Annotated in this window: 50 protein-coding genes and 2 pseudogenes (1 of these 52 running past the window's edge); 23 read left to right on the top strand and 29 right to left on the bottom strand. The window is 61.0% G+C overall.

Annotation, left to right across the window (positions count from 1 at the left end; all coding sequences use genetic code 11):
• The 12 genes from GTU76_RS28060 to GTU76_RS28005 all read left to right on the top strand — a co-directional run.
• On the top strand, positions 1–67 hold the final stretch of the coding sequence (locus GTU76_RS28060; RefSeq protein ID WP_175554728.1) for a GumC family protein. The gene continues 1,526 nt to the left of window position 1, outside the view; only the last 67 of its 1,593 coding nucleotides appear in the window; its start codon lies beyond the left edge, outside the window; the stop codon is at positions 65–67.
• Complete coding sequence (locus GTU76_RS28055; RefSeq protein ID WP_180700099.1) at positions 64–1,155, top strand: glycosyltransferase family 4 protein; 1,092 nt, start codon at positions 64–66, stop codon at positions 1,153–1,155. The genes GTU76_RS28060 and GTU76_RS28055 overlap by 4 nt, the downstream gene beginning before the upstream one ends.
• Positions 1,152–2,525, top strand: coding sequence for an O-antigen ligase family protein (locus GTU76_RS28050; protein WP_180700098.1), 1,374 nt, complete (start codon positions 1,152–1,154; stop codon positions 2,523–2,525). Before GTU76_RS28055 ends, GTU76_RS28050 begins: the two co-directional genes overlap by 4 nt.
• Complete coding sequence (locus GTU76_RS28045; protein WP_180700097.1) at positions 2,522–3,490, top strand: glycosyltransferase; 969 nt, start codon at positions 2,522–2,524, stop codon at positions 3,488–3,490. Before GTU76_RS28050 ends, GTU76_RS28045 begins: the two co-directional genes overlap by 4 nt.
• Positions 3,483–4,619 (top strand): glycosyltransferase, encoded by a 1,137-nt coding sequence (locus GTU76_RS28040; protein WP_016983343.1) that lies wholly within the window; start codon positions 3,483–3,485, stop codon positions 4,617–4,619. The genes GTU76_RS28045 and GTU76_RS28040 overlap by 8 nt, the downstream gene beginning before the upstream one ends.
• Before the next feature lie 13 nt (positions 4,620–4,632).
• Entirely contained in the window at positions 4,633–5,634 is a 1,002-nt protein-coding gene (locus GTU76_RS28035; RefSeq protein WP_180700096.1) for a polysaccharide deacetylase family protein, read from the top strand.
• Positions 5,631–6,938, top strand: a complete 1,308-nt coding sequence (locus GTU76_RS28030; RefSeq protein WP_175554734.1) for a lipopolysaccharide biosynthesis protein — start codon at positions 5,631–5,633, stop codon at positions 6,936–6,938. The genes GTU76_RS28035 and GTU76_RS28030 overlap by 4 nt, the downstream gene beginning before the upstream one ends.
• Complete coding sequence (locus tag GTU76_RS28025) at positions 6,935–8,857, top strand: hypothetical protein (RefSeq protein WP_180700095.1); 1,923 nt, start codon at positions 6,935–6,937, stop codon at positions 8,855–8,857. The genes GTU76_RS28030 and GTU76_RS28025 overlap by 4 nt, the downstream gene beginning before the upstream one ends.
• Positions 8,858–8,925: 68 nt before the next feature.
• The gene (locus GTU76_RS28020; protein WP_175555718.1) at positions 8,926–9,615 is read left to right on the top strand and encodes a GNAT family N-acetyltransferase; all 690 of its coding nucleotides are present in this window, start codon (positions 8,926–8,928) and stop codon (positions 9,613–9,615) included.
• A 4-nt stretch (positions 9,616–9,619) separates the two neighbouring features.
• Positions 9,620–10,804, top strand: a complete 1,185-nt coding sequence (locus tag GTU76_RS28015) for a GNAT family N-acetyltransferase (RefSeq protein WP_180700094.1) — start codon at positions 9,620–9,622, stop codon at positions 10,802–10,804.
• Positions 10,776–11,567, top strand: a complete 792-nt coding sequence (locus GTU76_RS28010; protein WP_026000470.1) for a ChbG/HpnK family deacetylase — start codon at positions 10,776–10,778, stop codon at positions 11,565–11,567. Before GTU76_RS28015 ends, GTU76_RS28010 begins: the two co-directional genes overlap by 29 nt.
• Before the next feature lie 114 nt (positions 11,568–11,681).
• Positions 11,682–12,374 (top strand): GNAT family N-acetyltransferase, encoded by a 693-nt coding sequence (locus GTU76_RS28005; protein ID WP_016983349.1) that lies wholly within the window; start codon positions 11,682–11,684, stop codon positions 12,372–12,374.
• A gap of 137 nt (positions 12,375–12,511) precedes the next feature.
• Here the strand turns inward: GTU76_RS28005 and GTU76_RS28000 are convergent, their stop codons facing one another.
• A complete protein-coding gene (locus tag GTU76_RS28000; protein ID WP_180700093.1) occupies positions 12,512–13,309 on the bottom strand; it encodes a class I SAM-dependent methyltransferase in 798 nt (265 codons plus the stop codon).
• Between the two features lie 233 nt (positions 13,310–13,542).
• On the opposite strand from GTU76_RS28000, the pseudogene GTU76_RS27995 reads away from it, so the two are divergent.
• Both GTU76_RS27995 and GTU76_RS27990 read left to right on the top strand, forming a co-directional pair.
• Positions 13,543–13,680 (top strand): annotated as a pseudogene (locus GTU76_RS27995) (helix-turn-helix domain-containing transcriptional regulator); the annotation flags it as partial.
• Between the two features lie 98 nt (positions 13,681–13,778).
• The gene (locus GTU76_RS27990; RefSeq protein ID WP_180700092.1) at positions 13,779–14,126 is read left to right on the top strand and encodes a hypothetical protein; all 348 of its coding nucleotides are present in this window, start codon (positions 13,779–13,781) and stop codon (positions 14,124–14,126) included.
• 149 nt (positions 14,127–14,275) lie between these two features.
• Here GTU76_RS27990 and GTU76_RS27985 read toward each other — a convergent pair whose 3' ends face one another.
• The 5 genes from GTU76_RS27985 to GTU76_RS27965 form a co-directional block, all read right to left on the bottom strand.
• On the bottom strand, positions 14,276–15,706 hold the full coding sequence (locus GTU76_RS27985; protein ID WP_016983353.1) for a sigma-54-dependent transcriptional regulator: 1,431 nt from the start codon (positions 15,704–15,706) through the stop codon (positions 14,276–14,278).
• Positions 15,675–17,165 carry a sensor histidine kinase gene (locus GTU76_RS27980; protein ID WP_016983354.1) on the bottom strand — a complete coding sequence of 497 codons (1,491 nt, stop codon included), beginning with the start codon at positions 17,163–17,165 and terminating at the stop codon, positions 15,675–15,677. Before GTU76_RS27980 ends, GTU76_RS27985 begins: the two co-directional genes overlap by 32 nt.
• Positions 17,166–17,259: 94 nt before the next feature.
• Positions 17,260–18,360, bottom strand: coding sequence for an SCO family protein (locus GTU76_RS27975; protein ID WP_180700091.1), 1,101 nt, complete (start codon positions 18,358–18,360; stop codon positions 17,260–17,262).
• On the bottom strand, positions 18,357–21,164 hold the full coding sequence (locus GTU76_RS27970) for a multicopper oxidase domain-containing protein (RefSeq protein ID WP_180700090.1): 2,808 nt from the start codon (positions 21,162–21,164) through the stop codon (positions 18,357–18,359). Before GTU76_RS27970 ends, GTU76_RS27975 begins: the two co-directional genes overlap by 4 nt.
• 166 nt (positions 21,165–21,330) lie before the next feature.
• Positions 21,331–22,779 carry an ATP-binding protein gene (locus GTU76_RS27965; RefSeq protein WP_175554741.1) on the bottom strand — a complete coding sequence of 483 codons (1,449 nt, stop codon included), beginning with the start codon at positions 22,777–22,779 and terminating at the stop codon, positions 21,331–21,333.
• 421 nt (positions 22,780–23,200) lie between these two features.
• On the opposite strand from GTU76_RS27965, the gene GTU76_RS27960 reads away from it, so the two are divergent.
• The 6 genes from GTU76_RS27960 to GTU76_RS27935 all read left to right on the top strand — a co-directional run bounded on the left by GTU76_RS27960 (position 23,201) and on the right by GTU76_RS27935 (position 29,624).
• Positions 23,201–24,547: a hypothetical protein gene (locus GTU76_RS27960; RefSeq protein WP_180700089.1), complete on the top strand. Its 1,347-nt coding sequence runs from the start codon at positions 23,201–23,203 to the stop codon at positions 24,545–24,547.
• 35 nt (positions 24,548–24,582) lie between these two features.
• Positions 24,583–26,817, top strand: a complete 2,235-nt coding sequence (locus tag GTU76_RS27955; protein ID WP_180700088.1) for an Ig-like domain-containing protein — start codon at positions 24,583–24,585, stop codon at positions 26,815–26,817.
• A gap of 72 nt (positions 26,818–26,889) precedes the next feature.
• Positions 26,890–27,354 carry a curlin gene (locus tag GTU76_RS27950; protein WP_180700087.1) on the top strand — a complete coding sequence of 155 codons (465 nt, stop codon included), beginning with the start codon at positions 26,890–26,892 and terminating at the stop codon, positions 27,352–27,354.
• 27 nt (positions 27,355–27,381) lie between these two features.
• Entirely contained in the window at positions 27,382–28,833 is a 1,452-nt protein-coding gene (locus GTU76_RS27945) for a curlin (RefSeq protein ID WP_180700086.1), read from the top strand.
• Between the two features lie 310 nt (positions 28,834–29,143).
• The gene (gene relB, locus GTU76_RS27940; protein WP_159815041.1) at positions 29,144–29,350 is read left to right on the top strand and encodes a type II toxin-antitoxin system RelB family antitoxin; all 207 of its coding nucleotides are present in this window, start codon (positions 29,144–29,146) and stop codon (positions 29,348–29,350) included.
• Complete coding sequence (locus GTU76_RS27935; protein ID WP_180700085.1) at positions 29,331–29,624, top strand: type II toxin-antitoxin system RelE/ParE family toxin; 294 nt, start codon at positions 29,331–29,333, stop codon at positions 29,622–29,624. The genes relB (GTU76_RS27940) and GTU76_RS27935 overlap by 20 nt, the downstream gene beginning before the upstream one ends.
• An 83-nt stretch (positions 29,625–29,707) precedes the next feature.
• Here GTU76_RS27935 and relB (GTU76_RS27930) read toward each other — a convergent pair whose 3' ends face one another.
• The 23 genes from relB (GTU76_RS27930) to GTU76_RS27820 all read right to left on the bottom strand — a co-directional run bounded on the left by relB (GTU76_RS27930) (position 29,708) and on the right by GTU76_RS27820 (position 55,518).
• Positions 29,708–29,911: a type II toxin-antitoxin system RelB family antitoxin gene (gene relB, locus GTU76_RS27930; RefSeq protein WP_180700084.1), complete on the bottom strand. Its 204-nt coding sequence runs from the start codon at positions 29,909–29,911 to the stop codon at positions 29,708–29,710.
• A gap of 72 nt (positions 29,912–29,983) precedes the next feature.
• Positions 29,984–30,355 carry a DUF6124 family protein gene (locus GTU76_RS27925; RefSeq protein WP_093439225.1) on the bottom strand — a complete coding sequence of 124 codons (372 nt, stop codon included), beginning with the start codon at positions 30,353–30,355 and terminating at the stop codon, positions 29,984–29,986.
• A 1,327-nt stretch (positions 30,356–31,682) separates the two neighbouring features.
• Positions 31,683–32,399, bottom strand: a complete 717-nt coding sequence (locus GTU76_RS27920) for a hypothetical protein (RefSeq protein WP_108227334.1) — start codon at positions 32,397–32,399, stop codon at positions 31,683–31,685.
• 796 nt (positions 32,400–33,195) lie between these two features.
• Positions 33,196–34,056, bottom strand: coding sequence for a CsgG/HfaB family protein (locus tag GTU76_RS27915; RefSeq protein WP_180700083.1), 861 nt, complete (start codon positions 34,054–34,056; stop codon positions 33,196–33,198).
• Between the two features lie 29 nt (positions 34,057–34,085).
• Positions 34,086–34,517, bottom strand: a complete 432-nt coding sequence (locus GTU76_RS27910) for a curli assembly protein CsgF (protein WP_016987875.1) — start codon at positions 34,515–34,517, stop codon at positions 34,086–34,088.
• Positions 34,514–34,906 carry a curli production assembly/transport protein CsgE gene (csgE, locus tag GTU76_RS27905; protein ID WP_175554747.1) on the bottom strand — a complete coding sequence of 131 codons (393 nt, stop codon included), beginning with the start codon at positions 34,904–34,906 and terminating at the stop codon, positions 34,514–34,516. Before csgE ends, GTU76_RS27910 begins: the two co-directional genes overlap by 4 nt.
• Positions 34,903–35,442, bottom strand: a complete 540-nt coding sequence (locus GTU76_RS27900; protein ID WP_180700082.1) for a type II secretion system protein — start codon at positions 35,440–35,442, stop codon at positions 34,903–34,905. Before GTU76_RS27900 ends, csgE begins: the two co-directional genes overlap by 4 nt.
• Complete coding sequence (locus GTU76_RS27895; RefSeq protein WP_007919395.1) at positions 35,417–35,791, bottom strand: type II secretion system protein; 375 nt, start codon at positions 35,789–35,791, stop codon at positions 35,417–35,419. The genes GTU76_RS27900 and GTU76_RS27895 overlap by 26 nt, the downstream gene beginning before the upstream one ends.
• Before the next feature lie 5 nt (positions 35,792–35,796).
• Positions 35,797–36,270: a type II secretion system protein gene (locus GTU76_RS27890; RefSeq protein ID WP_175554749.1), complete on the bottom strand. Its 474-nt coding sequence runs from the start codon at positions 36,268–36,270 to the stop codon at positions 35,797–35,799.
• Between the two features lie 2 nt (positions 36,271–36,272).
• The gene (locus GTU76_RS27885) at positions 36,273–38,120 is read right to left on the bottom strand and encodes a secretin N-terminal domain-containing protein (RefSeq protein WP_180700081.1); all 1,848 of its coding nucleotides are present in this window, start codon (positions 38,118–38,120) and stop codon (positions 36,273–36,275) included.
• The gene (locus tag GTU76_RS27880) at positions 38,117–38,629 is read right to left on the bottom strand and encodes a hypothetical protein (protein WP_180700080.1); all 513 of its coding nucleotides are present in this window, start codon (positions 38,627–38,629) and stop codon (positions 38,117–38,119) included. Before GTU76_RS27880 ends, GTU76_RS27885 begins: the two co-directional genes overlap by 4 nt.
• Positions 38,629–39,177, bottom strand: a complete 549-nt coding sequence (locus GTU76_RS27875) for a GspMb/PilO family protein (RefSeq protein ID WP_175554751.1) — start codon at positions 39,175–39,177, stop codon at positions 38,629–38,631. Before GTU76_RS27875 ends, GTU76_RS27880 begins: the two co-directional genes overlap by 1 nt.
• Entirely contained in the window at positions 39,164–39,709 is a 546-nt protein-coding gene (locus GTU76_RS27870) for a PilN domain-containing protein (RefSeq protein ID WP_053119077.1), read from the bottom strand. Before GTU76_RS27870 ends, GTU76_RS27875 begins: the two co-directional genes overlap by 14 nt.
• Before the next feature lies 1 nt (position 39,710).
• Positions 39,711–40,514 (bottom strand): hypothetical protein, encoded by an 804-nt coding sequence (locus GTU76_RS27865; RefSeq protein ID WP_180700079.1) that lies wholly within the window; start codon positions 40,512–40,514, stop codon positions 39,711–39,713.
• On the bottom strand, positions 40,495–42,201 hold the full coding sequence (locus tag GTU76_RS27860; RefSeq protein ID WP_180700078.1) for a GspE/PulE family protein: 1,707 nt from the start codon (positions 42,199–42,201) through the stop codon (positions 40,495–40,497). The genes GTU76_RS27865 and GTU76_RS27860 overlap by 20 nt, the downstream gene beginning before the upstream one ends.
• Positions 42,202–42,282: 81 nt before the next feature.
• Complete coding sequence (locus tag GTU76_RS27855) at positions 42,283–42,813, bottom strand: response regulator (protein WP_180700077.1); 531 nt, start codon at positions 42,811–42,813, stop codon at positions 42,283–42,285.
• A gap of 219 nt (positions 42,814–43,032) precedes the next feature.
• Positions 43,033–43,794 (bottom strand): peptidylprolyl isomerase, encoded by a 762-nt coding sequence (locus GTU76_RS27850; protein ID WP_180700076.1) that lies wholly within the window; start codon positions 43,792–43,794, stop codon positions 43,033–43,035.
• A gap of 15 nt (positions 43,795–43,809) precedes the next feature.
• Positions 43,810–45,360 (bottom strand): ABC transporter substrate-binding protein, encoded by a 1,551-nt coding sequence (locus GTU76_RS27845; RefSeq protein WP_180700075.1) that lies wholly within the window; start codon positions 45,358–45,360, stop codon positions 43,810–43,812.
• 9 nt (positions 45,361–45,369) lie between these two features.
• Positions 45,370–45,990 (bottom strand): SCO family protein, encoded by a 621-nt coding sequence (locus GTU76_RS27840; protein WP_180700074.1) that lies wholly within the window; start codon positions 45,988–45,990, stop codon positions 45,370–45,372.
• The gene (locus GTU76_RS27835) at positions 45,987–46,637 is read right to left on the bottom strand and encodes an SCO family protein (protein ID WP_180700073.1); all 651 of its coding nucleotides are present in this window, start codon (positions 46,635–46,637) and stop codon (positions 45,987–45,989) included. The genes GTU76_RS27840 and GTU76_RS27835 overlap by 4 nt, the downstream gene beginning before the upstream one ends.
• A 14-nt stretch (positions 46,638–46,651) precedes the next feature.
• Positions 46,652–48,574: a YncE family protein gene (locus GTU76_RS27830; RefSeq protein WP_180700072.1), complete on the bottom strand. Its 1,923-nt coding sequence runs from the start codon at positions 48,572–48,574 to the stop codon at positions 46,652–46,654.
• Positions 48,575–48,875: 301 nt separating this feature from the next.
• Positions 48,876–54,710, bottom strand: a complete 5,835-nt coding sequence (mnxG, locus tag GTU76_RS27825) for a manganese-oxidizing multicopper oxidase MnxG (RefSeq protein WP_180700071.1) — start codon at positions 54,708–54,710, stop codon at positions 48,876–48,878.
• A gap of 199 nt (positions 54,711–54,909) precedes the next feature.
• Positions 54,910–55,518 (bottom strand): lytic transglycosylase domain-containing protein, encoded by a 609-nt coding sequence (locus GTU76_RS27820; protein ID WP_016987893.1) that lies wholly within the window; start codon positions 55,516–55,518, stop codon positions 54,910–54,912.
• A gap of 206 nt (positions 55,519–55,724) precedes the next feature.
• Between GTU76_RS27820 and gspG the strand changes: the two genes are divergently transcribed.
• The 3 genes and pseudogenes from gspG to GTU76_RS29910 all read left to right on the top strand — a co-directional run.
• A complete protein-coding gene (gene gspG, locus GTU76_RS27815) occupies positions 55,725–56,153 on the top strand; it encodes a type II secretion system major pseudopilin GspG (protein ID WP_180700070.1) in 429 nt (142 codons plus the stop codon).
• A gap of 14 nt (positions 56,154–56,167) precedes the next feature.
• Positions 56,168–57,355 carry a type II secretion system F family protein gene (locus GTU76_RS27810; RefSeq protein ID WP_180700069.1) on the top strand — a complete coding sequence of 396 codons (1,188 nt, stop codon included), beginning with the start codon at positions 56,168–56,170 and terminating at the stop codon, positions 57,353–57,355.
• Positions 57,356–57,430: 75 nt separating this feature from the next.
• A pseudogene (locus tag GTU76_RS29910) lies at positions 57,431–57,671 on the top strand (hypothetical protein); the annotation flags it as partial.

Raw genomic sequence — 57,671 nt, 5'->3', positions numbered from 1 at the left:
CACGCTGCCGAGCAATCCGCACAAGAACTGGACAGTGCCAAGCTTCCTGCACTGGGTGCGCAATTGAGCAGCGCATCCTCCCCGACTGCCGCGCTGCCGATCATTCATTTGCTCAGCAGCGGCGGCTTCTATGGGGCCGAGCGCATGTTGCTGGATCATTGTCTGGCGACGCCGGGACAGCATCAGGTGCTGTTTCTCGACGCGCCGCCAGAATTGATCCAACGCTTTCGCGAGGCCGGCGTGGACTGCCGCGGCTGTGCCGGGCTTGGCGAATTACTCCGGCACTTGCGTCAGCGTCGCGGGGAAAAACCGCTGATTAATACGCACAACTTCAAGGGGCTGTTATTCGGTTGGGTGGGCGCGACGCTGTTGCGCCTGCCACTGGTGATTACCCAACACGGTTTCACACCGCGCAGCCGCAAGCAGAAGTTCTACACCTGGCTGAGCCTGCAACTGTGCCGCACGGCGTCGGTGGATCGAGTCGTCTGCGTTGCGGAAAGCATCGCCACGCTGCACCGTCAGGCCAGCGTGCGAGCAGAAAAATTGCAGGTAATTCCCAATGGTCTGCCGGCCGCTGTCGCGATGGTGCCGGACGCCGATCGGCAACGTTGGCTGGCCGGTTACGTCGGCCGTTTGAGCAGTGAGAAAGGCCCGGATATGTTTCTCGACGCCTTGATCCCGCTGTGTCATCAGCATCCGCAACTGGACGCGGTGATGCTCGGCGATGGCCCGGAACGCGAGGCGTTGCAGGCGCGGATCGACAGTGCCGGTCTGCAACAACGGATTCGTTTGCCCGGTTACCAGATCGCCATGCAACCGTGGTGGCAACAACTCGATGCGCTGGTGATCAGCTCACGCACCGAAGGAACACCGATGATTTTGCTCGAAGCGATGCAGGCCGGGGTGCCGGTGGTGGCCTTCGCGGTCGGCGGGATTCCCGATGTGCTCGAACATCGGCACAACGGCTTGCTCGCCGCGCCCACCGACAGCGCCGCCCTCGCCCGCCAGCTCGACACGTTGCTGAGCGAGCCGAAACTGGCCCGGCAGCTGCGCGACAACGCAAAACGCACACAACAGGATCGCTACGACCTCAAGGCGCTCGCTGAGCGCTGGTCGCAGCTGTACATCCGCACGGCACGGGAGGCACGCGCATGATTTTCCCGCTCTCGATCGTCAGTCTGCTCGGTCTGGTCTGCATCGCTTTGCTGGCCAGCCCTTATCCGTTTCTGGCGCCGGGGGCGGTGCTGGGCCTGGTGGGTTTTGCGGTGTTGTACCGCAAGCCGACCTGGGGCCTGCTCGGCATCGCCGCACTGGTGCCGTTCGAGGGTTTCTTCAAGGACACGTCGTTCTCCGGCAGCAAGCTCATCGGTGCTTCGCTGGCGGTGATCCTGATGCTGCAATTGGCGCTGCACCAGATTCCGTCGGAGCGACTGCGCAGCAATATCTGGCGCTTTCTGATCTGGTTCATGGTGCTGTACTTCCTGAGCCTGCTCAACACCGATGACCTGGGCATGTCGCTGGGGCATCTGCGTGAACTCAGCGTCGGCCTGATCCTGTTTGTCATCACGTTGTTGATCGGCCGCGAGCTGAACCTCGATCTGTTCGCCCGCCTCGTCACCCTCGCCGTCAGCACCACCTGCGCGATGGCGATGTTTTCGACCAAATTCCAGGATCAGGGCCGCGCCGCCGGACTGCTCGAAGACCCCAACGCGTTCGCCCTGCTGATCGCCTTTGCCGTGCCGATGGGATTGTTTCTGGTGATTCGCAGCCCGAACCTGTTGCATCGGTTGTTCTGGGGCGGTTGCTGCCTGCTGCTGTTGGGCGGGATGACCAAAACCGAGTCGCGCTCGGGTCTGGTGGTGTTGGCCTTGAGTCTGTTGATCGGCTGCTGGCACTACCGCACGCAACTGACCCGAATTCGCCCACGGCATCTGGGTTTCGCCATGCTCGGCGCGGCCATCGTGATTCCATTGGCGATCTACGCAATGCCCGCCGGGTATCTCGCGCGCATCCAGTCGCTGAGTGTGTTGAGCGCCGGCGCCAAGGGTCACAACGACGAATCCCTCGGCCGCCGCGCCTCGTACATCGTCGTCGGCAGCCAGATGATCCGCGAGAACCCGCTGCTCGGCTCCGGCCCCGGCACGTTCCCGCTTCACTACGCGACCACCGGTTACGCCAAGGCATTCTCGGCCAACCGCAAGATCGGCGACTTGTATCGGCGCGCACACAACACCTATCTGGAAATCTTCAGTGAGCTGGGCGTGCCTGCCGGGCTGTTGTTCGTCGGCATGCTCGGCCTCGGTCTGTACAACCTGATTCGCGCTCGGGCGGCGTGGATGTTGCGCGGCAATTCGTATCAGACAGATCTGATGACCCACCTGGGTGTGAGTTTTCTGTCGCTGACGCTGTTCCTGATGTTCCTCAGCGCACCGAACCAGAAATACGTGTGGATCATGCTCGCGCTGACCAGCGTCCTGCGCCTGAAAGCCGAACAGGCGCCATTAGCGATGGAGGCGAAGGCATGAGCCGGATCAGCATCGTTATTCCGATGTTCAACGAGGCCCGACACATTGGCCGAACCCTGCTTGCAGCGCAAAAAGCCGCACACGCGGCCAATCTCGATTGCGAGTTGATCGTGGTCGACAACGGTTCGACCGACCAGGGCCCGCACATTGCCCGCCAATTCGGTGCGCAGGTGCTGGTGCTGCCGGGGTTGTTGATCGGTGCTCTGCGCAACCGCGGCACGGCCATCGCCACCGGTGACTGGCTGGCCTTCATTGATGCCGACATTGAAATGCCGGAGAACTGGCTCAAGCCGTTATTCGACATTGAAGGCAGCGGCCAGGCCGATGTCTTCGGCCTTGATCTGCACACTCCTGCCGAAGCGCCGTGGTACGCCACCGCCTGGCAACGTCGTACCTCGCGCGCGGCTTCGCAAAACGCACACGCGGTGGACTGGCTGCCCAGTGCCAACCTGCTGATGCGTCGGCGCTGGTTCGACAAGGTCGGTGGTTTCAACGAGAGCCTGCGCACCGGCGAGGACAAGGAATTCACCCTGCGCCTGCATGAACAGGGCGCGCGGCTGCTGTCGATCAACGATAACGTCGCCCTGCATTGGGGTTACGAAATGAACTGGCGCGAGTGGATGGGCAAGGAGTTGTGGCGTCAGGGCAGTCATCTGCAACTGCTGCGCACTCACGGTTTTAGTCTGCGTCTGTTGCGCTTTCCGATGCTCTCGCTGCTGGTGTGGTTGCTGGATTTTCTGGCGATCTCGGCGCTGCTCGACGGCTTTCCGCATCATGCGGCCGTCATGGTCATGCTGACACTGATACCGGGGCTGGTGCTCAGCCTGCGCCAGAGCGCCAAACACCACGATATAGGCCTGAGTCTGCAACTGTGGGGGCTGCACTGGGTGCGTCTGCACCTGGCCGGCGCCGCGTTCATTTTGAGTCTGTGTCATTGGAACGCCAGGAGGCCTGCCCGTGGCTGAATTCATTTTCTGGATGTGCCTGTTGCTGCCGGTCTACGCCTATATTGGCTACCCGCTGCTGCTGTCGATTCTGGCGCCGCTGTTCCCGGCCTGGCGTCACACACCGGCACCGCCATTGAACGTCAGCATCGTGATTGCCGCGCACAACGAGGCACGGCACATCGAGCACAAGTTGCGTACGTTGCTGGCGCAGGATTATCAGCCGGCCTCGCTGCAGATCATTCTCGCCAGTGACGGTTCGACCGACGACACCGTGGCCTGCGCACACAAGGTCGTTGACCCGCGTATCACCGTGCTCGACCTGCCGCGCCAGGGCAAAGCCGCCACACTGAATGCGGGTGTAGCGCTGAGCACCGGCGATATTCTGGTGTTCACCGATGCAGACAACCAATGGTCCCGCGAAACCCTCGGTTACCTGCTGGCGCCGTTGAATGATGCCAACGTCGGCGGCTGTGCCGGGCATATGGTCATCCCCGTTACCGGCGGTGGCTTGAGCGTCGGCGACAGCCTCTATCGGCATTACGAAGGCTGGCTGCGCCGGGTCGAGAACCGCACCGGCTGCATGGTCTCCGCCGACGGCGCCCTGCTCGCCCTGCGCCGCGAGTTGTTCCAGAACGTGCCGGCCGAGGTCAACGACGATTTCTTTATCAGCACCTGCGCACCGGTCGCGCACAAACGCATCGTCTATGTGCCTGAGGCGCAGGTGATCGACCACGGCGTCGATGAGGCGGACAAGCAATTCCGCCGCCGTCAGCGCGTCACCGTGGGTGGTTTGCAAAGCCTGGCCCAGCGCCGCGAGCTGCTCAATCCGCTGAAATATGGTCTGTACTCGATCGCGTTGATCAGCCACAAACTGATCCGCCGCCTGGCGCCAATCCTGTTGCTACCGCTACTGCTGAGCAATTTCTGGCTGTGGGACGACCACGGTTTCTATCGCCTGGCCCTGATCGCGCAATTGTTCGGCTATGCCATCGCGATTGCCGGGCTGCTGGATTCGCAACACCGTTTGCCGAAACCCTTCCGCCTCGCCGCGTTTCTGTTGGTTACCCTCGCTGGGATGAGTCTTGGCCTGTGGCAGTTCCTGCGCGGTCAGCGGTATGCCCAGTGGAATCCTGAACAGAACCGTTAAGAGGAACGAAGCCATGGCGATCAAACAATTACTCAAACGCACCAGTGGCTGGCTCTATCTCAACTCTTCAGTGGGCCGCAACCAGTTGCAGGGCGCCGGGGTGATTCTGATGCTGCACCGGGTACTGGCGAACGACCGCGCCGCCAACCTGCCGCACCGCAACGAACTGTGCGTCGGGCCGAAAGCTTTCGAGCATTTGCTGGTGTGGCTGCGCAAGCATTTCGATTGCGTGCCGCTGATGGAAATCCTTCAGCCTAATTCGTTGCGCACCGAGCGCCCACGGGTGGCGCTGACCTTCGATGACGGCTGGCGTGATAACGCGGTCAACGCCTTCCCGCTGCTGCAAAAACATCAGGTGCCGGCGAGCATTTTCCTCTCCACCGATTTCATCGGCAGCCGTCAGCGTTTCTGGTGGGAAAGCCTCGGCGAAACCCTGTGGGGCAGCCACGGCGACAAGGCGCGGATGCATTTGATCGAATGCTTGCACACGCTGCATCACCCGTTGCCGGTGCTGCTCGATGACATCGACGTCGACCGCCGCAGCCTGGCGCTGCTGCATTACCTGCAAAGTCTGAAGTCGATTGACCCGCAGGAGCTGGAACGGCTGACCGATGAATGCCCGCAAGAGTCGCAACCGCAGGCGCTGGACTGGCATCAGGTGCGCGCGCTGGAAGCCTCCGGTCTCGTGCGTTTCGGCCCGCACGGTGCGAGTCACTCGATCCTCACCGGCCTCGACGATGTGCGCCTGAGCGAAGAAATCAGCCGCAGCCGCGATGCCCTGCACAACGGCTGCAACCGGCCATTGCCGGTGTATTGCTACCCCAATGGCGACAATGACGACCGCGTACGCCAACAGATCGCCAGCCATGACTACCCGTTTGCGCTGGGCACCGGCACCGGCATTTATCGCGGCGAAGGCGATCCGCTGAACCTGCCGCGCTTCGGTGTCAGTCAGCGCACCGCGCGTAATCCGGAGTTGCTGTCGTGGCGAATTTTTCGCGGGGCGCGGCCATGAGCCGAGGTAACTATCTCAAGCATCTGGCGCTGAGCATGGGCACCAAACTGGCGATGATCGCCCTGCGCTTGCTGCGCAATGTGTTGCTGGCGCGGATTCTCGGGCCGAGCGAGCGCGGGCTGTTTGCGTTGCTCAGCACCCTGCCGGATCTGATCAGCGCCGCCACCAGTGGCGGGCTGAATTCGGCGGTGGGTTATCAGGCCGCCAAGCAGCGGCCGATGGGTTTGTTGCTCAGTCAGGTGTTGGTGTTCGGCTGTTTGCTGGCGGCGCTGTTGACCTTGTTGGTGGTGGCGTTGGTGCGCGAATTCGGCACTGAGCTGGATGTGACGGTGCAACTCGGCTTGCTCGCCTGGCTGTTGCTGCTGGCAGTGCCGCTGACCGTACTGAAAAGCGGCCTGCTGACACTGCACAACGCCTCTGGGGGCGTGGTTGCGTTCAATGCCTTGCGTCTGGTCGAGTCGCTGGCGCCGCTGTTGCTGTTTCTCGCGCTGTTCTGGATGTGGAAAAGCGCCGCCCTCGAAGCCGCGCTGATCAGTTGGCTGGCCGGCATCAGTCTGGTGGTACTGGTCGGTTGGGTCTGGCTCAAACGCGCGCAACCGTTGCAACTGCAATGGGACCGCGCCAGCCAGAACGAACTGTTGCGCTACAGCGCGCGCAGTCATCCCGATCTGCTGTTCCAGCAAGTGATCCTGCGCTCGGATTATCTGTTTATCGGCGCCCTGCTCGGCAGCACCGCCCTCGGTCATTACGCCATGGCCAGCGCGGCCGCCGAACTGCTGCTGATCGTCCCGGAAGCGGTGACCACACCGCTGATGAAACGCCTGTTGCAACAGGACGAAGGCATGGACAAGGTCACCCCGCTGGCCCTGCGCCTGACCGCTACGGTGATGCTCGGCGCCTGCCTGAGCATGGCGGTGATTGGTGAATGGCTGATCGTCACCTTGTTCGGTGCGGCGTACCAACCGGCGTATCCGGCGCTGCTGGCGTTGCTGCCGGGGCTGTTGGGGCTTTGCTATGCGAGCATCCTGCGTCTGGATCTGCTCGGCAAAAATCGTCCCGGCACGGTGTCGTTGCTGATGGGTCTGGGGGCGCTGCTGAATCTGGCGCTGAACCTTGTGTTGATTCCCGCCTACGGGATTGTCGGCGCGGCCGCGGCTTCGTCGATTGCCTATCTGGCCGTGACCGTGGCGATGCTGGTGCTCTACTGCCGTTTGAGCGGCGTGCCGTTCTGGCAAACCCTGATCATTCTGCCGCGCGACGTCACACCCATGTGGCTGATGCTGCAACGGCGGAAAACCGCATGAAAGGCCTGGCCCTGCTGTTCGGTCTCGGCCTGTCGCTGGACGCCGTTGCCGCGTCGATGCGTTGGGGCGAGATCCGTGACGGCAGTCTGTACCTGCAAGCCGATCGCCCTGATACGGTGACCGTGCGCTGGACACCGGCGTGGCAGGCCGAGGCCAATGAAGAGCATCTGTATCTGCTCGATGGTCAGGGCAAACTGGCCGCTGATCGATTCATCAAGGCCAGTGAAGTGCGTGGCAGTCAGAGCTGGCCATTGCTGCCCGGCGCGAGCAGTTATCGGCTGGAAATTCCTGGCTACAGCTTTCGCAATTATCGCGTCGAACATGACGAGCGCACGGTCGCGTTGTTCGCCCCGGCGAAAGTGCATTTCAGCGTCGACACCCGCAACGGCGACGAGTTGTATTTCAAGGTCGCGCCGGGTGAGCACGCGGTGCTGGCCGGCAAGTTTCACGGAGGTGTCAGCGGATTGCAGGCACAGCGGGTCGGCGATGATCAACAACTGACGCTGGCGCTGAAACCCTATCGAGCCTATTGGCAGTTCGATCAGGTTGCCTTGCCCGTCAGTGAACGCGAGCAGGTCTGGCGTCTGCGTCTGCAAGGCAGTGGCAAAGCGGCGTTCTGGCTCGATGGCACGGCCAACCTGTTTGCACAGAATCCTCAGCAACTGAAAGCGCTGCGTGAAGACGCCGGTCAGACGCGTCTGGTGCTGCACGACAAAATCCTCGGACGCACGCCGGATCTGGGCATCGCCCTGCCCTACGTGATGCCGCCGCCCGCCAGTCATGCCGCGCTCGATGCGCTGAAACCGACCGCCGCGAGTTACTACAGTTTTGTTGATGTGACGGCGAAGAATCCGCATTTCGAAGACGCGTTCCGCCGGGTGTATCAGGAGCGCTTCGGCATCAAACAGGACATCACCCTGCTGGCCGGCAGTCAGCGTCAGGCCGATCTGCGCGCCGATGTGCAAAGCAACAGCGGCCTCGATGCATGGCTGGCCAGCACTCGCACGCTGGGTGGCAAAGGCACGCACTACATTGGTTTTGCCGACGAGCCGAACCTCAATTACTCCAGCTACGCGCAGTATCAAGCGATTTTCGCCAGCATGGCCCGGCAGGTGCGCAGTGATCCGGCAAATGCCAAGGCTGGCGTGCGCATTGCCATGCCGGCCAGTTCGCGACTGGTCAACGGGCCGTTTGCCAACAACGCGGCAGACAAACGTGGCATCGACTGGGCGCGGCGTTTACTCAGCGAATCCGGCGATCAGGTCGATGCACTGGCGTGGCACGAATGGATGATCCGCGACCTGCTCGCCACCCGCGTCTACCGCGACAGCGTACGCCGCGCTGCCGAACTGGTCGGCCTCGACAGCAAAGGTCAGCCGCGCAAGGCCTTGCTGCTCGACCAGACCAATCTGTCCAGCGGCTCCAGCCTGAGCCCCTACGATCAGGAAACCCACTACGCCTCACTGTGGTGGGCGTCGGTGGTGATCAACGCTTCGCAGGACGGCTTGCTGAGCATGCTCAACTGGTTCCAGGCCGCCGATGAGCCGCAGTATCCCAAGGGCATGTTGCGGGTCTCGGCCGATGAGCAACGCTTCGAGTTGAAACCCGTTGGTCTGGCCCAGCAGTTCATTGCCCAGCACTGGCTGCATCGGGTGCTGTGGCTGGAAAACGATGCCTTTGAAGTCGATGTGCTGGCGATGGCCGGCGACGATCAGCGCGGCCTGCTCGGGGTGAACAAAGGCACGCGCTTGCAGCGTGTCGACTTGAGCGGTGCCAAATGCCCGCTGAACAACGGCGCCCTGCGCTACTTCGGCGCCGACAACCGCAGCCGCGACGCGCCGTTTGCCTGCCAGGACGGGCGTGTGCGTTTCGAGCTGCCGGGGCAAACCCTGTTCGCCCTCAGCTGGAGCGCTTCATGAACCGTCCGTTGATGTTCAGCCGCGCGGGTTTCTGGCCGCGCGATGCCTCGTCATCAGGAGCCAAGACCATGAACGTTGTGCAAAAACTCAGTCAACACATCAAGCAGAAAGGCCTGCGCGCCACCCTCGCCAAAGCGTGGAAACACTACGTTTTTTCCCATCAGGAACTGTTGTGGATGGAACGCGATCTGGTCAGCCCGGTGCCACCGCACAGCCTCAAACCCTACCCGCCACTGCGGGTGGTGAAGATCACAGCGGACAACGCCAGCGCCTTCGCCCGCTACTTCGGCGACCGCGTCGGCACCATGGCCGAGCTGGCCAACGAAGGTCACACCGGGCATATGCATCTGGACGATCAGGGCGACGCGGTGGCGTTTATCTGGGGCAGTTCGCGGGACTATTTCGACCGGCACTATTACGGCTGCATGTTCCCGGTGAAACCCGGCGAGTTCTTCGAATTCGGCGGTGAGCTGACCCGCGCCTATTGGGGCACCGAGCTGTCGGTGGATCTGCAACTGGAGTTGTGGAAAGCCATGGCCGCGCAAGGTTGCGACAAGGTTGTCGACGTCTGCGAATTCCACAACATCCCGGCGCTCAAGCTGCACTTGCGCATGGGTTACACCGAGCAAAACCGCATCATGAATGTGTACACCCTGTTCGGTCGCTGGCGCTTCTACCGCGAAAGCCGCTACAGCGGCTCGCGTCTGGATGCTTTGCGCAAACCGTCCCGTCCACCCGTAACAGCCACGGCGGCCTGAGCTTATGGTGACGCTATTCGAATGGCGCACATCAATGTGCGCTGCCGATTTCCCCGAAGCGGCGTATGAAGCGCTGCGCCTGCGGGTGACGGATCACACGCCGTTCAACCACCTCGGTTGGTTGTGCGCGGCCGAACAGGCTATTGGCGAGGGTGAGCGCCTGCTCATTCTGCTGGGTTGGGAAGCGGACGAATTGCGTCTGTGTCTGCCGCTGGTGACGAGTCGCGAGCGCTTTGCCGGCGTGCCGTTTCGGGTGCTGCATCACTTGGGGTATCCGCTGGCTGATCGCTTGGCGCTGCTGTCTTTGCTTAGCGGCGAAGACATGCGCCAGGCGCTGAACGTGATTTGCCAACGTCTGCCCCACGCGCTGTTGCAGCTGAATGAATTGTCCGAGCCTGCCGGTGAAGAAAGCGCGCTCACTGAGTGGATGGCGCGCAGCTCTACGGCGGAACGGCGCTTGAGTTGTCGGGTGCCGGTGCATCTGATCAGTGAAGCCGATCATCAGGAAGTCTCCGGCGACCCGCGTTACAAACTGCGTCGAGCGCGCAAGCGGATTGCTGCGTGCGGTGCCGAGGTGCGGCGAATCATTCCCGATGCGTTGAGCATGGGCCCATTGCTGCAAACCATCAGCGAAGTCGAATCGGTGAGCTGGAAAGGTGACGAAGGCGTGGGGATTTTTGCCAGCGAACGCAGCCGCCAGTTGATCGAACGCGCCTTCACTGCCCTCGCCGGCCAAGGCCTGGTGCGCGTAGTGACGCTGGAACTGAACGGCCGCTGCATCAGCTACCGCCTCGGCCTGCTCGAACAGGGTCGACTGTACGATTACAACCTCGCCTTCCTGCCGCAATACGCTGATCTGGGCAGTGGTCGAGTGCTGCTGGAGGAATGGATTCGCTGGGGGCTGGAAGATAACTGGCGCTGGATCGATGCCTCGCGGGTCAGCCTGGAAAACTCCAGCCATCAACTGCACGAGCGCATGACCGGGCAACTGGAGCACTGGCGCTGGAGTTTTTATTCCTGGCGGCCGAGTGGCCTCATTCTTGGTTTCGGCCTGCGCCTGTGGCATCGACTTAAACCGCACGTACAAACGTGGCGGGCACGCCGTGCCGGGCAAGCCAAACCTGTATTGAAACCTGTCGCGATCACCACGGAGGGCGAACATGCCTCGCCAAGTCATAGTCAACGCTGACGATTTCGGCCTCAGCCCAAACGAAAACGCAGTGATCTTCGCTGCATTTCAGGCCGGGGTCATCAGTTCTGCCACCGCCATGGCCAACATGCCGGCGTTTGAATCCGCGTGTGCCATGGCGCGGCATCCGACGTTGCAAGGTCGTGTCGGCCTGCACTTCAACCTGACTTACGGGCGCCCGCTGAGCCAGGCAATCCTGGCCCGTCGCACCTTCTGCGATGACTTCGGCGTGTTCGATCTCAGCCTGCCGCGTCACAGTTTTTGGTTCGCGCGCGAAGACCGTGATGCGGTGCGTGAAGAGTTGCAGGCGCAGTGGCAGCGTTGCGTCGATCACGGTATGCGTCCCAGCCATATCGATTCGCATCAGCACGTGCACAACATCTGGCCGATCGGCGAGATCGTCGCGCGGTTTGCCGCGCACCAAAGGGTGCCGGTTCGACTGGCGCGCAATCTGGGGCAAAACCTCAATCTGCCCAAGCGCGTGTTCAAGGGTTTGCTCAACTGGCGACTGCAGAGTCTGGCCGGTGTCACCGCCGACTATGTATGCACACCAATCGACCTGCGCAACGACTGCGCGCCGACCGACGGCGTGCTCGAAATCGTTGCTCACCCAACGCAACTCGGCGCCGATTTTGGTGACGCCTATCTCAACCCGGAGGAATCCCTGAGCCGCGTGCTAGAGCAGCGGCTGGCGGGTATCCCACGGGTTTCCTACACCGATCTGAACAAGGATTTTCTACGCGGCGCTACAGCACTCGATTGAGTTACATACCTTGCAATACATTCGAAGATGGCACTTTGAAATGAATTGGCAAGGCTGATCTATACCCACAAAAGCACCATCCACAACACCCGGGCTTCGGCCACGGAGGGCATCATGAGCGTGATCGAAAAACTACAAGAACGCATCCGTCAGAAAGGCCTCGGCCGTACCTTCAGCACGTTGTGGAAACGCTACGTGTTCTTCCATTGGGAGCTTTTGTGGATGGAGCGCGACCTGGTCAGCCCGGTGCCGCCACACAAATTGCGTCCTTATGACGGCCTGCGCAAAGTCGACATTACGCCGGAGAATGCCATCGCGTTTTCCAAGCATTTTGGTGACCGCGTGCAGACCATGGCCGAACTGGCCACTGAGGGTCACACCGGGCACATGTACCTCGATGCTGACGGCCACGCTGTCGCGTTTATCTGGGGCAGCATTCGTGATTATCACGACCGTCACTATTACGGCTGCACCTTTCCGGTGAAGCCTGGCGAGTTCTTTGAATTCGGTGGTGAGATGACCCGTGCGTATTTCGGCAGCAGCCTGTCGGTGGACGTGCAGGTGGCGCTGTGGGAGGCCATGGCAGCGCAAGGCTGCAACAAGGTGGTGGACGTGTGCGAGACGCACAATATTCCGGCGCTGAAGCTGCATCTGCGCATGGGTTACCACGAGCAAGGCCGCGTGATGCACGTTTACTGCCTGTTCGGGCGCTGGAAGTTTTTCCGCGAAACGCGGTATGAGGGTTCGCGTCTGGAAACGCTGCGCAAACCGGGGCGGCCGGTGGTGAGTGCGGCGGCGCAGGCTTGATTCAAACTCGAGATATCTGGCGGTAGTCAGGCCGTCTTCGCGAGCAGGCTCGCTCCCACATGGGATTTGTGTACGGCACACATCCAATGTGGGAGCGAGCCTGCTCGCGAAGGGGCCAGTGAAGGCAATGAACGATTTCAGACCTTGGTGGCGATAAGGGTAAAACACATCGGCATCTGCGCCTCGCGATTCAGGTACTGGTCATACGCCTCTTCCCGATTCGAATGCGCATACTCCTTGAAGTGCGCAATGTTCAGCCCGGCCGCAATGGCAGCGCTGAAAATGGCGCCAAGGTTATGCACAAACCAATACGACTTCGCCGCCTGCTGCTCAACCTTGCCGACATAGACAATTGGCTCTTCCTGCACAAACGGCTCGGCGCGAAAGTACGAACTGGCGAGGCGATACGGATCTTCAGCGTCCGGATCGACCATTTCCAGAAACGGATGGGTTTCGTAGATCACCAGTTTTCCGCCCGGTTTCAGGGTCGAGGCGACGTGGCGGAAGAACTCGCCGATGTCCGGCATCCAGTTGAGAACACCGATGGTGATCAGCGCTACATCGAAGCGATTGTGCAAAGACACCGGCAGATGATGGATATCGCTTTCGATGAACTCGGCGTTGTGCGGTGAACGCTTGTTCAGCTCACGCGCCTGATCGAGAAACGCCGCCGACTGATCGACACCGACCACGCTTCTGGCACCCAGCGCAAACAGTGAGAGACTCTCACGACCATTGTTGCAGCCCAGTTGAATCACCTCTTTACCGTCGACCTCCAGCAACCCGCACAACGTCTCATCAAGGCAAGAGAAATCCGCCTGCGCGACTTCGCTGAGCAATGCCTGCCAGTCAGGCGAATCCTGATGATGGCGGGCGGAATCGTTCCACGCCTGTCGATTGCTTTCGATGGCGGTTTTATTGTTGGGCACTTCCATGGCGCACTCCGGACGATGCTCGTGATTGAGCGGATCCGAGTCTAGATCAGCCCGGCAATTGCGGTTGTTGCAAACTTGTAAGCTCCTACATACCAGGGTGTTCTTGCCTACAAATGTCGGCGAATTATCAAAACAGATAAAGGACACGGCTGACTATTCAACTCTGCTCACGTGGATACCCTCACAAAGCGCAGTCATCCGACGTGCACAAAAATGGCTAAGGAGGTTTAACCATGAGCCAGACTTTGACGAATTTCGACGTGATAGCACTGCTGGACAGTGACGAAGCCATCAACGAATACCTGTCCCAGGTTCTTGCAAATGGGGATAACGAAGAGTTTCTTCGCGCAATCGGCTATGTGCTCAAGGCCTACGCACAACCGGGGCACGTGATCAATCACCCGGTTGCTTGAATGCAGGGCAGCTATAGTTAATAGCCTTGGGGAAAACCGCACTCGCAGGTGCCGCCATGCAAATGCTCGATCGGCTGTTGTTGACCGGCTGTCTGCTCGCTGCCACACAGGCGCAAGCGCTGGACAGCAATTTCAATTATTACGGGCCCAACCAGCCCTTCGCCCACCCTGCCCCGTATTCACTGAGTTCCACGCCGCCCAAGCCTTACGACGATACGGCGCCGCAGGATTTTGTGGTGATTCCGGGTGACCATGAGTTCTACGATTCACAACTGCCGACCGTGGCGGATGCGACGGTACGGGTGTTTATCCGCACGTACGATGCCGAGCGCGGGATTTATGTGAATGACGAGGTGCTGGATCCGGGTTGTTTGCTGGAGTGTTTGAGTCGGCAGCAGCATTGATTCTGACGACCAAGTATTAACCAGACACCACAAAACCCTGTGGGAGCGAGCTTGCTCGCGAATGCGGTGTGTCAGCCAACATCAAAGTGACTGATCCACCGCTTTCACGAGCAAGCTCGCTCCCACAGGGGAAATGCGGTGCGCCTGGGTTACCACTGCCGTTTATCGGGCCGGGCGAGGCCGAGTTTTTCGATGCGGTAGCGCAGCATGTCGCGGCTCAGGCCCAGCAGGCGCGCGGATTTGGTGACGTTCCAGTCGGTCTTGTCGAGCATCTTGCGCACCATGTCGCGCTCGACTTCCGGCAGGTTCATCGATTCGGTATTGCTCGCCGGACGCGGTTCGTAGTGCATCGGTGCTTCATGAATATGCAGCGGCGGCTCGTCGACCAGGCTCATACACACGTTGAGCTGATGCGCGGCGATGGTGTCGCTCGGCGCCAGCAGCACGGTCTGTTCGAGCATGTTGCGCAGTTCGCGCACGTTGCCCGGCCAGGTGTAACTGAGCAGCAACTCTTCGGCCTGCTGACTGAAATGCAGATTCGGTTTTCCGTAGCGTTTGCCATGACTGGCGAGGAAGTGCCGCGCCAGCGACAGAATGTCATCGCCCCGTGCATACAGGCGCGGCACCTTGATCGAGATGATCCGCAAGCGGAAAAACAGATCGCGGCGGAATTTGCCCTGCTGCACCATCTGTTCAAGATTGCAGTTGGTTGCGCTGATCACCCGCAGATTGACCTTGCGCTCCTTCACCGAGCCGACCCGGCGAATGGTGCGGTCCTCCAGCAACTTCAAAATCTTTGCCTGCAACAGCAGGTCCATTTCACCAATCTCATCGAGAAACAGCGTGCCGCCATCCGCCGCTTCCACCAGTCCGACGCGACGATCCTTGGCATCGGTGAACGCGCCTTTCTCATGCCCGAACAGCTCTGACTCGACCAGATTCGACGGGATCGATGCGCAGTTGAATTCAATGAACGGACCCTTGCTGCGCGGGCCATCGAAGTGCAACGCCCGGGCCACCAGTTCTTTGCCGGTGCCGGTCTCGCCTTCGACTAAAACCGGCGGCAGATCGGTGTTGGCCATGCGTCGCTCGGCGTCGAGCAACTGGCCGATGGTGTTTTTCAAATACTGCATCGGCGCCGAATCGCCGATCAGCGCCTGCACCCCGGATTTCTGCGCCTCGCGTTCCTGATAGAACGACAGCGTGCGCTCCATTCGTTCGGTGGCCAGGGCCTTGTCGAGCAGCAGTTTGAGTTCCTGCAGCGCGACCGGTTTGGTGACGTAATGAAAGGCGCCCTCCTTCATCGCCACCACCGCGTCTTCGACATTGCCGTAACCGGTCATCATGATCACTTTCAGATCCGGCGCGCTGATGCGCAGCTTCTGGATCAGATCGTGACCACTCATGCCCGGCAGCGAGTTGTCGGTCAGCACAATGTCGGGCATGAAGGTTTCCAGTTGCGCCAGCGCGTCTTCGGCCGAATGGCAGACGGTCACCTCGAAGTCCTTGCGCTCCAGGTAGGTCTGAATATTCTCGGCCAGCAGTTCGTCATCCTCGACCAGCAGAATGCTGTGTTCCATATTCCCCTCCCGATGCCACTTTGAAGTTGAGACTGACGCGGGTTCCTTCCTGCTCGCGGCTGGTCAGCACGACCGAACCTGCGAAACGCTCCATGATGCGTTTGACCAACGCCAGGCCAACCCCGAGGCCGCCCTGTTTGGTGGTGAAAAACGGTTTGAACACCAACAGTTGCTGCTGCGCGCTCATGCCCTTGCCGGTATCGCTCACGGTCAGGCGCACGCTGTCGGGCTGCAGCGATTCGAATTCGACGCTGAGCACACCGCCCTTGGGCATGGCTTCCAGGGCATTGGCAAACAAGCTATTGAGTATTTGCGTGAGCAACACCTTTTGACTGACGACCGGCGCGCAGTTTTGCGGACTGAATCGCACTTCGACGCCACTGCGTTTGATCAATGCATCAAATGCGCCAAAGGTGTCTTCAACCGCCATCACCAGATCCACCGCCTCGCCGTCGTCGTTCATCGGCCGCAGCGATACCAGCAATTCGCGGACCCAGCGCGACATGCGATCGACCTGGCTGATGATGTCGCCAATATTGCGCTGCGCACCGGGGCTAGCGATTTCCTGGGCCAGTTCGGCGCTGGAGCGAATGGTCGCCAGCGGATTGCGCAGGCTGTGCGCGACCGCCGATGACATCTCGCCGAGGGCAACAAAAGTTTCGTTGCTGATCAGTTGTTGCTGCTGGCTCTGCAGCAACTTCGCGGCGCGGCGGACGATCCAGAACAACGCCAGAAAAATCGCCGCGCCACCGAAACACGTCGCTGCCCAGATCGAGGCAAATCCACGGTCGATGCGGTCGACCAGATCTGCCGGTTCCTTGTAGATCTCGACCATGGCGATGACTTTGCTTTTGTCGGCGTTGAACATCGGGATGTAGTTCTCGATGAACAGGTATTTCGGTTCGCGCAGCAACTGCTGCTCGGGCTTCTCATCGTCGATCTTGTGGTAACTGGAGGACACCGCGACTTTCATCTCGAATGACTCGTCGAGCTCGTCGTCATCCTCGAATTTAACCCCGATCAGTTCTGGATTGGTCGACCAGATCACCGTGCGATCCAGCGCATACACCGTGGCCAGGAGAACATCCGGCAGGTGCTCAACATGGTCGAGGAACTCGGCGCGGGCCGCCGCATGGGCGCCCGGATCGACATCGGGAAAGTTGTTGTCCTGGCGCGGGTCGAGCATTTCGCCCATGGTCCGCGCCGGGGTGATACCGGCGTGGCGTATTTCCGCCGCGCCGATGGCCTGAACAAATTGCGCGGTCAGCAACGCATCGCGTTCAACGCTTTCGGTGACGACGAAACGCGTGGAGATATAGCCAAGGCCCACCGCCACGGCGGCAATGATGAAAAAGCTCGCGAGCGAGAACCAGCGCAGCAGATTGAACTGTTCGCGCCAGCTCTTGCCTGCGACCGATGGGTTCGGTGCAGAGGTTTTTTGTGCTTCCAGTCGCTGCATGGGAGTGGCCCTGGAGTTTTGTATCGCGCTGCTTACAGCCATCAGTGTAGGTGGCTCTGACCGCGACACACGGTTCTATGATGCTATTTCGCCGCTACCGCATCTGACTCACCGTCGCGGCTGGATCGCCCGGTTTTACTGGCGTCAAAGCGCCGTCGGCCAAGGCTTTGGTGGACGGATGTTGACGCTCCGTTTCATCGTTGAGGAAATCGATGATCGACTGCGCAGATGCCTCGTCGAGGCGCAGGTTGGGCATCGGAATTCGCTCGAACTGTTCGTACAGTTGCAGGGCAATCGGGTCTTTTTCCGCGAGCAGGCGATCCGGTTCGCGAATCCAGCGGTTCAGCCATTTCGGATCTCGATTACGCGTTACGCCAATCAGATCGGGGCCGATGCTGCGCATGCCGATGCCCTGACCGTCCTGCGGGCCGAGGCTGTGGCACGAGGCGCAGCGGGTGCGAAACAGTTCTTCGCCATTGCTCGGCGGACGAATGTCCGGCGCGTTGGCGTAGCTTTCCTCGATGCTCGGCTGCTTCCAGTTCTGTAGGGTGTTGGCCAGTTGATCGGCGAGGATCCACGGGTTTTCGAACGGCGAGGCTTTCATCCAGCGCCCGGTGGTCTGGTTGCCGACGATCAGGCTGAGGTTGTGATCCTTGCTGCGACCGTTGTCGACGCCTTCGATAAACAGCCCGAGTTTTTTGCGCAGGTCGGTGACGTCGTCGAATTCGCCGGTGAGAAACTTCCAGCCGGGGCCGACCTTGAAGCGCTGCGAATAGGCCTTGAGCACTTCGGGCGTATCACTGAGCGGGTCGATGCTGATCGAGTAGAAGAAGATGTCTTGGCCGACGCGATCGCCGAGCAGTTTCTGCACCTGGCGCAAGCGTGCGGTTTCCAGTGGGCAAGAGTCGCTGCACGAAGTGAAGATAAAGTTGATCACCACCACTTTGTCTTTGATCAGGTCATCGAAGAAATGCACCTGCTGACCGTCCTGATCGGTCAGCGGGGTATTGGGGAAATAGTCGCCACCCCACGGGGTGGCGGATTCACTGGCCGCTGGCGGTTCGCCGGCGCTGGCCTGGTGCGCCAGCAGCACACGGCTGCCGAGCACACAGGCCACCAGCATCAGCACCAGGTGCATGCCCAGCGCCCGGGAGCGCGGGGTATGCACAGGGCGATCACCGTGCCGGCGGTTCATGGCTTGACCACCACTTGTGGGCCCATGCCGTCACCGTTGCGGAAGGTTGGCAGTGCAGCAGAGTTGACGTAGCGCACACCGTCCCAGCTCGGCAATGGGGTTGGCATCAATTGCAGCTGACCGGGTTTCTCCAGGTCCCAGCGCAGCAGCATCGAGTTGTCCTCATGCTGAGTGTTGTGGCAGTGCTCCATGTAGGTTCCGGCGAACTCGCGGAAGTTGATCGCCATTTCCACGCTGTCCAGGCCATCCGCTTCCGAGCCGATGCGATAGACGTCCTTGCGCGCCCATTTTTCCCACTCTGGCGGTGCCTTGCCGCCGCGACTGAGGATGATCCCCTCCTCGAAGTGCACATGCACCGGATGGCTCCAGCCCTTGCCGCCAGCCTTGATGTTCCACACTTCGAGGGTGCCGAACCCGGTGACACCGGCATCGGTCGGGCCGCTCGACAGTTGCGTCGAAGCGTTCAGGCGACGCGGGTCCATGTGGAAGCCGAACCCGCCGTCAGTCTTGACCGTCCACGGCGCCTCATCGGTGCCGTCGGAGCGGCCGAAGGTGAAGGTCCGGTGGCGGGCCTTGGCCAGCACGGCTTTATCGGCGGCGTTGTCGCGGTGGAGCTTCAGCGGGATCATCACCAGCCCCTCAGCCTTGCCCGGTTTGGCCGGTTCGTAGGCTGCCGGGTTCATCGCCAGATCCTGGCCGGTGTAAGCCTTGACGTTGAGTTGCAAGACCTTGCCCACCGCTGGATCGCCTTTGTCCCACTGCGGGCCTTTGCTGGTCTGCTTGATCACCGCCAGGTATTTCTCCGACAGGATGTCGCCCAACGGAATGACCTCTTTGGGCCCCTTGCCGTCATCGTGAGCCTGCAGGTTGACGAAGAACAGCTTGTCCCCCGGTTTGATGCCGTTTTTCGAGAAGTTGACGATGATGTCGAAGCGCTCGGCGATACCCTGGGTCGGCAAGATCGCGTTGTGGTTCTGTTTATCGCCATCGGCGTCGAGGTCCATGCTGCCGTCGAACGGTACGCTGTGTTCCATGATGTTGCCGTCGTTGGCAATCATGTGGAACGGCACACGGCTGTAGGTCACGCCGGAGTTTTTCGGCCCCTGAAACTCGCCACCGCTGCCTTTTATTTCACGCACCAACGCCAGTTTGAAGTAGCGCGACACCGAGCCGTTGAGGATGCGGAAGCGATAACTGCGCGCACGCACGTCGAGGGTCGGTTTCCACTGCCAGTTGACCAGCACCTGGTCACCGAGGAAGCCGTCGGTGTTGAAGGGGTTGAACCACAACTGACCTTCCTGATCCCAGGCCTTGTCAGCGAACACCAGGTTGACGTCGTAGTCACGGTTGCCCCACGGCAAGGCGCTGCCGCTGGGCAGACGCAGGTTGACGCCGTCGTTCACCGACTCGTTGCCGCGATCCAGCGCGCTGTAGTAGTTCATCATCGCCGCGTTGCCCTTGTAGACGTTCTGCGCGGTGAAATCGAGCATGTGGTCGTGGAACCAGTGGGTGCTCATGGTTTCACGCCAGTCGCCGCGGATCTTGATGGTGCCGTTGTCACAGGTCTTCTTCGCCGGTGCGAGGTCGTTGACCCACAGGGTTTCGCCCGGTGCGCACGGGAACGCGGCGCGCGGGTCTTCGGCCTTGGTGTTGATGCTGTCGTAACCGGCGAGCTGGATCGGCCAGCGATAGTCGTAGAACTGCCCCGGAAAGAAGAAGGCGTTGGCATAGCCGTCGCTTTCTGCTGGCGCGTGGCCGTTGTGCTCATGGGTGCTGATGGTGTGCAGGCCGAAACCACGGTTGGCCGAAGGGTCGATCGGCAAGCCGTTGTAGTGACGCATCATCACCGGTTGGCCGTAGCGCACCATCAACAGTTTCGGCGGCAGTGTGCCGTCGAAGGTCCACACCGCGTTGTGGTTTTGCACCGGCATGTTCGGGTGGAAACGCGGATCGACACCTTTGGCAGTGCCATCGGTCGCCGGTACGCCAGCGACGTTGTGGTACAGACCGCCGAGACCGAATTCGCCCATCGTATAGCCATGCATTTGTCGACTGTCGCGCAGGCCTCCGTTGATCCGCGCGCCGGTCTGCGCGGTTTTGTAGGCGGCTTGCGGGTAGAACTCGTTCCAGCGTTGGTGCGCCCAGCCTTTTCCCGGTGGCCGCCCTTCAGCGGACGAGCCGATGTGGCGGTTGAGGAACACTTCGATCTGCGCCTGCCACGGGTTGCGGTCGACCACATTGGAGAACTGGCTGGGGAATGGCGTCAGCCCCGGTTGCCGCAGGAAGGCATCGAGGGCCGTGCCGGGTGGCGCGCTACGAGCGACGTTATTCGGGTCCTGCGCGGGCGCCGGGCCAATCGCCGCCGGTGGAAATGGCAGCGGCGCGGCCGGAGTGGTCGGGTCGAGTTTTTCCGGGCCGAACTCTTCGAACAGGGTCAACTGCTGGGTGAACGGCTGCGCGCCATAGAGCGGGCTCGGCTTGCCGTTGGTGGGGTAGTTGAAACTGGTCTGCACGGACGGCGGCAGGACGTTTTCGATACGCGTTTCAGCGCGATCGCCTTTGACCCCGTCCGGCAAATCGAAGGAATCTTCGTTGGCCTCGGGCATGGTCAAAATGGCGTTGAGCGCACCGGCGCGGTCGGCCGGTTCGTCGTAGTACGCCGACGGATCGGAGGTTTCTGGCTGTCGCTCGTCATCGATCGGACTGGCGCGAACGCCGGCCATGGTGCCGAGGGTCAACATCAGAAAGACGCTCAAGGGCGTCAGCAAAAAGGTGTTGCTTGGGTCACGCGTTGTTCTGTCCATCACCAGCCGCCTCATCAAGGAAGGGGTGATGGTGTTTTGCAACTACTGCGCCAATAAATTATTTCCAGTTGTAACAGTGACTTGGAAGGTCTGCGGATTTCCCCACTCCCCGGTGACCGGGGCTGGACACCCACTGGTGGGGGAAGTTCAGAGAAATTTTGCGGATTTATGGGACAAGCTGAAAGGCCAGACGAACGGTGGTGCCCTCGCCTTCGCGGCTGTCCAGGGTCACGCCGCCGCCAAAGCGCTCCATGATGCGTTTGACCAGCACCAGGCCAACGCCAAGACCACCGGTTTTGGTGGTGAAAAACGGCCGGAAGGCCATGGTGCGTTGCTCTTCATTCATGCCTTTGCCAGTGTCGCTGAGCACCACGCACACGCCACGCTCTTCGCTCGGTTCCAGGCTGACGGTCAGTGTGCCGCCCTTGTCCATCGCCTCCAGCGCATTGGCCAGAAGGCTGTTGAGGATCTGCGTCAGTTGTACCGGCTGACTGAGCACCATCGGCGTGTGTTGCGGATGAAACACCACCTGCACGCCCGCCTTGGCGATCTGCTGTTCAAAAGCGACGAGGCTTTCGTGCAGCGTCGCCACCAGGTTCACCGGTTCCGGATCATCGTTGAGCGGACGCAGCGATTGCAGCAGCTCGCGCACCCATTTCGACATGCGATCGACCTGACCGATGATGTCTTTGATGTTCTTTTCTGCCGGACCGGCATCGAACTCCAGCGCCAGCTCGGCACTGGAACGGATGGTCGCCAGCGGATTGCGCAAACTGTGCGCCACCGCCGAAGACATCTCGCCCAGGGCAACAAAGGTTTCGTTGGCGATCAGTTGTTTTTGCTGGGCCGCGAGCAGGATTGCCGCGCGCCGGACGATCCAGTAAAGCCCCAGATAAATCAGTCCGCCACCCAGTGCAGTGGCCAGCCAGATCAGGGTCAAGCCGCGCTCCATACGCGCGATCAGGTCCTTGGGTTCCTTGTAGATCTCGACCATCGCCGTGACGTTCTTGCCCTCGGCGTCGAACAGCGGAATGTAGTTCTCGATGAAGATGTAATCCGGCGGGATGACGAATTTCTGCTCCTCACGCGCCTTGTCGACGTCGTGGTAACTGGCCGACACCGGAATCTTTTCGTTGAAGGAGCGATCGAGGTCTTCGTCGGCATGAATGCTGGTACCGATCAGAACCGGGTTGGTCGACCAGATCACTTGGCGGTCAGGCGCATAAATGTTGGCGAGGATCACGTCCGGCAAGTGTTCGATGTGATCGAGAAATTCACCCCGCGCACCCGCCCGGGCCTGCGGATCGACATCCGGAAAATCCTTGTCCTGGCGTGGATCGAGCAATTCACCCATCGTGCGGATGTTGGGAATGGATACGTGGCGCACCTCGGCCGATGCGATGGCCTGGATGAATTGCGCCGTGAGCAAGGCATCGCGCTGCACGCTTTCTTCGATCACGAAACGCGTTGAAACCGCGCCAAGTGCGATGGCCACGGTGCCGATCACCGCCATGCTGATCAGCGAAAACCAGCGCAACAGGTTGAACGACTGCTTGCGCGAGCCCAAGCGCAGATTGCCCTCCTCGACCGGTAACGATTTCGACTGCATGTTCATGGCGGCGACTTCCCGATACGTCCCTATAGGGTTATAGCCCACGGGTGGGGGTTTGCCCGGTTGCGGGGATATCGACCCGATAACACCGCCCCCACGAACAACACAAATCCCTGTGGGAGCGAGCTTGCTCGCGAAGGCGGCAGTTCAGTCGACATTTTCATCACAGGAAGTCCGCATTCGCGAGCAAGCTCGCTCCCACAGGCTCTTTATCCGACAGATGTTCAGTGGTCATCCCCACCTTCCCCAATCCTGGGGAATGACGCCCTTTCCCCGCTGGCCAAAAACCTGACCCTTCTGCGCGTCAAGCCCTCTACCCCGGCCCTCTCCCGCCCATCCACCACACCTTGGCATGGAAGGTGTACAGGCCCTGTGCAACTGACCCATCCCCAAGGGGCAGGTACTTCGATAGAGGGATTAACTCATGCACCCTTTACTGTCCAAAACCGCGACTGTCCTGGTCGTGAGCGCGTTGGCCCAGGGCATAGCCCAGGCCGCTTTGTTTGCTGTTGACCCGGGTCCGTACACGGTGGCCACTGGCGGTTTCGCCAGTTGGTATCAGGACACCCACGGTCGCACCCTGGATCTGTGCCTGTCCAAAGCACTCAGCTCACGCGTGCCGAGCACACCCGGCGCGCCTTCGTACATGTGCTCGCTGCTGCCGGCCCCCGGCATATTCGATGACGCTCAACCGCTGGCTTTCCCCAGCAACTTCCCCGACGAGGCATTCTGGTTTACCGCTGACGGCACGATTGTCGACGCCGCGCGCGGTATCAACCTTTCGTACGGCTCGGCGATCGAAGCCGCGTTCAGTGGCGGTGACCCGGCGGAAGGCGATCAGATCAGCTTTGCGCGGATCCGCATCCGCGTCGATATTCCTACGGCCGGCACCTACGTCATCACCCACCCGTATGGCGTCGAAGTGTTCAACATCGACACGCCCGGCCGCCGCGCGATCAACATGACCCGCGACATCGGCATCGGCACACCGAAAACCTACGACGGCGCGCTCAAGGGTGACGTCGGACCGTTTCTGCGCAGCCTCAACGGGCCCTACACCGAAACCAACCCGGTGACTGGCTCGGCAGAACAGTTTGTCGGTGATCCGAACCTTGAAGAAGCCGTGACCGGCAGTCCGTTCAACACCAACTTCATCCGCATCGAAGGCCCCAATGGTCTGGATCTGCGGACGACGACATTTGCCGTCTCCGGCAAGTTGTCGACGGTAGTTCGACCCACACCAATGATTACCCAGCGCAGCACTTACTCACGCAAGGCGGGGACCAGCGCACCGGTCGCCCAGCAAGACGTGTTCGTCCTCGCCCCACCAGCGCCCGGCACCGTCGCCGTGACCAGTTTCACCCCGGTGCTGAACATGACCGAAGCCAACTCCACCGGTGCCTGGTATGCGCAATCGTCGGCCAACCCGACCGTTCCGAGCGTCCTGCAAGTGACCGCCGACAACCACCTGGCCATCGCCAGCAGCACGCCGACCACCCTGCCCATGCCCCTGACCGACCTGGTGGTGATCCAGAGCGCCCAGTACAGCTTGAGCTCCGGACAACTGACCGTGGTGGCCTCGACCAGTGACGAAACCTCGCCACCCGTACTCACCGCCACCTCCGGCAGCGGCGCCGCCATCGGTGCGTTGAGTGGCGACGGCGCGGTGAAAAGCCTGGCCACCGGGATCTCGCCGATACCCCCAGCCAAGGTCCGCGTGACGTCGTCCAACGGCGGCAGCGATACCGAAGAAGTGGTCATCGTGCAATGAACGCTCACATGCCCAGATCCGCATCAGGAGGCATCATGAACAAGTGGCCACGCTTTGCGCTCAACGCGCTCGGGCTCGCTCTCTCGCTGACCGGCAGTGCCTATGCGCAACTCGCCGCCGTCGACCCCGGCCCCTACACCTTCGCCACCGGGAAATTCCCGATGTGGTATCAGGACAACAATCTGCTGTCGATGGAGCTCTGCCAGTCGCGCGCCGCCAGTTCGCGGGTAGCGGTAAGCACCCCTCCCGCGTACATGTGCACTTTGCTGCCGGAACCGGGCGTCTTCGATGACAGCCTGCCGATGGTGTTCCCCGACAACTGGCCGCCGGAAGCCTTCTGGTTCCTCGCGGAAACCAACATCCCCAACAATGGCGCCGGCTACGGCATGGACGCCTATGTCGCGGGGATAGAAGCAGCGTTTTCCTCGGATAATCCGGTGGACGGCGATCAAATAGCCTTCGCGCGAATTCGCATCCGGGTGAACGTTCCCGTGGCTGGCACATACACCATCACCCACCCGTATGGCGTCGAAACGGTCAACGTCACCACGCCCGGGCGCCGCGCGATCAACATCACCAAGGACATCGGCATCGGCGCGCCGGGCAACTTCAGCGGCGCATTGACCGGTGCCATTGGCCCGTTCCTGCGCAGCGTCAACGGCCCTTACACCGAAGTGAATCCTGACAGCGGCGGTGTCGAAACTTTCGTCGGTGATCCGAACCTCACCGAGGCGGTGACCGGCAGCCCGTTCGACACCAACTTCGTACGCATCGTCGGGCCATCCGCTGCGGGTACCATTCAAACCAGCCTGTTTACCGTCGCCGGCAAAGTGCTCGACAACCGTCAGCAAACCGCTGTCGAACTCGACCGCGCCACCTATCGCCGCACCTCGGCCGGTGTGCGTGCCGAAGTGTTCGCCAAGGCTGACAGCAGCTCGACCCTGTGTTTCCGCGAAACCGTGGCGCTGCTGCCCGGCCCACCGCCAACGCCTTGCCAGACCAGCCTGACCGGTGACAACACCGGATTGTTCTTCGGTCAGCGCCTGGGCAACGGCACCTTGCCGTCAGTCGTCGTCGTGACCGCGACCAACCCGGCCGGTACTACTCGCCCGACCTCAGTGTCGAGCAAACTCACCGACGTGGTGAAGGTGCAGACAGCGCGCTACAACTGGGCCAATAAAACCTTGTTGATCGAAGCGACGTCGACCGATGAAGTGGCAATCCCGGACATGGTTGCGCAAGGCTACGGACGTCTGTCGAAAACCGGCACGCTACAACGCATCACCGTCACCGACCTGACTCAGCCACCGGCCAGCGTGACGGTGAAATCCGCCGCCGGTGGCAGCGATACCGAGCCGGTTGTCGTGGTCGGCAGCGCACCGGACACTGGTGAAAACCAGGCACCGATCAGCAATGCCGACACCGGCAGCACCAGCTTCGGTGTGCCGATCACCCTCAGCCTGTTGACCAACGACAGCGATCCCGACGGTAATAATCCGCTGAGCATCACCGCGTTGACCCAACCGGCGGCCGGCCAAGGCACCGTCGCCCTCAGCGGCACCGCCGCCGTGGTCTACACGCCGCCAGCCGTGGTCAACACGCCACTGACCACGACCTTCACCTACAAAGCGCAGGACGCCAAAGGTCTGGCCTCGGCCAACCCGGCCACCGTGACGATCACCGTCGCGCCAAACCGGGCACCGACCGCCGTCGCCGACAGCGTCGCCACGTTGGGCGTTGCGATCCCGATCAACGTACTGGCCAACGACACCGATCCGGAAGGCAACGTACCGCTGGGCGTCGCCAGCCTGACCCAACCGGCCGCCGGCCGTGGCACGGTCAGCACTGACGGCACGGTAATCACCTACACCCCACCGGCCACCGTCACCACGGCGTTCACCACGACCTTCACCTACATCGCCCGGGACAGCTTCGGCGCCCTGTCGACGCCGGCCACGGTCACGGTGCAAGTGTCGCCACGGCCAGCGGCAGAGACCTTCACCATCACCACCTCGACGGTGCAGGCCCGCTCGGGCGGACGCTTCAACTGGGACTTCGCCGGCACCTCGTCGGTGACCACCGGCAACACCATCACCGTGCAGGTCACCACCCCGACCGGGCTGGTCACCCTCGGCACCACCACCGTACCGGTGACCGGACGCTGGCGGCTGACGCTGAACAACACGACGGTGGTGCCATCGGCCAACCCGACCGCGACGATCCGCTCGTCCCAGGGCACCGTGCGCACGGTCTCGGTGACCACGCTGTAAGCCAACACCCCAGCCACTCTCGGGTGGCTGGGGCCGACTTCAAACCGGTTAACGCCTGACAGGATGTGAGCCATGAACACGCCGACCGCCGCCCTGCTTTGCCTGCTTCTGCTGTGCAGCACGGCAGGCGTGCGCGCCGACGACCTGATGGACAACGACGACCTGGCCCCGACCAGCAGCGACCTCGGCGAACTGCCCCCACCGGTGGGTCAGCAAGCCCTGATCGACCAGCTCGGCCAGGCCAACGTCGCCCTGCTGCAACAGAACGGTCAGTCGCTGCTCGGGCAGATCGTGCAGTCGGGCAGCAATCAGGAGGCGTACATCCTGCAACAGGGCAGCGACCTGATGGCGCTGATCAACCAGAACGGTTCCGGCAACGCCGCCTCGATCACGCAGAACGGCAGCCACAACCGCGCGCAGATTTCGCAAAACGGCAACAACAACGACGCCAGCATCGAGCAGGCCGGCACGGGGCTGCAAAGCGCCGTGACCCAGTCGGGCAACGGCATGAGCGTTTCGGTCAAGCAATATCGCTAAGCACTGCAAATCATCGGAGAGTTCATCATGTTCAAACTGACGCCCCTCACCGCCGCCATCCTGGTCATGATCAGTGCCCAGGCGATGGCCGACGACAGCCTGTCCAACCAAAGCCAGGTCGGTACCGCCAACATCGCCGACGTGAAACAGACCCAGGCGCCGTTCAGCACCGCCACCCAGACCCAACTGGGCCAGGGCAACGACGCCGCCGCCGTGCAAGACCACGCCAGCAGCGTGATCACCCAGGACGCGGTCGGCGACTACAACGCCGGTTACGCCGAACAACTTTACGAAGACAACGCCACCATCACCCAACAACAGGTTGGCGCCTTCAACACCGCCCACGCCAGTCAGTCGTTGGGCTTCGGCTCACCGAACAGCGCGCTGCAACAGCAGCAAGGCAGCGGCAACTTCTCGTTCATCTATCAGGATTCGCAGAACGGCAGCGAAGGCAAAACTTTCCAGTTCGGCGACAGCAACGAAGCCAACATCGAACAACTCTATGAAGGCAGCGGCAACAGCTCGGTGATCACCCAATACGGCACCGCCAACTACGGCACCGCCGAACAGGTCACCCATAACGGCGGGCAGATCGGCATCAACCAGGCCGGCGAAAGCAACTACGCCTACGGCGATCAGCGCAACGGCACCGGCGGCAACATCACCATCAACCAGTTCGGTAACCTCAACGGCAGCGAAATCTGGCAAGACTCGCAACTCGCCAGTCAGGCCACCGTCAACCAATACGGCGACAGCAACGAAACCGTGGTCGACCAAAGCTTCGGCGAAAACAACACCGCCGCCGTCACCCAGGTCGGCAACACCAACGCGATCTACGCCGACCAGTTCGAATCGGTCAACTCGACACTGGCGCTTTACCAGGTTGGCAACGGTAACGTGCACTACACCTACCAAAGCGGCGACGGCCACACGCTCAGCGCCACCTCCGTGGGCAACGACAACAAGGTCTACGCCAGCAACTGGAAAGGCCCGCAATCGGGTGGACAGTTCGGCAGCAACCAGCGTGCGACCGTCACCCAAGCGGGCAATGGCAACATCGCCAGCTTCACTCAGGATGGCGTCGGCCATGTGATGACCACGCACCAGACCGGGGCTGGCAACAAGACCACGGTCAGTCAGGCGGAGTCGTATAACGAGCTGTATTTTGATCAGAACGGCAGCGACAACATTTTGATCTCGGATCAGCGCGGCACGGGCAACCTGGTGCAGGGTTCTTCGAATGGCACCGGCAACAGTGCTGAGTTTGATCAGTCCGGGTCTGGCAACCAAGCGTATACCGCGCAGTTGTATGGCAGTGACAACATGATCACGGTGAAACAGGCGGACACGATGAACGTGGCGTATGTGACCCAGGGCGGCACGGGGAACATTGCCAATGTCGATCAGAGTGGGGTTACGCAGACGGCGAATATTCAGCAGTTTGGGTCGGCTAACCAGGCGACGGTGTTGCAGCAGTAGGGGTTGGGTGTTGATGGGCCGCGATTCTCTGGTGAGGGGGGTCGCGGTTTTTTTGTGTCCGTAGGACCGATCAACGACACGCGTTGTTTAAAGCCCAGACGCGCCACGTCCTACAGAAAAATGAATGGTTTATGGCAAAGCTGCACGTTTTCCTACCACGTCTAGCGGTTGGCCGTCGGAAGCGCAGCGACTAGGATTTTTCGGGACAACCTGAACCCTACGGAGCTCGACCGACGTGCAAATCATCCAGACAACCACGACAACATTCCCCTTACCGAATAGACTTCCAGGCATTGATCCCGGAGGTGCCATGATCGACCCGAAGATGATTGACCCGCTGTGCCCAGTCGTCTCGGATCTTGATCCTGAAGAACAGGCTGCGAGCTATGACCGCTGGTTCAGGGCGGAAGTACAAGCGTCTCTCGATGATCCGCGCCCGAATCTTTCGCATGAACAAGTAATGGCCGAGATACATGCCTTGATCAAGGCAAAAGACAATGGTTTCGAGGCCGATTGAGTGGAGGCCCGAAGCACGGGCGAAGCTGGTAACAGTGCTCGAATACATAGTCGAAAGGAATGTTGAAGCAGCCAAGGAGATCTTGAAGGCAGTTGGAAAGGCCATAGCTTATCTTCCTGATCATCCCTATCTCTATCGATCAGGCCGGATCACCGGCACTCGGGAGATCGTCGTAAATTCCAGCTATCTGATCATTTATCGAGTGACAGATCGGATCGAAATCGTGAACGTTCTGCATGCGCGTCAGGAGTATCCGAGACGCGATTCTTTCTAAGCCATTCATCAACAAAAAACCGCGCTGCCTTCAGGAGCGCGGTTTTTTATTGGGATCGATCAACCTGTAGCAGCCGGATCCTCCTAGCGTAACGCCTCACGAGCCTCATGCTTGATTCGTAGCTCAGCCATCAATGCCTTCATCTCTGCCATTACCTGCTCATTCGGAATGCTGGGGCGCGGGTCATTGATTGATTTCTGGACTTTGGCACAGAGCCAATGGTCGTAGCTGGCGGCTTGTTCTTCGCTTTCGAACTCTGGAACGGTTGAGGAAAACAGGGGATCCATGGTGCCTCCGGACTGAGTGTAAACGCGGTTTCTGTTCTTGATCGTTCCCACGCTCTGCGTGGGAACGATCAATCAGCCATCCTTCAACTCGACGTGATCCAGCGCTTGATTCACCGCCAGTTCGCCCAGCATGACGACTTGAGCGATGCCCAATGCTGTCTTGCGTTGTGAAGTTTCCAGCGAGGCGGCGAAGTTGATCAGCATTTCGCTGGCCGAGCCTAGGGTTTCGCTGGCGTTGGCCAGCAGGGATTCGGTGTTGTACCTGGGGTTGGCGAGGTACATGGGTTCCGGCTCGTTGGTGCTGGACATGATGTGAGGTGTGGGGTTGAGGTAGAAGTCGAGGGCACGGTCGGCGGCTTCGTGGAGTTTTTTGCTGTCGACGGAGGCGTAGGGGGATGTGGTGTTGGTGTCTGATTCTGGGGGGTTGGGTGTTGGTTTTTTCATGATTATTTACCCTGTATGACGGTTATAGCTGGCCCCCCATTCGGTTTCCAAGCGAATAGGTGGCAGCTGTACGCAGGTTGGAAACCCGGGACAGAGGCAACCCGGCAGACACAAGGTCTCCCACGCACAGCCGCCATAACAAAGTGCACACAGTGAAGGTGCGCAAGGATACGTTATGAATGGCGCTTGTGCGCTCTGTAGTTACTCGGGTTTCCACGCCCGGTCGCTGAATTGGCAGCGACGAATACAGGCTAGAGACCAGACGTCCGACGGACAACCTGAAAACCTTGTGGGAAGGTTCCGCAAAATCGAAACATCCTTTAAACATCCCGAATTGAAATACGCATGTGTAGGAGCTGCCGAAGGCTGCGATCTTTTGATCTTGATTTTGATATTCATCTTAAAAAATCAGAGTCAAAAGATCGCAGCCTTCGGCAGCTCCTACAGTGAATGTGAGCAACCGGCGGGAATTGGTCGGCTCATAGATCGCCATCGCTGGCAAGCCAGCTCCCACAAGGATTTGGGTACATCCGCAATAGCTACTGGTGTCTGAGAGATAGCTATCGCGAGCAGGCTCACTCCTACAATTGAATCGCGTGCTGTCAGCAAGAGATTGGGTGGCTGTCAGGCCGCCTTCGCGAGCAAGCTCAGCTCCTACGAAGATCAAAAGCCAAGCACGCCGTGCTTCTCACCACTCAACAGGATGAGCGTTAGCTCGGCTGCAGCTTTTGATCTTGATCCACGGGCGACGTCGGAAGGCTTCGTTCCGGGATTGATCCGGGCGTGGGAGCGCAGCGACCGTTTGGCGCAGCCAAACACAGCGAGAGGAGGTGCAGCGAAGCAAACCGTAGGCGCTGCGCCCGGATCGATCCCGCAGCGAAGGAACCCCGAGCCCTAGCGAGCGGGCCGCACGTAGGAGCAAGCGTTTTTTGCTTACTTTTTGCTGGGCCGGCATTCCGGCGTTTGAAAAAAAGTGAGTCGCCGTAAGGGCGAAACCCTAGATGGCCATTGCCGCAGGAATGGATATGTACTCAATCAGAAAGAACCCCACCGCCTGACAGAAAGCCTTCGCGAGCAAGCTCGCTCCCACAGGGGAACTGAGTGCAGATGGAAGAGATTTGTTGCCTGTCAGGCCGCCATCGCTGGCAAGTCGAATCGTCGCACCGCAGCTGCGACAGAAAAGAAAAATCAAAACCCACACCGATTGGCTGCATTCAGAAAGGATGGGCGGTGCCAGGCAAACGCTTTGCGATAGCGGGGAATTGGATACGGGTAACCCGCGACTTCCTGATGAAGAGGTCGCGGATGTTTATGTGCTGGTGAACACTCAGCTCTTGTTGCTCTTTGTGATAACGAACCACAATCCCGTGTATTCAAGCGTGATCGATGAGTAAGTCAGGTCGCCGACTATCCGCTGGACGCCCACCTTGGAGTTGAAATTCACAATAGACTCATGGAACACGTCCATGACGATTTTCTTGTTTTCCTCCACCGGGATGTCGGGGTTGAGCGCCTCAGTCGTCGCAAGCAAAACAGTCAATATCTGCCGTTGTTCTTCCTCGCTGCCGCTCGGCGAAAAAACCATCAGGGTCACGCCATCTACGTTGGCATCATTCGTATCAATGGTTCCCTGCATCAGCAGATCCTTGCTCAATTGATACAAAAACGTCGGCTGGGCTCCGCCTGTCCGAACTTCAAAGTCGGCGATTTTATAATTTTTATTGTATCGGCCAATGGCAGCGTTGAACGCGTCATGGAATTCGGAAGCGGTCAGCCCCAACGAGGTCGCTGAAGGTGCAGCGTTGCGGTTGGCGCTGGCGGACACCACCTCAGATCTACCGGCATGCTGAATCTGGGTAGAGAGATAGGTCAGAAGAGCGAAGGACAGCGACGTCAGGATTATCCCCGTCAGAAAACTGCTCAACCGGCCGGGAACGTTGCCGGTTTTTTTGTTCCTGTATACCTTCGGCGCTATCAGGCCAACCACCCCATAAACGGCAAACACGACAGTCAGCACAAACACCAGCCCGAACAATATCAGCACTTATTCATTCCTTTTGAATTGCGAAAGTGATGGCATTCTAACGTCACCCCTCCGAAAAAGCCCAATCGTGACGAAGGGAAAGCCACAGTTTGGTTCAGTGTATTCAAACAGAGATTGGTCGGCTTTCACGCCGCTTTCGCGAGCAAGCTCGCTCCCACAGTTTTAATGTGCGTACAACCCAAGCGGCAAAGCCGCCCCACTCAACAGGATGAGCGTTAGCTCGGCTGCAGCTCTTGATCTTGACCCACGGGCGACGTCGGAAGGCTGAGTGGAGGGATTGATCCGGGCGTGGGAGCGCAGCGACCGTTTGGCGCAGCCAAACACAGCGAGAGGAGGTGCAGCGAAGCAAACCGTAGGCGCTGCGCCCGGATCGATCCCGCAGCGAAGGAACCCCGAGCCCCAGCGAGCGGGCCGCACGTAGGAGCAAGCGTTTTTTTGCTTACTTTTTTTAGGCGTTTGTAAAAAAAGTGAGTCGCCGTAAGGGCGAAACCCTAGGTGGCCGTTGCCGCAGGAATGGATATGTACTCAATCAGAAAGAACCCTACCGCCTGACAGAAAGCCTTCGCGAGCAAGCTCGCTCCCACAGTTGGAACTGGATACATCTGCCAGAGGTTGGTCGGCTATAAGGCCGCCATCGCTGGCAAGCCAGCTCCCACAAGGATTTGGGTACATCCGCAATAGCAACTGTGTCTGAGAGATAGCTATCGCGAGCAGGCTCACTCCTACAGGTTTAAACCGGTTTCGACCGAGAGAGCCTGGTCGGCTGTCAGGCCGCCAAGCTCAAAGATCCAACAGCTCACTCCGCCTCAGGATCAACCTTGTTCTGAGTCAAATACCGATTCAACACATCATCCTGCCCAGGCACAGAACTGTCCCCCGCCACCTGCCACAAATGCCGCTCAATCCCCTGCGCCACCATATGCCCCACCGCCGCCTCAATCGCCGACAGAACACACAATTGCGCCGGCTCATTCGTCGTATAACCCACTTCAGCCTCAAGCAACTTCTTGAACTCGATAAACTTGAAAATCCCCGCACTGCGCGCCACCGAATAAATCGTCTTGCTGGTCATCACATTCGCCAGCACCTGCCCACTGCGCACATCCACCGCACGCAAGTTCACAGTCACCTGATCCACCCGATACTCACGCTGCAAATCAATCCCCAGATACCGCGCCCCTTCCCCACCGCTACGCACATTCGTGTCATAAGCGATGATCCCGCCCTCAAGCATCATGTTCGCCGCCTGCAACGGCGGCAGCTCACCCTGAATATTCACCGGCGTATTCGGCTTCTTCTGCGACGCGCGAATGATCTTGCGCTCGGTCAACAGGTTTTGCAGCCCTTCCCGCTCCAACACCACAAACCAGCCACTGGCCTGCATCGCGTCCATCAACATCGACGCCGCGCCCTGGGTCACGCTGGTAGAAAACGAACTCGCCGGCGTCGGCTTGTACTGCCCGGTCTGGTCACGGAAGCCGTACACCACCGCCATCAACCGCCCCTTGGGTCGCGGCATCTTCAGCAAGTCGTAGTAAGTCGAGGCCCTGGGGGTCAGGGTCGGGGTTTCGGTGTCCTGCTCGGCCGACATCGGCTCACGCAGACTGCACCCTTGTAATGTCGCCAACAGCAGCCCTAACGCGATTATTCTTTTCATGTCCATCACTCCCCGGAACCGTCAGCCCGTCATGGGTTGAGGCCGTTCACCTGAATTTCCGAAACCTCACCGGTCGCTCGATCGGTCACTTCAATGCTCAGTGCCCCGGAGTCGTCGATGACGTTGACGATAAAAGAGTCGGTGGACAGGCTCCCCGTATTGCCAGTGGAGATGTTGTCCAGCAACTGCCCTAGCAGCCGCGATTGCAATTGACTGGTGAAGCGCTCCAGCGCCGAGGTGCCGGCCACGCTCGAACGGCTTTTCAGGTCCGGATCGTCGTGATCGTTTTGCGCCTGCGCGTTGTTGAGCAACCAGGTGCCGTTGAGCGGATTGCCGCCGAACGACGGGTTGACCGGCGTGTAGACCAGTTCAGTGGCCTGGACAGCGGCAGCGCTGGCGAGCCCGATCAACAACCCCGAGATCCAGAATCCGCTGCGCCGTGAGAACGTTGTGCTGTTCATAGTTCGTCCTTCTCAAGGTCGGTGGTGTCCTGCAACAGAGCCTCCAGCTTGCGCTGGACAACCTGGCGTCGAACCCAGTCGGCGGCCGCGTAGGCCTCGTCCTTCAGTTCCACGGTGTTCGGCGGCAGGAAGCGCCGATAAACCAGGCGTTGCTGATATTCCACGGTCACCAGGCTGCCCCAGCGCGCGTCGGGCCGCTCGCGCACCACCAGGTTGAAATCCATCGGGCTGGTGTCGCGCAGGCGTTCACTGAACGAGTAGTAAAAGTCGTGGCCGATGTGCGAGATCGTGTCGTCGACGATGAAGCCCATCATTTCGTCTTCTTCACCGGCACTGGCGCAGCACGCCACAGCGGTGAGGACCAGCGCGCACCACCACTGACGAGTCATGGCTGCAATGCCTGCGGCAAATTCGACTGGCCTTTGGCCGGGCCATTAGTGCCCTCAAGAAAGGCTTTTTCCGCGACGAACTGCCAGTCCGAATAACGCTGCATGCCGTCGAAATCCGACCACTGCGTCGGGAAGTCCGCTTGCTTCAACGGCAGCTCGGTCGACGGGCTATTGAGACCCGTGATGCGTCCATCGAAACCGCGTTGTACTGCCCATTCACCCTGACCGATCGGGTCCGGATAAAGCTGACGCAAATGATGTTTCGCTTCTGGAAAACGCTGATCGTCGAGCAGGTCGACCAACTCTTTCGGGTACTGCGCCAGTCCCGGCGAACTGCGGTAGTAGCTGCGCAGCGCCTGGGCATATTGGGTGCCGACCCAGAGCAACTGGCGTTCACGGTCGCGGCGCGAAGCGGTCGACCACAATTCACCGGCACTGGCCAGGCCCATGCCCATCACCACGATCAGGAACAGCACGCCCAGGTAAGTGAAGCCACCCTGCTGCGCGCGGTTACCACTCGGAATACTGGCTGCCATCACGCGCCCTCCCGGTAGCACCGCTTTTGATGTCGGCCACGCCGCCCGCCACACCGTCCGGTGGCGCGATCAGCACCCACTGGTCTTTGCGTTCGGTGATCGGATCGAGTGGCGCGTTGCGCAGATAACGTTGTTCAATCAGTTGCTCGATGGAATCCGGATAACGGCCGGTGTCGCCGTAGAAGTGATCCAGCGCCTCGCGCATCGCCGACAGGCTCTGACGCAGCGTGGTTTCCTTCGACGCTTCGAGGCTGTTGAAATAGCGCGGCAGCGCGATGGTCATCAGCGTGGCGATGATCGCCATCACCACCATCAACTCCAGCAAGGTAAAACCTTTTTCCCGGCGCATGAGGTTCACCACTCGCGGTAGGCGATGCCGTTGAGGCCCTTGCCCCGGGCGTGGGAGTAGACGTCAAAGACGTCCTCGCCATCGCGCGGGTTCTGAGCCGAACTGTCGTAGGCGCGCACGCCCCAACCCCCTTCATCATCACGTTTGGTCGGCACCAGCGGATCGCGCGGGATGCGGCGCAAAAAGTAGAACTTGGCACCCTTCGCGCTGCGCACATCGCGCACGCCTTCGACCAGCACTTTCAGGTTCGGCGGGTAGCCGCTGCTGTTCAGCGACTTCTCGATGTACCCGGCATCGAAGGCGCGTTTGTAGGCGTCGATGGCATCGCGAATCTGGTACAGCGCGTTGCGCAATTCCTGCTCCTTGCCACGCCGCACCAGGGTCTCGGTCAGCGGCGCGGCCATGCTCGCCAACAGGCCGATCAGGGCCAGCGTCACCACGACTTCGATCAGGGTGAAACCGCGTTGGGAGGCGTTCATGATCAAGGCTTCTCGACGGTGACGCGGGTGGTGGCCACGGCCGATTCACCGACGGCACGCGGCTGAGCGGCAGGCGACGGCATCACGTAACTCCGCGAACGATCCGGTGCCTGGATGTGCATGCTGGTTTCGGTGCCGGTGGAGAACTCCATGTCCGACGGGCTCTGATACGGCAGGTTGCGCACGATCCGTGGGGTGATCGACAGCACCAGTTCGGATTTGCCGATGGTGTCTTTGTTGCTGCCGAACAAGCGGCCCAGCCCGGGAATGTCGCCGAGGCCCGGAATCTTGTTGCCGGTAGCACCGTGATCGTTGCGCACCAGTCCGGCGAGGATCTGCGTTTCGCCGTCGTGCAGACGCAGCGAGGTCTGCGCGTTGCGGGTATCGACCTGCACCGGGATCGTGCCCTGACGGGTCGGTTCCAGCGGCGTGGCGTTACTCACTTCCAGCGCGATCTTGATCGCCACTTCGTTGTTCAAATGCACGGTGGGCGTCACTTCGAGCTTCAGACCGACATCCAGATAGGTCACGCTTTCGGTGATCACCGGGCCCTGTGTCGACGGCACCGAGGTGGCGCTGATGATCGGTACGCGCTGCCCGATGTGGATACGCGCCTGCTCGCGGTTGCTGACGCGAATCACCGGACTGGCGAGGGTGTTGATGTCGTTGTCCTGCGCGTTGATCTTGGCTTGCGGCGATGGGCCGATGGAGATGCGGTCAGAGTTGATGCCTTTGAGTTGGCCCAACAGGGTGACCGGCGAACCATCGCTGTTAACCACGCCGAAGGTACTCGGCCATTGCAGGCCTAGGTCGAGAATGCGCTGGGTGGCGACTTCCATCACCTCCACTTCGAGCACCACTTCGGGGTTGGACTGGTCTTGCGATTGCAGGAGTTTCTCGGCCATGCGCACGGCGTCTTCGGTGTCGCGCATGGTCAGGGTATTGAGGCGTTCGTCGACGAACACGTCGCGGGTCTTGAGCATGGTTTTCACCATGTTCAGCGCGGTGTTGGCGTCGATGCTGGTCAGGTAGAAGGTGCGCATCACCAGTTCCTGGTAATCCTTCACTTTCTGCGGCGAATCGGGGTAGATCAGCAAGGTGTTTTCGTTCACCACTTTCTGGTGCAACTGGTTCTGTTGCAGCAGCAAGGTCACGGCGTCTTCGATGCGCACGTCACGCACGAAGATCGTCGCTTTCATGTCCGGGCGCAGGTCTTTGTCGAAGATGAAATTCAGCCCGGCAACCTGCGACAGCACTTCAAAAATGGTCTTGAGGTTGGCGTCGCGAAATTCCAGGGTCACCGGACGATCAAGCTTGGTGCGCAGTTGTGGATAGGCAATCACGTTGCGGCTCTGCACCAGACGAATATTGCCTTGCAGCTCCAGCGCGCCTTGGTTGGCCGGGTCGAGTTCGAGGATCTGTTTGACCTGACGATCAGCGCCATAGATGTCGCCACGGCGCAGGTCGCCCCGGGCCAGCTCGAGTTTCTCGTCCATGCTGCGCAGGTATTCCATCTGCTTCAAGGCATCCTGGGCGCGGCGGTTGTTCGGCTCGATGGTCAGCACACGCATGTATGCAGTGCGCGCCGAGGTAAAATCGCGACGCGAACGGTCGGTGTCGCCGGCGGTCAGCAACGCCGTGATCGCCTTGGCCCGACCGGTGTTGAGCAGCAGATGCAATTCGGTGTCGCGAGGGTTCTCGCGCAGGCCTTCTTCGATTCGGGCCAGTCCCGCCTCGTACTGACCCTGTTCAATCAGGTCGGCGGCTTCCTTGTTGGCCACTTGCGCAGAGCTGCACGCGGCCAGCCCGGCACACAGACCGAGGCTCATCAGCAAACGGGAACGGTTCATTGCGTACTCCCCACAGACAGGGTCTGCGACAAATGCAAAGGCAGGTAAACCAGGCTCAATTCCACATCGGAAATGCCGGTGATCTTCCAGGTGTCGTCGATCACATCCCCGTTGCGCACGACGTAGATCTTTTCGCCGTTCTGCAAAAACACTTGCAGGTCGCTGCGGTCGTGCAGCCGGCCGACGAACTGAAACGGCAACGGTGGCAGGCTCGGGGCTTGCACCACTGTGACCGGGTTGATCGCTTGTTCGGTGACCGTGGCCAGGGTTGGCGCGGCCTTCCAGGATTTGGCGGCGAACAGGTCGCCGGCCGGGCTGAGGTCTTTGATTGGCGCATCCTTGGCCTTGGCGCTGCTGGCCGGCAGCGCGCCCCGGGTTTTCCCCGGCGTAGCGACGGCCACTTCATTGGAATCGACGTCTTCGCTTGGCGAGAAATACGCCGGCAACCACGCCAGCGCGGCCGCCACGCCGAAGAACGCTACCCACCCTGTCACGCGCTTGGTATTCATCACGACCTCGACAGGTAAAGGGTCATACGGATCCGGCCATTGAGGTCGGTGTCGCCAATCTTCTTGCGTTGCAATTCGAGGTCTTCCACCACCACTGCCGGCAACTGGCCGAGCAAGGCGTGTACGAAGCGGCGCAGCTGCGGGTAGCTGCCGCGCACTGGCAGAAGGATCTGATAGCGCGCCAGATGGGTTTTCGGGTCGACGCCGAGGGCGTATTCGCCGCGTGCCAGGGTGATGTGCTCCTGGGCTGCGAGTGCGTAGATGCGGTCGATGGCGATCGTGGCTTGCGGCTGCGCCGGGAGTTTGTTGCGGAAGTCGTCCAGTTGACGCTGCGGCACCACCGGCGGTGCGATGCTGCCGTCTTCAACCTTGGCCAGGTACTCGGTGGCTTCCTGAGTCTGTTGGCTCAAGTGCTGCAACGATTGCCAGCCCGGCAGCAAACCACCGAGTGCCCAAGCCACGGCGACCAGCAGCAGCGCCAGCCCGGCCAGGCCCGGAATGCCGAGGCCTTGCAGGTATTCGTGGACGATCAGTCTAGGGATTCGCATCGCCCATCTCCCAAGTCGCCGACAGGTTGAATTGCACCGGTTGTTCCGGCGATTTGACGACGATTTCGTGGCTGAGCAGCGACACGTCGGACAGCTCGTCGCTGGCTTCCAGACGTTTGTGGAAATCGAGCATCGCTTGCAGATCCCGCGCTTCGGCGCTGATGCGCACCTGACCTTTGCGTGCATCCGGGGTCAGGCTCAGCAGCGCGACGTCATCGCGCGGCATCGCTTCGAGCATGGCGAACAGGCGTTCCCACGGCCGGCGCAGTTGCTGCGAGACCTTGCGCATTTCGGCGAGGTTTTGCGCCTGCTCGCGGGTTTCTGCCGGGCTCAGGGTGGACTTGGCGCCGCTGTCGCCAGTGAGCTGACGCTGGGTGGTTTGCAGGTGGCCTTGTTGCTGTTCGGTGTGTGCGTCGAGGTGCTGTTGCACGCCGAAGCACAGCAGCGCCAGCAGCACGCCGCCGCCGAGCAAACTCCAACCTAATGGGCCGGAACGAGGACGTGGCTGGAAGTCGAGATTGAGCGCGCGCATGTCAGGCCACCGCCCGGGACATGACGTACAAGCCGTCACGCACAGTCATCGCGTCGTCTTCAAGGGTGCGCAACTGCACACCCGCCACGTCCGGATGCGCATCGAGGCGCGCCGGGGCATGCAGATACACGTTGAACCCGCGTTCGCTGGTCGAGGCTTGCAACTGCCGTTCGCGAGCGATCAGCGCATTCAACGCGGCATCGCTGTCGCTGCCGCCGACCGAACGCACGCCAGCCCAGCGCCCTTCCCTCGCCAGCAACAACACGCTGCGTTGCGGCTCGGCGACAACAAAGAGGAAGTCGCCGGCATCCAGACTTTTGTCGAAGCGGTTGAACGCCGCCATCAGGTATGGCTGCACCGAGCGCAGGCGCAGACCACGACCGCTGACCAGCGTGCGCAGGCGTTCGAGCAAGTCTTGCGGCAAGGCACTGGCGATGCGGTCGTAACCGGCCGGCTCGGCGGACAGCACCAGACTCCACGGCTGGGTTGGTGCACCGAACAGGTCTTCGAAACACAGTTGGGCGAAACCACGCAGTTCTTCAGGGCTGCTGATCTGCGCGCTCCATGGCACCAGGCAGAAACGGCTGAAATGCCCGGAGATGACCACGCTCAATTCGGCACCGGCGCCGGCGTGTTCACCGAGCAGGCGATCGAGGGTGTCCAGCGCCACCGCGTAGCTCTGGAAGCCTTCGTCGATGTAACCGACGCTGCCCAGCCACAGGGTGTCGCTGCCGCGCCGCTGGCCGAGGCCAACATCGCTGGCGCCGAGCACGGCGACAAAACGTTCACGAGATAAATGTGACACGATTGATCTCCTCCAGCGTGGTGCGACCTTGTTCCACCAGCTCCAGCGCCGATTCGCGCAGCAGGCGCAAACCACGGGCGCAGGCCAGGGCTTTGATTTGTTTGATCGGTTGGCGCTCGACGATCATCTGGCGCAGCTCGTCGTCGAGGTGCAGCAGTTCGGCAATCGCCGTGCGCCCGCGATAACCGCTGCCCCGGCAATGGCCGCAGCCCTTGCCGTGGACGAAGTGGTAATGATCGACTTTCTGCGGATCGAGGCCCGAGGCGCGCAGCTCTTCATCGCTCGGATTGACCGGCGCGCTGCAACTGGCGCACACCAGCCGGATCAGGCGCTGGGCGAGAATCGCGTTGAGCGCCGAAACCAGGCTGTAGGGGTCGATTTCCATTTGCGTGAAACGGCCAATCACGTCGAAGACGTTGTTGGCGTGGATGGTGGTGAACACCAGGTGACCGGTGAGTGCCGATTGCACGGCGATCTGCGCGGTGTCCGGATCACGGATTTCGCCGACCATGATCTTGTCCGGGTCGTGGCGCAGGATCGAGCGCAAACCCCGGGCGAAGGTCAGGCCTTTTTTCTCGTTGACCGGAATTTGCAGGACGCCCGGCAGTTGATATTCGACCGGGTCTTCGATGGTGATGATCTTGTCCACGCCGTGGTTGATCTCGGTGATCATCGCGTACAGCGTGGTGGTCTTGCCGCTGCCGGTCGGGCCGGTGACCAGCACCATGCCGTAGGGTTCGGCGGCGAGGCGGCGCAACTGGCGCAGGGTTTCATCTTCAAAGCCCAGCGCCTGCAATTGCACGCCGCAGACCTTGTCGGCGAGATCCTGTTTGTCGAGCACCCGCAGCACGGCGTCTTCGCCAAAGATGCTCGGCATGATCGATACGCGAAAGTCGATCTGGCGGCCGCTGATGCCGATCTTGAAACGACCGTCCTGTGGCACGCGTTTCTCGCCGATGTCCAGTTCGGCCATGACCTTGACCCGCGAGATCACCTGCTCGGAGAACTCCGTACCCTGGACTTTGCTGATGTTGTTGAGCACGCCGTCGATGCGGTACTTGATCACCAGACCGTTGCCGGTGGTGCCGAGGTGAATGTCGCTGGCGTGCATTTTCAGCGCGTCGTAGAGGGTCGAGTTGACCAGTTTCACCACGCTGCTGGCGTCTTCGCTGATGCTGGTCAGCGACAGGCTTTGCAGGGTGTCGATTTCGTGGTGGGTGTCGCCCTGGGCGTTCAGCGATTCGACGGCGTGGAAGCTTTCTTCGTGGCGGGCCAGATAGGCCTTGAGGTCATCGGCGTGCACCAGATGCAGCGGAGCGCCGTGTAGGCAATCGTCGATCCAGGCCAGCCGCGCCGAGTCGAAGGGGTCGGCAAACACGCCGATCACTTCGTCGTTGTGGCGCAGCAGGATGAATTCGCGTTTCAGACATTGTGCGAGGGTGACCCGGTCGAACACCGGCGTCGCGGCAAACAGGCTGTCGGTGTCGAGCACCGGGTAATGCAGGGTGGCGCCGAGGGTGTGAATGAACGGCATCGGCGCCAGTTCACAGAGTACGCCGAGGGCATCGAGGACGCGTTCGCCGGAGGTGGCGGCCCGCGCCCGGGCCTGGGCAAGCTGTTCACTGGAAAAGCGTTCTGGCGCGCTTTCGGCCAACAGCGGTTCGACGACAACGGACAGACGTTCCATGGCTTGCTCTCCAACCGGGGCTCAGAGCCCTGTCGGCGCGGCAAACCTTGGCGGCAAGTGCCGGAACGTCTGTTCGCGCCATTACTCCCCGGTGAGCATTTGATCGTCGTCCGGTGCCATGGCGTGCAACTGTCGTCGCCGATCCGCCAACACCCAACTGCCATCGTACAACTGCAACGGGAAGCTCTCGGTCCTGCTCTGGCGTCGTTCGACAAACCCTTCGGAAGGGCTCGCACCGGGTTTCGCTTCACGCTTGATGCCCAGAAGGTCGCAGACCGCCCGCGCCAGTTCCGCCAATGGAAACGGTTTGAACAGGATGTGGCTGACTCCCAGTTGCCGCGCCCGCTCACAGACTTCAGCGGTCGGGTGACCCGTAATCAGCACAAAATGGCACGTCCTGTTCTGGCGGACTGCGTCGAGCACCTGAAAGCCTTCCATATCGGGCAAGCGGTAATCGAACACCAGCACGTCGGGGGCTAAGGTTTCGGCCAAACCGATAGCCGTCGCTCCGTCATGTGCAATCGCGACGTCCAGCCCCTGCGCCGACAGATAATCCTGAAGGTTCTGTGCAAGCAGCTGTTCGTCTTCGACAACCAGTACTTTGTTAACCAAGGTCGACTCCTTGAAACAGCAGGTCCGATGACCCCGCCCTGAGAGTGCGCCTTACCATCGGTAACGCACACTTCATGCCAGGCTGAGTGCCGGTAATTTTATGTCTTCATGTCCTTGAAATTAATGACAATGCCCGCTCGTCCCGGTACCCCGTTCCCCAGAAACGGGGAAGCACCTGAATGGGCATCGAAGCCATTCCCCACTATTGGGGGGGAACCTTCAGTCGTCGTCAATTCGTTCGATCCTGTTCTGCACCCGTAATTGCGCGAGCACTTGGCGACGAGCCTGGGTCTGTTGCTGTCGGGCGAGCTCTGCCCTGACTGTATCCAGCCCCTGCAAATCTGGGACATCGGCGGCCTCCAAGTGGTTCGGCAAATAAATCACATGCCAGCCGAACGGTGAACGTACCGGATCGCTGGCAAAACTCGCCCCTCCGGCAATCGAGGCGCGCATTTGCATCAAGCGTAGACGCGCTTGAGCCACTGTGGCTGCATCGGCTTGCGCGGGCACACGAATCAACAGGTGGCGGGGTTGCAAGGTATTAGCGCGGATCAGCTCGGCGAACATCTGCTGCGCCGCCAACTCGCGGCGGGTGTACTCGGTGAAGGACGCCTCATCGAAACCGGCGTCCTGCAAGCGCCGGACGAATTTATCCGCGCCGCCGATGGCCATGCGGGTTTGCTCGATTTGCTGACGCAGCGCTTGCTCGTCGATCTGCCGGCCACGCTTCTGCGATTCCTGCCACAGCAATTCTTTGTCGATCAGCATTTGCAACGCCGCCTGACGCAGTTCCTTGTAGGCCTTGGGACTGCGAATGCTGGTTACCGCACGGCCCTGATCTTCCAGGTATTCGGCAAAGAAACGCTCGAAGCGAAACCCGGAAATTTCCTCGCCGTTGACCCGCGCCACGGCCGGCTCGTTATTGGCCCACGCCAGCGGCAACCAGCCGGTCAGCAGCCATAGCAGCGTTACGAGTTTCATGATCGGGCCCTCCGTTCAGGGGCTGGCAGCAATCGGTTTATAGGGTGCGACCAGATAGAAGCGCTGATCGGGCAAATCCACGGTGACCACATGGGCGCCGCTCAAGCCCAGACGCCGACCGGGGCCGAAGCTCAGGCGCGGAGTCAGGCCGGTGTCGAAGTCGTGCAGGCCTTCCAGCGCCGCCACCAGTTTTTCCCGGCTGGCGTCGCGGCCGGCCTGCTTCATGCCTTCGCTGAGCAGCAACATCGAGGCATAGGCGCCGACTTGCAGCACCGCGTGCTGGGCGCCGAGGCCTTGGCCTTCACGCAGTAACGTCAGGGCCATGCGCCCGGTCTGGGTCCAGTCGCTGGGCACGAACGGATAGGCGAGAAACACCCGTCGGGTGAATCCGTCGGGGACTTGCAGCAGATCACCCGCCACCTGACTAGAGGCGGCAAACAGGTAAGGCACTTGCCCGGCGCTTTGCAGCCGCGTCGCCAGACGACTGAAGCCACCGCCGTTGCCCAGATAGAACACTGAGCGCGAGCCCAGCGGTAGCGCATCCGCCGTCGGGTCGTAGGCTTGCAGATGGACTTTTTGCCAGCCGTGATCCTGTAAATACTGGCCGAGGTTTTGCGCGGCCAGCGTTTGTGCAGGGTCATCGGGATAGGCAATCAGCGTCGGCCCTTGCAGCACACGCAGGCTTGCCGTGGCGTAATCGGCCAGGGCGATCAGTTGCTCGCGCAAGCCCGGCAGCGGCTCGAAAATCTGCGGACTGGCCTGAATCGATCCGAGCAATGACAAGGCGCCAATCAGCGGCACGCCGGCCTGTTCCAGACGCGGCCCCAGTTCGCTGTCTAGGGCCGGTGCCAGCGGTGCGATCAGGGCGAACACCTGCTCCTGCTCGATCAACTGCTGCAAGGCTTGTTCGGCACTGGCGCGATCCGGGCCGGGGTCGATCACCGTAAGGCGCAATTGCCGGCCATGGATGCCGCCAGCCTGATTGATGCGCGCGACGCTGCCATTGAGCACCGCTGCCACTGTCGCGCCCTCCTCGGCCAACGGGCCTTGGCTGGGCAGCAAGGTTCCCAGGTGCAAAGTCTCGGCATCGAGGCCGGGGTCGCGTTCATCGGCGAGGCGTTTGAGATAGGCGGTGAGGTTGCGCTGATCTTTCATCGACAGCACAAAGCGCGGCATGCTCGGGTCGAGCCGATTGTGGCCGGGATCGCGGCCCTGCTCGATGACGGTCGCCAGCGAGCTTTCGGTGTACGCCGGATAGCTGCGCCCGTTGACCTGTTGCTGACCGTAGGTGCTGGTCAGTCGCGCCCAGTTTAGCGGCGGCGGGCGTACCCCGCCTTCCGGTCGCCCGAGGCCGTCGGCGCCATGGCAATTGGCGCACGGCAGGCTGGTCGCCGGCAGCAACACGTCCGCCGCACCGACCCGCGCCATGATCGCCTCGCCACTGGCCGACAAGCCTTGGCGGTACAAGCGTTTTCCCGCCGCCTCTTCGGGTGTCAGCGGCGCAGCGCTCGGGCCAAGGCTGACGCCGGCGAGCAGGATCAGGGTGAGGACGCGGCAGCGTTTCATGGCGCGGGCTCAGCGACCGGCCACAGGCATTGTCAGCAACTGCAAGCGCTGGGCAATGGCGGCAGCCGGGGCGTCAGGACGGATCTTGCTCCAGCGTTTATTGGCGACATCGCCGACGATCAACTGCGTGGAATGCTGCTCGGGCGTCGGCACGATCTGGCCGATGCGACTCAATACCAGGTCCATCTGCGCTTTGTCGCCGGTAAGAAAAAGCCAATGAGGGTCATCGGAACCCTGCTTCAAGGTGTAAGCCTTGAGCACCGCCGGCGTGTCGCGCAGCGGGTCACTGGTAAGGGAAATAAAGGTGATGTCCGGCGCCTTGTCGCCCAACAACTCGCGGACTTCCTTGAGCTTTTGCGTGATCAGCGGGCAGGCATCGGTGCAACTGGTGAAGATCACGTTGAGCAGCACTATGCGGTTTTGCAGTGCGTCGCTGTAGAAGCGCAACGTCTCGCCGTTCTGATCCTGCAACGGCGTGTCGGTGAACCAGGTTTTTGCGTCGTGGGTGCCTTTGGCCGGCGCGGCAGCAACAGCCGCTGGCGGTTCTGAAACGTGACCTTCGTGGGCGAACGCGACGTTGCTGAAGATCCAGAAACACACGCTCAGGGAAATCCAGTCGAGCAGTCTCATGGCTGTTGCTCCATGGCGATGGCGGTGTGTTTGGCGTGGGTGCGCAGGCCGCTGAGTTTTTCCACTTCCTTGGCCAGCAGCGCCGGGTCGGTGAAGCCGTAATAACGCATCCAGTGACGATTGTTGCCGTCGCCGACGAGGATCAACGGCTGGTGATTCTTGAAGTCGCCGCTGAAACTGCCGAGGCCTTTGAGGGTTTCGTTGATCGACTGCGGCGAACCGGTCAGCCAGCTCCATCCCGGTCCGCGCTGAAAGGTTCGGGCGTAATCCTGCAGGCGTTTCGGGTCATCGCGCTGCGGATCGATGCTGATCGACACCAGTTGCACTTCGTTGCCGACGCGCGCGCCGAGTTGTTTCTGCACCTTGCCCATGATCGACGAAACCACCGGGCAGACCGTGGTGCAACTGGTGTAGATGAAGCTCATAACGACGATTTTGCCCTGCACCAGGTCTTGTTCCAGGCGTACGGTTTTGCCGGTTTCGTCGATCAGCGGCACATTGGCGAACTTCACCTGAGTGTGTTCTTGCGTGTTGCTGGCCGGGGCTTTGTGCCCAGCGTGTTCGTCTGCCGAGTGAGCGTTGGCGTATTGGATGCCAAGGCTCAACAGGCACAGGGTCAGCAGGCCAGTGGATGCGAATCGGTTCATGTCGAAACTCCTCTTCAACGGGCCTGGCCGGGGGCTACCCGAACACTGGCAAAGGTCTTGTCATCGAAACCGGCGCCCAGCGACGCCGCGCGCACATGCAGGTACCAGGCGCCGCTGCGGTCGAGGGTGATCGGCGCTTCGTACACGCCGTCGGCGACTTCCAGCGCCGCCACTTCGCGGGGGTGCGAGGTGGGCGCGAGGTAGTAGCGCAGCTGCACGTCTTTGACGCCGCTGCGCTGCGTTTTGTCTTTGCCCTGAACGATGCGGAAGCGCACGACGTAGGGGTCGTTGAGTGCCACGGCGGTCTTGTCGAGGAGGAACTCGACTTTCGGTGCGCCGACATGTTTTAGCAGGGCGATATTGGTTTCGATCTGCGCGTTAAAGCAATGAATGATGTTCGGTTGATTGAGCAGGAACGCGACGTCGAAACGCCCCGCTGCCGGCAGTTTTACTCTGGCGCTGTAGAGGCCCGGCGAGACTTCGCGCAGGCTGCGGTCGATGACCATGGCGGCGCGGGCGATCTGGCCACGGTTGGGGTAACCGGACATCGGCGCGTTCATGCCTTCGGCGTAGAAGTAAGTGGTGTTGTCGACCGGGTTGACCACGAACACTGCGTTGTCGTCGCGCGAGACCGCCAGGCTTGAGGCGAGTGGTAAATCCCCGGCCATACGCGGCGCTTGCGGACCGGCTTCAAAACCCTGGCTGATCGGCTGGCGACCTTCACCGAGCGAGGACAAGTTGATCATGGTGACTTTTGGCGAAGCCAGTCCGCGGATGTAGGCGTAGGCCTGGGTGAATACCACTTGGTAGGGTTCAGCGCTGACATCCAGGTCGTGAATGGCGCTGTTGGTGGCGGCATCGATCACGCTGGCGCGGTTTTCCACGGTGTTGAGCACCACGCCGAAGCGGCCGTCGGCGCTGAATCCCATGGGGCCGAGGCCTTGTTGCAGTTTGATCACCCGGCGAATGTCGTGGGTGCTGGCGTCGATCACAGTGACGGTGCCGTCCTTGCCGTCGGCGACGTAGACCGCGCCGGACAGGGCTGAATAGGCGACTGACAACGGATGGGCGCCGGTTTTGATCTGCTCGACGATGGTCAGACTGGCGATATCGATCACGCTTAAAGTGCCGTCGTCGCGGTTGCTGACGAAGGCGAAGCGGCTGTCCTTGCTGAAGCTGATTTCGTGGTGGCCGCGCCCGGTCTGCAGATGTTTGAGAGGTTTGAGGCTTTGGCTGTCGATCACGGTGACGCCGGACTCTTCGGTTTTGCTCGCATTGTTGCCGACCCAGAGCAGGCGTTCGTCCGGTTGCAGCGCAACGCGTACGGGTTGGCTGCCGGTGCTGATCGAGTCGATGACTTTGAATTGCTCACTGTCGATGACGGCAACTTCGCCCGCTGTCGGCATGGAAACGAAGACGCGTTTGTTGTCTTTGGGCGTGACCCAGTCCATCGGCGGTTGTTTGAGTTCGATCCGCGCGAGGGTGCTGGTGATACCGCCTACTGACACAGATGGATCGACCACGGCGATGCTCGCGTCGCGGTTCATCACCAGCAGGAAATAGCTGTTGAGGTCGAGCAATGGCCGTGCGCCGATGTTGGATTTGAGGAACACCCCGACCCGGGCCTTGCAGCTCTGGTCACGGCCCTGGGCCTGATCGGCGGCGAGGGTCTGCGGATCGACCCAGGCGCCCGGCGCCACGCCGGACAACGGCTGGCCGGAGGCGCTGTCAGTGACGCGGAATTGCACATCGGCGAATTCGCCTTCGCGCAGCTTGCCGTCAGCGGCCAGTGGCTTGAGGTTGAAATCCACCGCCACACCGTCACGCTTCAGCGATTGCTCGCCAACAGTTTTCGCCAGCGCAATCTCACTCAGCGTCAGCAACGCCCCGGCCATGACCAGCGAGCAAATACCGATGATGTTGATGATCCTGTTCATCTGACTCTCCCCTACCTCTTCACCTGGCAAAACACCGCCCCCCATGTGGGAGCGAGCCTGCTCGCGAAAGCGTCATCCGCCTCACCCTCAAAAACCGGGTTGCTCCCATTCGCGAGCAAGCTCGCTCCCACAAGGGATTTGCATACATCCCACTCCCTCACTGCCACCACTGCCCACTGTGGGAGCGAGCTTGCTCGCGAAAGCGGTCTGTCAGCCAACACACCTGTTGCATGTGCCGCCCTCTTCGCGAGCAGGCTCGCTCCCACAGGGATTTGCATCCGCCGGGGCATTACCGTTGTACCTACTGGCTTGGCGGCGCCGGTTCCGGTTCGTTGGTCACGCGCAGCAAGCCCCATAACCCTGAGGTGTTGCCGTAGGCGCCGTAGTCGCGGAACAGGTAATCGCCCGGTATTGCATTGCTACCGCCGGCGCTCGGGATCATGAAACTGAAGTGCGCGGCCGGCAGGATGCTTTCGTGGGCGCCGATGTACATCGACATCGGGTTGTAGCCGAAGCGCACCGAGCCCACGCCCGGCGAGCCCATCGGATAACCACCGGTGTCGCTCTTCTCGGCCTGGAATGGGTTCACCGACCAGACGTGCCCGTCGAGCTGGAACGTGGTGCCGCGACTGCCACCGCTCGGCATCAAAATGTGCGTGCGGAACGGTTGCCCCGGTTTGGCATACAGCACCGGTGTCTGCGGATCACCGCCGACCAGCGCATTGCTGTAGGCCATGTGCGCGTTGGTCATGTCGCCATAACCCGCGCCATCGGCATGACCAAACGGCGCGTCGGGGGCGAGGCCGAAGCGATACCACAGCGGCTCGGTCTTGTAGTTGATCGCCATGCTCGAGTTGTCCTGTGGATCAGTCGGCACGCCGAAGCCTTCAGCAGCAATCCCTTCCACCGGCCGACCATTGGCCCAACGGGTGTTCAACGCCTTGTGCCAGACCATCGCGAAGTCGCGGTAGCTGGTTTGCCCTGGCGCCGTCACCGTGGCGTTGACCTTGCGCGCATCATCAACCCAGGTCGCGCCGATCGGCAGGATGCTCATCGCCCCACCGAGGCCTTTTTGCGGTTGCTTGATCACGTCCGCCGGAGTGAAGTTGAGCCCGCCGAACTCCACCGCCGTGGCGTTGATGTTGTCGACGCTGCGGCCCAGTTGCGTCACCGGTTTGCCTTCACGCTCCAGGTGCCCGGCGTAGTACTGATAGGTACGGGTCGGGTACGCGCCGCTGTTGCCGACGCGCGGTGGCACGGTCTGGATCGGGTTGGCGCCGACGTTGGCACCGTCGGATTTGGTGATGTCATATGCCAGCAACTGTGCGTGCAGACCGACGTGGCTGGACGGCCGCATCAGGTTGTTGCTGAAGGTGGTCGAACCCAGACCGCTGTTGCGATCACGCTTGACCATGCCTTGCATCACTGCGGTTTGCGTCAGGTCGGGCATCACGCTCGGCAGACGGTTTTCCAACGTGATGTTGATGCAGTCCCCTGCCGCTGCACGCAACACCAGCGGTTCGACCGGAATGCCGGGTTTGAGCTTGCCACTCACCGGATCGAGATCGGATTTACGCACATAGAGGATCGCGGTCGGGTCATGCAGCGGCCCGCTCTGGCCGCCGATGGTGATGGTTTCGCCATCCTCCGGATCGGTCACGGTGACTTGTGGAATGCTCACCGTGCGCGAGTTCAGCACCAGGGTGCCACCCGCCGGATTCAGCGGCCCGCCGACATGCTGGCCGAGTCCTTCGGGGTCGCCGATGGTCAGGCCCAGCGTATTGCCAAGAATATCGTTGGCCAGCGCCGCGACCACTTCATAGTTGCGCTGCACCGTCGGCCGCGTGCCGATACCGTTGGGGTTGGCGCTGATCCGTGGGCAACTGCCTTCGAACGCCACGGTGTTGCGCATGCCCGCCGGATTCGGGTTGTTGGGGATGGCGAACAGGTCGGCGCGTTTGGCGGTGTAGTTGCGCATCACCCCCCAGATTCCGCTCCAGTAGCCTTCGATCGAAGCGTCCATCGAGTACAGATAGTCGCCCGTGGTCGCCGCCGAACTGGACAGCATCGACACCGGCGCAATAAAGCCCATCTGCTCGGAGATGCCGATCATTTGCGACGCACGCCAGCCGGAGTTGGAGCTGTTGCCGAAACCGGAACCGCTCTGCAGCCATTTCACGCCGTGCAGGGTGACGTTGTGCTCTTCTTCATGGCCGCCGGCATGCACCCGCAGCCGCACGTTGTCGCCGGTATAGGTGCGCAGCATCGGCGTGAACGGATCGCCCGGCTCGGCACCGCCCTTGTTGATGTGTGGCGGGAACAGCGTGGTGCCGCCGGTGGGTCCGGTCGCCGAAGTGAGCAGATTCGGCGCCAGATTCATTGCCGGAATTGCGCGGTCGGTACGGCTTTGCATGGCGAACGACAGATCGCCACCGAGGCCGTCGGCCTGCATGCCGCGCTTGCCGTCCGGGCCGACCTTGTTCGGGTCGTACACGCGCAGGGCCAGCGGTTCGTTGCGATAGTTGACGACGAACATGCCCGGATCATCCACCGAGATCGCCTGCGGACATGGCCGGCTCGGGCAGCCCGGGACCTGACCGCCCTGCACTTCCAGCACGCCTTCAAGCAGATTGCTGGCGTTGTTGCGCACTGGCGGATTGATTGCGTAGCGGAAGCTGTCGGCGGTGGCCGGGAACGCCTGGGCATTCGGCACTCCGTTAGGCCCGGCACCGACATAGACGCCGGCTTCATAGGCGTGTTGGAAGTCGCTGTATTCGAGGAAGAACTCGCGGAAGCTGTCGTTCTTGCCGTCGCCATCGAGGTCGCCGGTGTTGATCACCGCTTGCCACGAGGTCGGCCCGCCGTCCTGACGCGCGCCGCTGTACAGAGGCTCACCGGTTTCGGCGTGGAACCAGGTCGAACCGGCCGGTTCCGCCAACACGGTCGCGTACAGACCAATCTGCTGGTGCGTCGATGGGCCTAGGTGGTCGTGGGTGAAGATGGTGCCGAGGCCGCGATCGACGCCTTTGGCGTTGACCACCGGATCGACGAACCAGCGCTGCATCGCCGTGCGCGCTCCGACCCAATCGGCGCGGCCGTACTGACCGAAGAACGGATGTTGCTTGGCTTTCGGGCAAGCCTGGGTGCCGTCGCGCGGGTCAGTGCTGGCGCATTGGTTGAACTCACGGATCGCGTGAATACGTTCCTGCACGGCGCCGGGCGAGAGCACGCCATCCTCGTAGTTCCAGCCGTTGGACGAGCCGTCCGCCGAGGTCAGATCCCATTTCGGCAAGTGGATGTGCTGGCCGATCACGTCGGTCGGCGTGCGCACCTGATAGTCGTCCATCTCATAGGTGGCCGGCACCAGGTTGGTTTGCTGGTATTGCACGCAATCGAAGGTGTTCATGCGCATCACCAGCGGCTCTGGCGGACGCTGCTTGGTGATCACCGGCCAGGCGTCTTCCCACAGCGCCAGAATGCGCGCCTGCGGGAAGTGATAACCGACCTTGTTGTACACCGCGTCGAACTGGATGTTGGCAGCTTTGTAGATGCGTGGCCGGTCGGCGGTGAAGCTCGATGCGCCGACAAAGGACATGCCGTCGACGCGCTCACCGCTGGCGAACTCGCCGCTGCCAGCGCTGCTGGTCAGGCGCTTTTGCCGATCGTCCATGCACGGTTCGTAGTACGGCGCGCCGGCCATTGGCAAGGCGCCGTTGGTGCGGAACGCCTTGGCCACCACTTGATTACCGGGCAACAAGGCATAGCTTGGGTGATCTTTTTTCGCGTGGAAGGCCATCGCGGCCTGTTCGACTTCGGTGCCTTCTTCCGGCAGGTAAAGCGGTTTGGCGCGGGTGACTTCCTTGGAGAAATCCAGCGAAGTGGTCACCGTGTGCGCTTCACCACCGGCCGCGACGCCATCCAGTGCGTGCCGCTGCAAGCCGCCATTCCAACCACCGGATTGCGCCGGATCAAGGTTGGCCCACAGCGCTTTGCCGCTGGCCTTGAGCGACTGTGCGGTGGCGGCGTCGAGCATGTCCAGTGGCGGCGTTGGCGGACGTTGACCGACCGAACTTTCCATGCCACCGATCCAGAACGGATAGCCCGGGTTTTTCAGGCTGCCGTCGGCATTGCGATTGGCTTCGCTGCGATCGACCAGCGCCAGTGAGCCGATGGCTTGACCGCCGGCGTTGCCGCCGTGGTGCTCGCCATCGTCATCGCCCTCTTCTTCGTCATCGTCGTCATCATTGCCGGCGACCAGGGTTTCGCCGATTTTCGGCACCACTACGACTTTGCCCGGCATTGGCGCCATGGCTTTGCCCGGCAGCGGCACAATCGCCGGAATCGGTGTGCCGGCGACGATCTCGCCGTCCGGCAAGGCGCGTGCGCCGGTCGCCGGTTTGCCACTGCGCAAGGCAAACGGTTCGCTGTGATAGCCGTCGGCGCCCTGCTGCGAAACATCGAGTCGCGTGCCTTCTTCGAACACATCGTGCACCCGCCACATGGCCCACATGCCTTGGGCAAAGTGCGGATAGAAATGGCAGTGATAGATCGCATCGCCGGCCACGCGGTTGCGGTTGCCCGAACCGCCATTGGCGATTTCATAGGTGTAACCGGCGCCCGGGCCAATGCCTTGGGCGTCGACGTAATCGGAGTTGTCGTCGTTGGGGTTGAACAGCCACTGATGGCCGTGCAGGTGGAAGATGTGTTGCTCGTGGCCATTGTGGGTATTGCGGAATTTGACGAAGTCACCGATGTAGCTGTGGTTGACGTTCGACGGCTCCGACGGATACAGCGCCATGGTGGCTTTCACCCCGATCTGATCGGCGCGCGGTGTCTGCCCTGGGGCGATGTTCTCCAGCCCGGTGTTGGCCGGCACATCCACCAGCATCGCTACATCGCCGACGGTGTGCGAGCTGAGGAAGAACTCTTCGTAAGCGCACGACAGGCAGTCGTGCATCGGCCCCACGCCCAAGCGGTTGGCGACCACTTCGGCGCCCATACCGCCGGAGCCGTAGTTGATCATGAACGAGTCGCGTGTCGGCTCCAGCACATGGGCCATTACCGGGTCAGCCCAATAGGCCGGGAATGCTTGAGTAGCGGCGGTTTCGTCCTGGAATTGCGAGGCGAAATCGCGGAACGCTTCGAGGCGATTGGGAATCGCCGGGTTGCGTTTGCCCATCGACTCCAGCGGGTAGGTGCTGGATGGGAAACTGCCGTCGGCGTTGCTGCCCATGACAATCGCATCGCTTTCGCTGGAAATGATTTCATTACCGTCAACCATGCCGATGATCGGCGTGCCGGCCTTGCCTTCGCGCAACCACGGTTCGCGCTGCGGGTAGCGCGCCTGGTAATCAACGATCGGTTGGCCGGTGGGTGCGCGGCCGGTGGTGGCCAAGCGCATTTCTTCTTCGGTGAGGGTATTGCGATAAGTGCGACCGCCCTTGGGCAGCACGACGACCTGGCCGAACAGACCATTGGCAACGTTGCCGGCCGCGCCCTCGCCGCCAAACGTCGCGCCACGGCTGCTGACGGCAAACGCGCCCTCGCGCTCGGCGTACAGCGTGTAAGAACGGCTCGCCCCCGGTGGCACCAGGCTGTTGGCGTTACGTCCGGTGAATGAAGAGATGTCATCAATGCTGTTCACCGCTTGCAGGCCGTTGACCTGGAAACCGACGTGACGATCAGCCACTTGTTCATCGACTTTGAAGTCTTCGGCGCCGTTGGCGTTTTCCGCGCCCTCTTCTTCGCCCTCGTTTTCAAAATGCTTGTTGGGGTTGGCCTGATAGTCGAGCAGGTTCTGCAAATTGATCGTCAGGCAATCACCCGCCGCCACCCGCAACACCAATGGCCGTGGACGCTTGTCCGGACGCAACGAGACTTTGCCCGGAACTGCGGCGCCGCCGTAAGCCAGCGACTGCTCATGCTCATCAACGACATCGCGGCGCAGGGCGAACATCATGCCGTTGATGTTCTGCGCGCCGAGGCGGTTGAACATCAGCGGTTGATCGAAGGCGACGACGTTGGCCACCAGGTTGCGCTCGCAACGTACGGCCGCGCCGGCCAGCTCGACGCTGAGCATCGAGGCCAGAATCAGCAGCCAATTCAACAGAGACGGAGCGTGATGAATGCCAACCATGATCAGTAACCTCGTAGTGGGTGCTCTTGGGAACACTTCTCGACAAATGCCTCGGAGCAATCCGCGTGCCACAAAAAATTGCTCTACCGTTCAATCAGTTACCGCGACGACTTGAGAATCCGGGGGATATTCCCCACCGCTTTTCCCCACTTTTCGGGTCTATCCGGTTTGCCCCGAAAGTGGGGAAACCGGGTTGGGGTCACAACGGCGCATCCATGGCCAGGCCTTGCAGACGCCGGTACTGCCGCAACACGTTCGGCACGTAACGCTGGGTTTCGGCGAACGGCGGAATCACCCGGCCACGGCTGAGCACCGCGTCGGGCCCGGCGTTGTAGGCCGCCACGGCGAGAGCAATGTCGTTGTCGAACAGGGTCATCAGACGCTTGAGGTATTTCGCCCCGCCCTGGATGTTGGCCTTGGGATCGTAGACGTCGGTCACGCCCAGCTCGCGCGCGGTGTCGGGCATCAACTGCATCAACCCGCCCGCACCTTTGGCTGAGGTTGCGCCGGGGTTGTAATGGGATTCTGCGTTGATCACCGCGTGCAGCAGCGCCTCGGGCAGTTGATTGACCTTGGCCGCTGCCGAGACCAGTTCCGCATAAGGCTGATTGGCGATCATTTGTGGCTGTTGATCGAGGCTGGCCACAGGCATTTCAGCCTCGTGGATCACCCGTTCGTAGGTGCGTCCGGGCCGGTGAACATTGGACAGCACGTAGCTGCCCTTGGCGTCCACCGAGATGAACACATCGGCCTGCGCGGCGCCGCTGAACAGCACACAACCGAGCAATCCGCTGGCGAGAAATTTCATGTCGGGCCTCCCCGGATCGACCCCGATAAATTGGGGGAAATGCCCCAATGGCCGATCACGTTTGAGCCATACGCAAGCACTGTGCCGACTCTGGAGACCGCCGGTTTACAAGGGCTTCAGCCAATCAGGTGGTTTTCAGTGGGGGCTGAGCATGGCAATTGCATAAGCCCTCTTCGCGACACGGCTGCCACTCACGGGAGGTCATCATGAAGCTGCAATTTCGTCCGCGTAGCCAACGCGGTTTTACCCTGCTCGAATTGCTGGTGGTGCTGGTGGTGCTCGGCCTGTTGGCCGGGATCGTCGCGCCGAAATACTTCGCCCAACTCGGTCGCTCGGAAGTCAAAGTGGCCAAGGCGCAGATCGAAGGGCTGAGCAAAGCGCTGGACATCTATCGCCTCGAAGTCGGCCACTACCCGTCCACCGAACAGGGCTTGCAGGCCTTGGTCACCGCGCCGAGTGACGAGGCGAAATGGACCGGCCCGTACTTGCAGAAAAAACTGCCGCAGGATCCGTGGGGACGTAATTACGCCTACCGCTATCCCGGCGAAAACAGCGAGTACGACCTGCTGTCGATGGGCAAGGACGGCCAGCCCGGCGGCGACGGTGAAAACGCCGAAGTGACCAACTGGCAATGAGCGGAGCGCGGCCCATGCGATTTCATTTGAAAGCGGTCGGCAAGGCTGGCGTGGTGTCCTTGAGCGTCGAAGCGGCGGGCGACAGCGAGGCGCGGCGGATCGCCGAGGATCAGGGTTTGCGCGTGCTCAGCTCGCACGCCGACAAGCATTGGCGTTCGCTGAAACTGCGTCAGCGCGAGACCTTCAATCTGGTGTTGTTCAGCCAGGAACTGACCACGTTGCTCAACGCTGGCCTACCGTTGATCGATGCGCTGGAAAGCCTCGCCGAAAAAGAATCCGCCCCCGCTGCCCGCAAAACCTTGAGTGAGCTGGTGCGCCTGCTTTATGAGGGCAAATCCTTCTCGCAGGCGTTGGGCCAGTTGTCGGCGGTGTTCCCGCCGCTGTACGTGGCGCTGGTACAGTCGAGCGAGAAGACCGGCGCGGTCGGCGATGCGCTCGGTCGCTATGTCAGTTATCGCCAGCGCATGGACGAGGTGCGGCAGAAGATCATCAGCGCCTCGATCTACCCGATGCTGTTGCTGATCGTCGGCGGTGGCGTGGTGCTGTTCTTGATGGGTTATGTAGTGCCGCGCTTCAGTCTGGTGTTCGAAGGGCTGGGCAATAACCTGCCGTGGCTGTCGCAGGTGTTGATGAGCAGCGGCATGTTTCTGCATGCGCATCAGGCTGAATTCTTCGGTGCGCTGGCCGCGATTGTCATCGCCCTCGCCGTGCTGCAAAAGCAACCGGCGTTTCGCCGTGGTCTGGATCGGCTGGTGGAGAAACTGCCGGCCGTGCATCAACGGATATTCATGTATGAGCTGGCGCGGTTCTATCGCTCGCTGGGGATTCTGCTGCAAGGCGGGATTCCGCTGGTAACGGCCATGAGCATGGTGCGCGGCTTGCTCACCGTGGCTTCGCGGGTGCGGCTGGATCAGGCCTGCGAACGGGTGCGCGAGGGGCAATCGTTGTCCACCGCGCTGGAGCTCAATCACCTGGTGACGCCGGTGTCGCTACGACTGCTGCGCGCCGGCGAACAGTCCGGCAACCTCGGGCAGATGATGGAGCGCAGCGCCGACTTCTACGACGAGGAAATCAGCCGCTGGCTGGAGTGGTTCGTAAAGTTGTTCGAGCCGCTGCTGATGACCTTCATCGGCCTGCTGATCGGGGTCATCGTGATCCTGATGTACATCCCGATTTTCGAACTGGCTTCGAGTATTCACTGACCCCCGGGAACGGGTCCGGTCCCTGCAACAATGCACTTTTACGTTCCCAACAAAACCACAAAGACGGAGAACGATATGCACATTAAAAAGCTCGTGCTCGCAATGACCATCGGCGCAGTTCTGTCGGCGTCCATCGTGCTGATTCCGGATAGCCTTTCCGGCATTTCCAGTGTTCAGGCCAAGGAAGGTGGCAGTGGTGGTGGAGGGAGTGGCGGCGGTGGACATGGCGGAGGGGGTGGCGGTAACGGTGGAGGAAATGGCGGCGGGCATGGTGGTAGTGGAGGCGGCGGAAGTGGCGGTGGCGGTGGCGGTGGCG

Origin of the sequence: Pseudomonas crudilactis (genome assembly GCF_013433315.1) — a bacterium.
GTDB lineage: Bacteria > Pseudomonadota > Gammaproteobacteria > Pseudomonadales > Pseudomonadaceae > Aquipseudomonas > Aquipseudomonas crudilactis.
The sequence above is the reverse complement of the archived record's forward strand: the minus strand, read 5'-3'. Positions and strand labels throughout refer to the sequence as shown.

Bases quoted from the DNA above. Each gene is read 5' to 3' on its own strand.
- GTU76_RS28050 (WP_180700098.1), top strand. From the start codon at position 1,152: ATGATTTTCCCGCTCTCGATCGTCAGTCTGCTCGGTCTGGTCTGCATC.
- GTU76_RS28045 (WP_180700097.1), top strand. From the start codon at position 2,522: ATGAGCCGGATCAGCATCGTTATTCCGATGTTCAACGAGGCCCGACAC.
- GTU76_RS28035 (WP_180700096.1), top strand. From the start codon at position 4,633: ATGGCGATCAAACAATTACTCAAACGCACCAGTGGCTGGCTCTATCTC.
- GTU76_RS28030 (WP_175554734.1), top strand. From the start codon at position 5,631: ATGAGCCGAGGTAACTATCTCAAGCATCTGGCGCTGAGCATGGGCACC.
- GTU76_RS28025 (WP_180700095.1), top strand. From the start codon at position 6,935: ATGAAAGGCCTGGCCCTGCTGTTCGGTCTCGGCCTGTCGCTGGACGCC.
- GTU76_RS28020 (WP_175555718.1), top strand. From the start codon at position 8,926: ATGAACGTTGTGCAAAAACTCAGTCAACACATCAAGCAGAAAGGCCTG.
- GTU76_RS28015 (WP_180700094.1), top strand. From the start codon at position 9,620: ATGGTGACGCTATTCGAATGGCGCACATCAATGTGCGCTGCCGATTTC.
- GTU76_RS28010 (WP_026000470.1), top strand. From the start codon at position 10,776: ATGCCTCGCCAAGTCATAGTCAACGCTGACGATTTCGGCCTCAGCCCA.
- GTU76_RS28005 (WP_016983349.1), top strand. From the start codon at position 11,682: ATGAGCGTGATCGAAAAACTACAAGAACGCATCCGTCAGAAAGGCCTC.
- GTU76_RS28000 (WP_180700093.1), bottom strand. From the start codon at position 13,309: ATGGAAGTGCCCAACAATAAAACCGCCATCGAAAGCAATCGACAGGCG.
- GTU76_RS27990 (WP_180700092.1), top strand. From the start codon at position 13,779: ATGCAAATGCTCGATCGGCTGTTGTTGACCGGCTGTCTGCTCGCTGCC.
- GTU76_RS27985 (WP_016983353.1), bottom strand. From the start codon at position 15,706: ATGGAACACAGCATTCTGCTGGTCGAGGATGACGAACTGCTGGCCGAG.
- GTU76_RS27980 (WP_016983354.1), bottom strand. From the start codon at position 17,165: ATGCAGCGACTGGAAGCACAAAAAACCTCTGCACCGAACCCATCGGTC.
- GTU76_RS27975 (WP_180700091.1), bottom strand. From the start codon at position 18,360: ATGAACCGCCGGCACGGTGATCGCCCTGTGCATACCCCGCGCTCCCGG.
- GTU76_RS27970 (WP_180700090.1), bottom strand. From the start codon at position 21,164: ATGGACAGAACAACGCGTGACCCAAGCAACACCTTTTTGCTGACGCCC.
- GTU76_RS27965 (WP_175554741.1), bottom strand. From the start codon at position 22,779: ATGAACATGCAGTCGAAATCGTTACCGGTCGAGGAGGGCAATCTGCGC.
- GTU76_RS27960 (WP_180700089.1), top strand. From the start codon at position 23,201: ATGCACCCTTTACTGTCCAAAACCGCGACTGTCCTGGTCGTGAGCGCG.
- GTU76_RS27955 (WP_180700088.1), top strand. From the start codon at position 24,583: ATGAACAAGTGGCCACGCTTTGCGCTCAACGCGCTCGGGCTCGCTCTC.
- GTU76_RS27950 (WP_180700087.1), top strand. From the start codon at position 26,890: ATGAACACGCCGACCGCCGCCCTGCTTTGCCTGCTTCTGCTGTGCAGC.
- GTU76_RS27945 (WP_180700086.1), top strand. From the start codon at position 27,382: ATGTTCAAACTGACGCCCCTCACCGCCGCCATCCTGGTCATGATCAGT.
- relB (WP_159815041.1), top strand. From the start codon at position 29,144: ATGATCGACCCGAAGATGATTGACCCGCTGTGCCCAGTCGTCTCGGAT.
- GTU76_RS27935 (WP_180700085.1), top strand. From the start codon at position 29,331: ATGGTTTCGAGGCCGATTGAGTGGAGGCCCGAAGCACGGGCGAAGCTG.
- relB (WP_180700084.1), bottom strand. From the start codon at position 29,911: ATGGATCCCCTGTTTTCCTCAACCGTTCCAGAGTTCGAAAGCGAAGAA.
- GTU76_RS27925 (WP_093439225.1), bottom strand. From the start codon at position 30,355: ATGAAAAAACCAACACCCAACCCCCCAGAATCAGACACCAACACCACA.
- GTU76_RS27915 (WP_180700083.1), bottom strand. From the start codon at position 34,056: ATGAAAAGAATAATCGCGTTAGGGCTGCTGTTGGCGACATTACAAGGG.
- GTU76_RS27910 (WP_016987875.1), bottom strand. From the start codon at position 34,517: ATGAACAGCACAACGTTCTCACGGCGCAGCGGATTCTGGATCTCGGGG.
- csgE (WP_175554747.1), bottom strand. From the start codon at position 34,906: ATGACTCGTCAGTGGTGGTGCGCGCTGGTCCTCACCGCTGTGGCGTGC.
- GTU76_RS27900 (WP_180700082.1), bottom strand. From the start codon at position 35,442: ATGGCAGCCAGTATTCCGAGTGGTAACCGCGCGCAGCAGGGTGGCTTC.
- GTU76_RS27895 (WP_007919395.1), bottom strand. From the start codon at position 35,791: ATGCGCCGGGAAAAAGGTTTTACCTTGCTGGAGTTGATGGTGGTGATG.
- GTU76_RS27890 (WP_175554749.1), bottom strand. From the start codon at position 36,270: ATGAACGCCTCCCAACGCGGTTTCACCCTGATCGAAGTCGTGGTGACG.
- GTU76_RS27885 (WP_180700081.1), bottom strand. From the start codon at position 38,120: ATGAACCGTTCCCGTTTGCTGATGAGCCTCGGTCTGTGTGCCGGGCTG.
- GTU76_RS27880 (WP_180700080.1), bottom strand. From the start codon at position 38,629: ATGAATACCAAGCGCGTGACAGGGTGGGTAGCGTTCTTCGGCGTGGCG.
- GTU76_RS27875 (WP_175554751.1), bottom strand. From the start codon at position 39,177: ATGCGAATCCCTAGACTGATCGTCCACGAATACCTGCAAGGCCTCGGC.
- GTU76_RS27870 (WP_053119077.1), bottom strand. From the start codon at position 39,709: ATGCGCGCGCTCAATCTCGACTTCCAGCCACGTCCTCGTTCCGGCCCA.
- GTU76_RS27860 (WP_180700078.1), bottom strand. From the start codon at position 42,201: ATGGAACGTCTGTCCGTTGTCGTCGAACCGCTGTTGGCCGAAAGCGCG.
- GTU76_RS27850 (WP_180700076.1), bottom strand. From the start codon at position 43,794: ATGAAACTCGTAACGCTGCTATGGCTGCTGACCGGCTGGTTGCCGCTG.
- GTU76_RS27845 (WP_180700075.1), bottom strand. From the start codon at position 45,360: ATGAAACGCTGCCGCGTCCTCACCCTGATCCTGCTCGCCGGCGTCAGC.
- GTU76_RS27840 (WP_180700074.1), bottom strand. From the start codon at position 45,990: ATGAGACTGCTCGACTGGATTTCCCTGAGCGTGTGTTTCTGGATCTTC.
- GTU76_RS27835 (WP_180700073.1), bottom strand. From the start codon at position 46,637: ATGAACCGATTCGCATCCACTGGCCTGCTGACCCTGTGCCTGTTGAGC.
- GTU76_RS27830 (WP_180700072.1), bottom strand. From the start codon at position 48,574: ATGAACAGGATCATCAACATCATCGGTATTTGCTCGCTGGTCATGGCC.
- mnxG (WP_180700071.1), bottom strand. From the start codon at position 54,710: ATGGTTGGCATTCATCACGCTCCGTCTCTGTTGAATTGGCTGCTGATT.
- GTU76_RS27820 (WP_016987893.1), bottom strand. From the start codon at position 55,518: ATGAAATTTCTCGCCAGCGGATTGCTCGGTTGTGTGCTGTTCAGCGGC.
- gspG (WP_180700070.1), top strand. From the start codon at position 55,725: ATGAAGCTGCAATTTCGTCCGCGTAGCCAACGCGGTTTTACCCTGCTC.
- GTU76_RS27810 (WP_180700069.1), top strand. From the start codon at position 56,168: ATGCGATTTCATTTGAAAGCGGTCGGCAAGGCTGGCGTGGTGTCCTTG.